The organism is Staphylococcus microti (assembly GCF_000934465.1).
Lineage (GTDB): Bacteria > Bacillota > Bacilli > Staphylococcales > Staphylococcaceae > Staphylococcus > Staphylococcus microti.
Map to the genome: position 1 here is coordinate 1 of NZ_JXWY01000081.1, position 50,801 is coordinate 50,801.

At 37.2% G+C, this 50,801-nt stretch carries 53 protein-coding genes and 1 pseudogene; 50 read left to right on the forward strand and 4 right to left on the reverse strand.

Features of this window, described 5'->3' with window-relative positions; translation table 11 throughout:
• The first annotated feature begins 123 nt into the window (after positions 1 to 123).
• From TP70_RS08890 to holA, 18 genes are all read left to right on the forward strand, one after another.
• Positions 124 to 681 carry a 5-oxoprolinase subunit C family protein gene (locus tag TP70_RS08890; protein WP_044361090.1) on the forward strand — a complete coding sequence of 186 codons (558 nt, stop codon included), beginning with the start codon at positions 124 to 126 and terminating at the stop codon, positions 679 to 681.
• Positions 672 to 1,118 carry an acetyl-CoA carboxylase biotin carboxyl carrier protein gene (locus tag TP70_RS08895; RefSeq protein ID WP_044361091.1) on the forward strand — a complete coding sequence of 149 codons (447 nt, stop codon included), beginning with the start codon at positions 672 to 674 and terminating at the stop codon, positions 1,116 to 1,118. Before TP70_RS08890 ends, TP70_RS08895 begins: the two co-directional genes overlap by 10 nt.
• Before the next feature lie 13 nt (positions 1,119 to 1,131).
• Complete coding sequence (locus TP70_RS08900) at positions 1,132 to 2,496, forward strand: acetyl-CoA carboxylase biotin carboxylase subunit (RefSeq protein ID WP_044361092.1); 1,365 nt, start codon at positions 1,132 to 1,134, stop codon at positions 2,494 to 2,496.
• Positions 2,489 to 3,250 (forward strand): 5-oxoprolinase subunit PxpA, encoded by a 762-nt coding sequence (gene pxpA, locus TP70_RS08905; protein WP_044361094.1) that lies wholly within the window; start codon positions 2,489 to 2,491, stop codon positions 3,248 to 3,250. The genes TP70_RS08900 and pxpA overlap by 8 nt, the downstream gene beginning before the upstream one ends.
• 3 nt (positions 3,251 to 3,253) lie before the next feature.
• Positions 3,254 to 4,492: an NRAMP family divalent metal transporter gene (locus tag TP70_RS08910; protein WP_044361096.1), complete on the forward strand. Its 1,239-nt coding sequence runs from the start codon at positions 3,254 to 3,256 to the stop codon at positions 4,490 to 4,492.
• Between the two features lie 506 nt (positions 4,493 to 4,998).
• Positions 4,999 to 5,685 carry a 5'-methylthioadenosine/S-adenosylhomocysteine nucleosidase gene (gene mtnN / locus TP70_RS08915; RefSeq protein WP_044361097.1) on the forward strand — a complete coding sequence of 229 codons (687 nt, stop codon included), beginning with the start codon at positions 4,999 to 5,001 and terminating at the stop codon, positions 5,683 to 5,685.
• A gap of 72 nt (positions 5,686 to 5,757) precedes the next feature.
• The gene (locus TP70_RS08920) at positions 5,758 to 6,285 is read left to right on the forward strand and encodes a YqeG family HAD IIIA-type phosphatase (protein WP_044361098.1); all 528 of its coding nucleotides are present in this window, start codon (positions 5,758 to 5,760) and stop codon (positions 6,283 to 6,285) included.
• A 1-nt stretch (position 6,286) separates the two neighbouring features.
• Positions 6,287 to 7,387: a ribosome biogenesis GTPase YqeH gene (gene yqeH / locus TP70_RS08925; protein WP_044361099.1), complete on the forward strand. Its 1,101-nt coding sequence runs from the start codon at positions 6,287 to 6,289 to the stop codon at positions 7,385 to 7,387.
• 10 nt (positions 7,388 to 7,397) lie between these two features.
• Positions 7,398 to 8,201 (forward strand): shikimate dehydrogenase, encoded by an 804-nt coding sequence (aroE, locus tag TP70_RS08930; RefSeq protein ID WP_044361100.1) that lies wholly within the window; start codon positions 7,398 to 7,400, stop codon positions 8,199 to 8,201.
• 18 nt (positions 8,202 to 8,219) lie between these two features.
• On the forward strand, positions 8,220 to 8,513 hold the full coding sequence (gene yhbY / locus TP70_RS08935) for a ribosome assembly RNA-binding protein YhbY (RefSeq protein WP_044361101.1): 294 nt from the start codon (positions 8,220 to 8,222) through the stop codon (positions 8,511 to 8,513).
• Positions 8,513 to 9,079 (forward strand): nicotinate (nicotinamide) nucleotide adenylyltransferase, encoded by a 567-nt coding sequence (gene nadD / locus TP70_RS08940; protein WP_044361102.1) that lies wholly within the window; start codon positions 8,513 to 8,515, stop codon positions 9,077 to 9,079. Before yhbY ends, nadD begins: the two co-directional genes overlap by 1 nt.
• Positions 9,072 to 9,635 carry a bis(5'-nucleosyl)-tetraphosphatase (symmetrical) YqeK gene (gene yqeK / locus TP70_RS08945; protein ID WP_044361103.1) on the forward strand — a complete coding sequence of 188 codons (564 nt, stop codon included), beginning with the start codon at positions 9,072 to 9,074 and terminating at the stop codon, positions 9,633 to 9,635. The genes nadD and yqeK overlap by 8 nt, the downstream gene beginning before the upstream one ends.
• 19 nt (positions 9,636 to 9,654) lie before the next feature.
• Entirely contained in the window at positions 9,655 to 10,011 is a 357-nt protein-coding gene (gene rsfS, locus TP70_RS08950) for a ribosome silencing factor (protein ID WP_044361104.1), read from the forward strand.
• Positions 10,011 to 10,733, forward strand: coding sequence for a class I SAM-dependent DNA methyltransferase (locus TP70_RS08955; RefSeq protein ID WP_044361105.1), 723 nt, complete (start codon positions 10,011 to 10,013; stop codon positions 10,731 to 10,733). The genes rsfS and TP70_RS08955 overlap by 1 nt, the downstream gene beginning before the upstream one ends.
• Positions 10,734 to 10,784: 51 nt before the next feature.
• Positions 10,785 to 11,438 (forward strand): helix-hairpin-helix domain-containing protein, encoded by a 654-nt coding sequence (locus tag TP70_RS08960; RefSeq protein WP_044361106.1) that lies wholly within the window; start codon positions 10,785 to 10,787, stop codon positions 11,436 to 11,438.
• Between the two features lie 72 nt (positions 11,439 to 11,510).
• On the forward strand, positions 11,511 to 11,975 hold the full coding sequence (locus TP70_RS08965; protein WP_044361107.1) for a ComE operon protein 2: 465 nt from the start codon (positions 11,511 to 11,513) through the stop codon (positions 11,973 to 11,975).
• Positions 11,976 to 12,172: 197 nt separating this feature from the next.
• Positions 12,173 to 14,215, forward strand: coding sequence for a DNA internalization-related competence protein ComEC/Rec2 (locus TP70_RS08970; RefSeq protein ID WP_052502906.1), 2,043 nt, complete (start codon positions 12,173 to 12,175; stop codon positions 14,213 to 14,215).
• 69 nt (positions 14,216 to 14,284) lie between these two features.
• A complete protein-coding gene (gene holA, locus TP70_RS08975) occupies positions 14,285 to 15,259 on the forward strand; it encodes a DNA polymerase III subunit delta (RefSeq protein ID WP_044361109.1) in 975 nt (324 codons plus the stop codon).
• A 127-nt stretch (positions 15,260 to 15,386) separates the two neighbouring features.
• Here the strand turns inward: holA and rpsT are convergent, their stop codons facing one another.
• Positions 15,387 to 15,635, reverse strand: a complete 249-nt coding sequence (gene rpsT / locus TP70_RS08980; RefSeq protein WP_044361110.1) for a 30S ribosomal protein S20 — start codon at positions 15,633 to 15,635, stop codon at positions 15,387 to 15,389.
• 243 nt (positions 15,636 to 15,878) lie between these two features.
• On the opposite strand from rpsT, the gene lepA reads away from it, so the two are divergent.
• From lepA to recO, 19 genes are all read left to right on the forward strand, one after another.
• Positions 15,879 to 17,702, forward strand: coding sequence for a translation elongation factor 4 (gene lepA / locus TP70_RS08985; protein ID WP_044361111.1), 1,824 nt, complete (start codon positions 15,879 to 15,881; stop codon positions 17,700 to 17,702).
• Positions 17,703 to 17,771: 69 nt separating this feature from the next.
• On the forward strand, positions 17,772 to 18,893 hold the full coding sequence (gene hemW / locus TP70_RS08990) for a radical SAM family heme chaperone HemW (RefSeq protein WP_044361112.1): 1,122 nt from the start codon (positions 17,772 to 17,774) through the stop codon (positions 18,891 to 18,893).
• A 104-nt stretch (positions 18,894 to 18,997) separates the two neighbouring features.
• Positions 18,998 to 19,987, forward strand: a complete 990-nt coding sequence (gene hrcA / locus TP70_RS08995) for a heat-inducible transcriptional repressor HrcA (protein ID WP_044361113.1) — start codon at positions 18,998 to 19,000, stop codon at positions 19,985 to 19,987.
• Positions 19,988 to 20,033: 46 nt separating this feature from the next.
• The gene (gene grpE, locus TP70_RS09000; RefSeq protein ID WP_044361114.1) at positions 20,034 to 20,627 is read left to right on the forward strand and encodes a nucleotide exchange factor GrpE; all 594 of its coding nucleotides are present in this window, start codon (positions 20,034 to 20,036) and stop codon (positions 20,625 to 20,627) included.
• 63 nt (positions 20,628 to 20,690) lie between these two features.
• Entirely contained in the window at positions 20,691 to 22,505 is a 1,815-nt protein-coding gene (gene dnaK, locus TP70_RS09005; protein WP_044361115.1) for a molecular chaperone DnaK, read from the forward strand.
• Positions 22,506 to 22,612: 107 nt separating this feature from the next.
• Complete coding sequence (dnaJ, locus tag TP70_RS09010; RefSeq protein ID WP_044361116.1) at positions 22,613 to 23,749, forward strand: molecular chaperone DnaJ; 1,137 nt, start codon at positions 22,613 to 22,615, stop codon at positions 23,747 to 23,749.
• Between the two features lie 4 nt (positions 23,750 to 23,753).
• The gene (gene prmA / locus TP70_RS09015) at positions 23,754 to 24,689 is read left to right on the forward strand and encodes a 50S ribosomal protein L11 methyltransferase (RefSeq protein WP_044361117.1); all 936 of its coding nucleotides are present in this window, start codon (positions 23,754 to 23,756) and stop codon (positions 24,687 to 24,689) included.
• On the forward strand, positions 24,689 to 25,441 hold the full coding sequence (locus tag TP70_RS09020) for a 16S rRNA (uracil(1498)-N(3))-methyltransferase (RefSeq protein WP_044361119.1): 753 nt from the start codon (positions 24,689 to 24,691) through the stop codon (positions 25,439 to 25,441). Before prmA ends, TP70_RS09020 begins: the two co-directional genes overlap by 1 nt.
• A gap of 4 nt (positions 25,442 to 25,445) precedes the next feature.
• A complete protein-coding gene (mtaB, locus tag TP70_RS09025; protein WP_044361121.1) occupies positions 25,446 to 26,792 on the forward strand; it encodes a tRNA (N(6)-L-threonylcarbamoyladenosine(37)-C(2))-methylthiotransferase MtaB in 1,347 nt (448 codons plus the stop codon).
• 159 nt (positions 26,793 to 26,951) lie between these two features.
• Positions 26,952 to 27,128, forward strand: coding sequence for a 30S ribosomal protein S21 (gene rpsU, locus TP70_RS09030; RefSeq protein ID WP_002471046.1), 177 nt, complete (start codon positions 26,952 to 26,954; stop codon positions 27,126 to 27,128).
• Positions 27,129 to 27,324: 196 nt separating this feature from the next.
• Positions 27,325 to 28,011 (forward strand): NfeD family protein, encoded by a 687-nt coding sequence (locus tag TP70_RS09035; RefSeq protein WP_174221465.1) that lies wholly within the window; start codon positions 27,325 to 27,327, stop codon positions 28,009 to 28,011.
• 20 nt (positions 28,012 to 28,031) lie between these two features.
• Positions 28,032 to 29,030: a flotillin-like protein FloA gene (floA, locus tag TP70_RS09040; RefSeq protein ID WP_044361126.1), complete on the forward strand. Its 999-nt coding sequence runs from the start codon at positions 28,032 to 28,034 to the stop codon at positions 29,028 to 29,030.
• Between the two features lie 13 nt (positions 29,031 to 29,043).
• Entirely contained in the window at positions 29,044 to 29,673 is a 630-nt protein-coding gene (locus TP70_RS09045) for a hypothetical protein (RefSeq protein ID WP_044361128.1), read from the forward strand.
• Positions 29,674 to 29,864: 191 nt separating this feature from the next.
• On the forward strand, positions 29,865 to 30,809 hold the full coding sequence (locus TP70_RS09050) for a PhoH family protein (RefSeq protein WP_044361130.1): 945 nt from the start codon (positions 29,865 to 29,867) through the stop codon (positions 30,807 to 30,809).
• A gap of 1 nt (position 30,810) precedes the next feature.
• Positions 30,811 to 31,284, forward strand: a complete 474-nt coding sequence (ybeY, locus tag TP70_RS09055; protein WP_044361131.1) for an rRNA maturation RNase YbeY — start codon at positions 30,811 to 30,813, stop codon at positions 31,282 to 31,284.
• On the forward strand, positions 31,281 to 31,619 hold the full coding sequence (locus TP70_RS09060) for a diacylglycerol kinase family protein (RefSeq protein ID WP_084207687.1): 339 nt from the start codon (positions 31,281 to 31,283) through the stop codon (positions 31,617 to 31,619). The genes ybeY and TP70_RS09060 overlap by 4 nt, the downstream gene beginning before the upstream one ends.
• A 13-nt stretch (positions 31,620 to 31,632) precedes the next feature.
• Positions 31,633 to 32,040, forward strand: a complete 408-nt coding sequence (cdd, locus tag TP70_RS09065; protein WP_044361132.1) for a cytidine deaminase — start codon at positions 31,633 to 31,635, stop codon at positions 32,038 to 32,040.
• Positions 32,040 to 32,936 carry a GTPase Era gene (gene era, locus TP70_RS09070; protein WP_044361134.1) on the forward strand — a complete coding sequence of 299 codons (897 nt, stop codon included), beginning with the start codon at positions 32,040 to 32,042 and terminating at the stop codon, positions 32,934 to 32,936. The genes cdd and era overlap by 1 nt, the downstream gene beginning before the upstream one ends.
• Before the next feature lie 19 nt (positions 32,937 to 32,955).
• Positions 32,956 to 33,717: a DNA repair protein RecO gene (gene recO, locus TP70_RS09075; protein ID WP_044361136.1), complete on the forward strand. Its 762-nt coding sequence runs from the start codon at positions 32,956 to 32,958 to the stop codon at positions 33,715 to 33,717.
• 316 nt (positions 33,718 to 34,033) lie between these two features.
• Here the strand turns inward: recO and TP70_RS09080 are convergent, their stop codons facing one another.
• Positions 34,034 to 35,425 carry a glycine--tRNA ligase gene (locus tag TP70_RS09080; RefSeq protein WP_044361137.1) on the reverse strand — a complete coding sequence of 464 codons (1,392 nt, stop codon included), beginning with the start codon at positions 35,423 to 35,425 and terminating at the stop codon, positions 34,034 to 34,036.
• Between the two features lie 423 nt (positions 35,426 to 35,848).
• On the opposite strand from TP70_RS09080, the gene TP70_RS09085 reads away from it, so the two are divergent.
• The 6 genes from TP70_RS09085 (at position 35,849) to TP70_RS09110 (ending at position 42,268) form a co-directional block, all read left to right on the forward strand.
• Positions 35,849 to 36,475 carry a helix-turn-helix transcriptional regulator gene (locus tag TP70_RS09085; RefSeq protein ID WP_044361139.1) on the forward strand — a complete coding sequence of 209 codons (627 nt, stop codon included), beginning with the start codon at positions 35,849 to 35,851 and terminating at the stop codon, positions 36,473 to 36,475.
• A gap of 16 nt (positions 36,476 to 36,491) precedes the next feature.
• A complete protein-coding gene (locus tag TP70_RS09090; protein ID WP_044361140.1) occupies positions 36,492 to 37,316 on the forward strand; it encodes a pyruvate, water dikinase regulatory protein in 825 nt (274 codons plus the stop codon).
• 76 nt (positions 37,317 to 37,392) lie between these two features.
• On the forward strand, positions 37,393 to 39,180 hold the full coding sequence (gene dnaG, locus TP70_RS09095) for a DNA primase (protein WP_044361141.1): 1,788 nt from the start codon (positions 37,393 to 37,395) through the stop codon (positions 39,178 to 39,180).
• Positions 39,181 to 39,197: 17 nt separating this feature from the next.
• On the forward strand, positions 39,198 to 40,307 hold the full coding sequence (rpoD, locus tag TP70_RS09100) for an RNA polymerase sigma factor RpoD (protein ID WP_044361142.1): 1,110 nt from the start codon (positions 39,198 to 39,200) through the stop codon (positions 40,305 to 40,307).
• Between the two features lie 183 nt (positions 40,308 to 40,490).
• On the forward strand, positions 40,491 to 41,171 hold the full coding sequence (locus TP70_RS09105; RefSeq protein ID WP_044361144.1) for a tRNA (adenine(22)-N(1))-methyltransferase: 681 nt from the start codon (positions 40,491 to 40,493) through the stop codon (positions 41,169 to 41,171).
• Positions 41,168 to 42,268: a Nif3-like dinuclear metal center hexameric protein gene (locus TP70_RS09110; RefSeq protein WP_044361145.1), complete on the forward strand. Its 1,101-nt coding sequence runs from the start codon at positions 41,168 to 41,170 to the stop codon at positions 42,266 to 42,268. The genes TP70_RS09105 and TP70_RS09110 overlap by 4 nt, the downstream gene beginning before the upstream one ends.
• 56 nt (positions 42,269 to 42,324) lie before the next feature.
• On the opposite strand, the gene TP70_RS09115 is transcribed toward TP70_RS09110, so the two are convergent.
• Positions 42,325 to 43,293 carry a 4-hydroxy-3-methylbut-2-enyl diphosphate reductase gene (locus tag TP70_RS09115; protein ID WP_044361147.1) on the reverse strand — a complete coding sequence of 323 codons (969 nt, stop codon included), beginning with the start codon at positions 43,291 to 43,293 and terminating at the stop codon, positions 42,325 to 42,327.
• Positions 43,294 to 43,625: 332 nt separating this feature from the next.
• Between TP70_RS09115 and TP70_RS09120 the strand changes: the two genes are divergently transcribed.
• From TP70_RS09120 to TP70_RS09140, 5 genes are all read left to right on the forward strand, one after another.
• Positions 43,626 to 44,969, forward strand: a complete 1,344-nt coding sequence (locus TP70_RS09120) for a DEAD/DEAH box helicase (RefSeq protein ID WP_044361148.1) — start codon at positions 43,626 to 43,628, stop codon at positions 44,967 to 44,969.
• 9 nt (positions 44,970 to 44,978) lie between these two features.
• Positions 44,979 to 45,869, forward strand: a complete 891-nt coding sequence (locus tag TP70_RS09125; RefSeq protein WP_044361149.1) for a deoxyribonuclease IV — start codon at positions 44,979 to 44,981, stop codon at positions 45,867 to 45,869.
• Between the two features lie 123 nt (positions 45,870 to 45,992).
• A complete protein-coding gene (locus TP70_RS09130; RefSeq protein WP_044361150.1) occupies positions 45,993 to 46,766 on the forward strand; it encodes a metal ABC transporter ATP-binding protein in 774 nt (257 codons plus the stop codon).
• Positions 46,763 to 47,623 carry a metal ABC transporter permease gene (locus TP70_RS09135; RefSeq protein WP_044361151.1) on the forward strand — a complete coding sequence of 287 codons (861 nt, stop codon included), beginning with the start codon at positions 46,763 to 46,765 and terminating at the stop codon, positions 47,621 to 47,623. Before TP70_RS09130 ends, TP70_RS09135 begins: the two co-directional genes overlap by 4 nt.
• Complete coding sequence (locus TP70_RS09140; protein ID WP_044361152.1) at positions 47,613 to 48,020, forward strand: Fur family transcriptional regulator; 408 nt, start codon at positions 47,613 to 47,615, stop codon at positions 48,018 to 48,020. The genes TP70_RS09135 and TP70_RS09140 overlap by 11 nt, the downstream gene beginning before the upstream one ends.
• A gap of 412 nt (positions 48,021 to 48,432) precedes the next feature.
• On the opposite strand, the gene ispG is transcribed toward TP70_RS09140, so the two are convergent.
• Positions 48,433 to 49,533, reverse strand: coding sequence for a flavodoxin-dependent (E)-4-hydroxy-3-methylbut-2-enyl-diphosphate synthase (gene ispG, locus TP70_RS09145; protein WP_044361153.1), 1,101 nt, complete (start codon positions 49,531 to 49,533; stop codon positions 48,433 to 48,435).
• 302 nt (positions 49,534 to 49,835) lie between these two features.
• Between ispG and TP70_RS12770 the strand changes: the two are divergent.
• Positions 49,836 to 49,998 (forward strand): annotated as a pseudogene (locus TP70_RS12770) (transposase); the annotation flags it as partial.
• A gap of 40 nt (positions 49,999 to 50,038) precedes the next feature.
• Positions 50,039 to 50,801 (forward strand): RNA-guided endonuclease TnpB family protein (locus TP70_RS09150; protein ID WP_044361155.1); only part of this gene is annotated, 763 nt, incomplete at its 3' end.

Sequence of the window (50,801 nt, forward strand, 5' to 3'; positions counted from 1 at the left end):
CTCATCAATTTGCACCTCTCAGTCATTAGAGTAGTTACTCAAATTATACATTAAAATAACCCTATAGACCGACACTCTTTTTTTAGTGTCTAATCTATAGGGTCCAGTTTACGTGCTTCTAATATGGATATTAGCCTGATAGGGCGTTCAAGTGACTTTAAAAGTTTCAGTGCTGCAAGTAATTTACCGATTGGGATTATGGACGGTCCACAACTAGAGTCGTTTTCAAAACGTACGATTGCAGAAATTGAACATATTGAGTTTCAAGTCTCAGAAAGTTCAGACCGTATGGGGTACCGCTTAAAAGGTGGCTCAATCCAACCAATGGAAAGTGCAGATATTATTTCTGAACCCGTTGCATTAGGAAGTATTCAAGTACCGAAAGATGGGAATCCAATCATCTTGTTGAATGATCGCCAAACAGTCGGGGGCTATACAAAAATCGGGACTGTCATAGATAGTGATATTGTCGACATCATTCAAAAACGTCCTGGTGAAGTCATTCGTTTTGAATGGGTAACATTTAATGAAGCGAACGAAATTCTTGCACGTAAAGGGCGTAAGTTAGCAGATGCGAAAGAAAAGCTTAGAAGATACCCAAAACGTTATTTGAAAAATATACGACCAACTCAACGAAAAATTAAAAGTGTATTAAAAGGAGATAGTATACCATGGACTTAAAACAAATTGAACAAACACTCACTTTATTAAAAACATATGGTGTGAAACACTTCAGATATGGCGATGACGAAATGGAACTTGAATTGGATTTGCCAGCAACGCAACAAAATGAAGACTATGCGTTTACACCGGCTGCTCCTGCACAAGTAACGCCACAAACACAAGCTACGCAGCCACAAGAAGAATCACCGGTTGATGATTTTAAAGAAATACGTTCACAAATGATTGGTACGTTCTATTTACAAGATGAAAAAGAACTGACAAAACCAGTGATTAAAGTGGGAGATGTTATTCAAAAAGGCGATATTATCGGCTATGTTGAAGCGATGAAAGTGATGAATGAGGTGACAGCGGATGAGAGCGGTGAAATTGTCGAAATCCTTGTTGATCATGGAGAAAATATCGAACACAATCAATGTATCGTTAAATTAAAATAAGGGGGACATACTGATGTATCGAGTATTAGTCGCAAATAGAGGTGAAATCGCCGTTCGAATTATCCGTGCGTTACGCGAAATGAATATGGAATCTGTCGCGGTATATGCGGTTGGCGATGAAGATAGCTTGCACGTTAAACTAGCTGATCATGCGGTATGTATTGGGAATGCAAACCCACTAGACAGTTATCTTAATATTCATAATATCCTTTCTGCTGCAGAGATTACGAATGCCAATGCTGTACATCCGGGTTATGGTTTCTTATCGGAGAGTCCTGTATTTGCTGAAAAAGTAGAAGAAGAAGGCCTTTATTTTATTGGACCTACGAAGAAAACGATGGAGCTTATGGGGGATAAAATTACAGCGCGTCAAACGGTTGACCAAGCAGGCGTTCCGATTATTCCGGGCTCTAAAGGTGCGGTTGAATCTGTTGAAGAAGTAAAAGCACTTGCTGAATCATTAGGCTATCCGCTCGTATTAAAAGCTGCGAGTGGCGGCGGTGGTAAAGGGATTCGTATCGTTAAAGATGAAAGCATGCTAGAGCAAGCATTTAAAGAAGCCAAAAGTGAAGGGAATAAATACTTCAACGATGATCGCGTCTATGTAGAAGCGTTTATTCCAGTTGCCAAACACGTTGAGGTGCAAGTGTTAGGTGATGGCGAAACGAATTTCATTCATTTAGGGGAACGTGACTGTTCGGTTCAACGTAAAAACCAAAAGTTAATTGAAGAATCGCCATGTAGTGCATTGACACCGGAGAAACGTGAAAAAATGTGTAATGATGCGGTTAAAGTTGCACGTGCGTCGAATTATCGCAGTGCAGGGACTATTGAATTTTTAGTAACTGAAGATGCGTATTACTTTATTGAAATGAACGCACGTATTCAAGTAGAACATACGGTAACGGAAATGCGCACAAATGTTGATCTTGTATGTGAACAATTGCGCATTATGCAAGACGGCACATTGGGGTTAAAGCAAGAAGATATTCCATTTGAAGGGCATGTTATTGAAGCACGTATTAATGCTGAAAACCCTGAACAAGCTTTCCGACCAACACCGGGAACTGTCCAAAGATTACATTTGCCACAAGGATTTAATGTGCGTGTTGACTCGCTACTTTATAGCGGTTATACTGTTTCCTCGTACTACGATTCACTCGTAGCAAAAGTGATTGTAAAAGGTGAGACACGCACACATGCAATCGATAAGCTAAAGGTAACTTTAGATGAGATGATTATCGATGGCTTCACAACAACTGCAGACTTTTTATATGCTGTCTTATCTTATCCACCATATTGTGAAGGGGATGCAAGTGACGTAGACATTAAGTTTTTAGAAAGACATGACATTATTAAGGGGGCTCACCATGGTTAAGGTAGATTTGAACTGTGACTTAGGCGAAAGTTTTGGCAACTACACGATGGGGAATGATAAAGCTGTGCTACCGCTTATCACATCTGCCAATGTTGCTTGTGGTTTCCACGCAGGTGATGAAAATGTGATGGCAGAAACGGTAAAATATGCCAAAGCACACAATGTAAGTATTGGTGCACACCCAGGCTTTCCAGATTTAAAAGGGTTTGGTCGTCGCAACTTGGATATGTCTTTAGAAGAAATCTATAATATGATGGTTTATCAAATTGGGGCATTGAAAGCATTTTGTGACATTCACGAAGTACGACTGAATCATGTCAAGCCACACGGGGCGCTTTATCAAATGGGTGCCAAAGACCGAGCGATTGCTAAAACAATTGCAGAAGCGGTCTATGCAGTCGATCCAAATCTGTACTTAGTTGGTTTGTCCAATTCTCTACTGTTAGATGAAGCACAAAAAGTAGGCTTACCAATAGCGTCTGAAGTTTTTGCAGACCGTCGTTATGAAAAAGACGGACAACTTGTAAGCAGAAAAAAACCAGGAGCACTCATAGAAGATACATCAGAAGCAATACAACAAGTTATTCGCATGGTAACTGAAGGGAAGACAACAGCGATTACTGGTGAAGAAATTAATATCTCTGCTGATACAATTTGCGTACATGGGGACGGTGCGCACGCATTAGAATTTGTGAAACAGATCAGAGAGAAATTATCGGAGGTCAATGTCGAGATAGTCAAAATAGGGGGTTAATGTATGAAATCTAATTCGAACAAAATCGAAAATCCAGGGGAATTCCAATTTACGAAAGCACACAGGCGTTTATTGCTTGGTTCTGTTTTCTTGATGGCAACGTCAGCAATCGGACCAGCATTCTTAACGCAAACAGCAGTTTTCACACAACAATTTTTAGCGAGTTTTGCGTTTGCCATCTTATTATCAATCATTATTGATATTGGGGCACAAATTAATATTTGGCGTGTACTCGTTGTAACGGGTTACCGCGGCCAAGAAATTGCCAACGAAGTCGTGAAAGGTTTAGGTACATTTATATCGATTTTAATCGGTATCGGTGGTCTCGCATTCAATATCGGGAACATTGCCGGTGCAGGTCTAGGATTGAATGCTATTTTTGGATTAGATGTCCGCATCGGTGCTACAATCACAGCGGTCATTTCAATTCTCGTATTCGTTTCTAAAAACGGTCAAAAAATGATGGATATTGTCACAATGTTATTAGGTGTTTTAATGATTGGTGTCGTTGCATATGTTATGGTTCAATCAAATCCACCATATGCTGATGCAGCGAAACATATGATTTTACCAGAAGACCCAGCGGCACTCGTTTTACCGATCATTACATTAGTCGGTGGAACGGTTGGTGGGTACATCACATTCGCTGGTGCACACCGTATCTTAGATGCAGACATTAAAGGACAAGACTTTATCCCATTTGTCAATCGTTCAGCGATTACAGGTATTTTAACAACAGGTGTCATGCGTGGATTGTTATTCTTAGCAGTGCTAGGTGTTGTTGTAACAGGCGTTTCATTAAACCCTGATAACCCGCCAGCATCTGTGTTTGAACACGCAATCGGACCAATCGGTAAAAATATTTTCGGTGTCGTATTGTTTGCGGCAGCGATGTCATCTGTCATTGGTTCTGCCTACACAAGTACCACATTCATTAAGACGTTGCACAATAAATTGAACAAGTATGATAACTATGTTGTGATTGCATTTATTTTAATTTCAACGCTTATCTTCTTATCAATCGGTAAACCAGTAAAATTACTGATTATCGCTGGTGCTTTAAATGGCTTGATTCTTCCGATTACACTAGGAACAATCCTTATTGCTTCGAAAAACAAGCGTATTGTGGGTGACTATCAACACCCAACTTGGATGTTAGTTTTCGGTATCGTCGCAGTCGTTGTAACATTATTTACTGGATTTTTCGCATTCCAAGGTTTAGCTGACCTTTGGAACCAATAATTTCATTAAGAGATGTATTAAAGTCGAGACAATTTATGTTGTCTTGGCTTTTTTCATTGCAGTAAATGCATCGTGTTTTTTCAGATTAAATGGATAGCTTAAATAAGTAAGTGTTGCTTTTCAAGCTGCATCAACGACCTAAAATGAACAGCTTATAATGGCTACAAAACAAAAGCTAGATTATTATTGTATGGCTCGCCTTCAATGAAACAAACAATTATTCTACGATTAGACAGTTTCAGGGATCGGGACGACAAAGCTAAGGTATCTGTAGTGCTACCAAAGTTTTTTAAAACGCATTCTCACTTCAGACACCTACTGTCATTTACAAATATTTACTCACTTATTTAAATGAATTTCCCCTTTTTAATCAAGGCAGAGTGGTCACTTTTATTATAGTTTATTAATCTGAGAAAGGATAAAATCATGTGAGCAATCACATATAAATATGGTAAAATAGCACCGACTGAATAAAAATTTTGTTCATATATACAGGAGGCTACATCATGATTGCAATCATTGGTGCAATGGAAGAAGAAGTACAAATTTTAAAACAACAATTAACACAATTAGAAGAAACAAAAATCGCACATACACATTTTTATAAAGGATTACTTGCTGACAAAGAAGTCGTATTACTACAAAGTGGTATTGGGAAAGTCAATGTTGCTATTTCAACAGCTTTATTAATCGATCATTTTAATCCCGATTACATCATTAATACCGGTTCGGCAGGTGGGTTACAACCCGGTTTATCATTAGGCGATGTGGTTGTCAGCACAAATGTCGGTTATCACGATGCTGATGCACGTGCATTTGGCTATGAAATGGGACAAATTCCAGGTATGCCTGCAACATACAGTGCCGATTTAAAACTTATTGAAGCAGTTAAAAAAGTATTACAAACGTTGGATCAGACAGCGATGGAAGGTTTGATTGTTTCAGGAGATAGTTTTATTGGCACAGAAGCACAACGTGAAGTGATATTAACACACTTTCCTCAAGCGATTGCAGCTGAAATGGAAGCTGCTGCGATTGCCCAAACATGCTATCAGTTTGGTAAGCCATTTATCGTGACACGTGCGATTTCAGACTTAGCAGATGGAGAAGCGGGTATGACGTTCGATGAATTTTTAAAAGTAGCTGCAAAATCATCAAGCGACATGGTCTACGCACTCGTAAAAGAACTGTAAGAAGGTATACAGGTTCATACGGTAATTATGCTATAATATTTGGAATGAAGTTATTTAATTTGGAGGCACATAATGGGGATTTTAAAGCGATTATTTTTACCCAATCAATACGTGAAAGATATTCACGAAATTGATTTTGGACAACTAGAAGCACGTAATATTCGTGGTGTCATTACAGACTTAGATAATACACTTGTTGGCTGGGATGAAGCGAATCCAACGCCGAAAGTTGAAGAATGGTTTAAAGCATTGGATGAACGTGGTTTTAAAGTGACTGTTGTATCAAACAATAATGAAAAACGTGTCAAAGCGTTTTGTAAAGATTTAAACGTAGATTATATTTTCAAAGCACAAAAACCACGCGGTAAATCATTGCGCAGAGCAACAAAACAAATGGGCTTACAAAAAGATCAAGTTGTTGTGATTGGCGATCAAATGATGACCGATGTGTTTGGTGGCAACCGTAGTGGTCTGTATACCATTATGGTCGTACCAGTGAAAAACTCTGACGGCTTAGCAACGAAATTAAACCGTTTAATTGAACGTCGTATTTTGAGTCATTTTAAACGTAAAGGCTATATCAATTGGGAGGAGTCTTAATATGACGAACGCATTAAAATGTATTGGGTGTGGTGCAACGTTACAATCCGAAAATCCAAATGAAGCAGGTTATGTACCCAAGGCGAGTTTGGAAAAAGAAGATGTCATCTGTAGACGTTGTTTCCGTCTAAAAAACTACAATGAAGTACAAGATGTTGGTATGGAAAGTGAAGACTTTTTAACATTGCTGAACGGTTTGGCAGATAAGCAAGGTATTGTCGTTAATTTAGTAGATGTTTTTGACTTTGAAGGGTCATTTATCCATGCTTTAAAACGCATCGTTGGTAATAAAAAAATTATTTTAGCAGCGAACAAAATCGATTTATTACCAAAACAAATTAATAAACGTCGTGTAACTGAATGGCTGAGACGCAGTGCAAAAGCTTATGGGCTTGAGCCAGACGCGGTTGTGTTATTGTCAGCGATGAAAGGTTATGGCATAGAAGATTTGATGCAAGCGATTGAGAAACATCGTCATCACCAAGATGTCTATATTGTAGGGACAACAAATGTTGGTAAATCAACACTCGTTAATAAATTAATTGAAGAGAGTGTCGGTGAGAAGAACGTCATTACAACATCTAAAGTTCCGGGGACAACACTTGATATGATTGATATTCCTTTAGACGATCGAAGCTATATGTATGATACACCGGGTGTTGTACAAGCACATCAAATGACGCATTATGTTACAACAAAAGAATTGAACTTAATTATGCCGAAAAAAGAAATCAAGCAGCGCGTGTTCCAATTAAATGAGGCACAATCATTGTTTTTCGGTGGTTTAGCAAGAATTGACTATGTAAGTGGTGGAAAGCGACCATTGATTTGTTATTTCTCAAATGAATTACATATTCATCGAACAAAACTTGAAAAAGCAGACAAATTATGGCGTGAACAATTGGGTGATTTATTAGCACCTCCATCGAATCGCGAACACTTTGATTTTGAGCAACTGAAACAAGTATCATTACGTACAGAAGACGGTAAAAAAGACGTGATGATTGCAGGCCTCGGCTTTATTACAATTGATGAGGGCGCTGAAGTTGTTGTCACTGTGCCAGAGAATGTAGAAGTTTATTTACGTCCATCAATTATGTAGGAGGAATAATATGAAGTTTGCAGTTATCGGTCATCCAATTGAACATTCACTTTCGCCTATCATGCATCATGCGAATTTTGAAGCATTGCAGCTTGACTACGAATATCGGGCTTTAAATATTCCACCTGCACATTTTCATCATATTCGTGACATTATTTCAGAATATGACTTGGATGGTTTTAATATAACAATTCCACATAAAGAACGTATTATCCCTTATTTGGATGCTATGACTGATGAGGCAAAAGCGATTGGGGCTGTCAACACAGTTTATATCGACAACGGACGATGGATTGGTCATAATACGGATGGGCTTGGCTTTGTGAAAGGGCTCAATGATTATTACGGTGACTTAACTAATGCTAAAATTTTAATTATTGGGGCTGGCGGTGCAAGTAAAGGGATTGCTTATTCATTGTCACATAAAACGAAACAGCCAATTGCTGTTGCAAACCGAACGATGTCACGTTTTAATGACTGGCAATTTGAAGTAGAAACATATTCACTGTCAGATGTTGATGCTATTGCAAATGAATACGATATTATCATTAATACAACACCCGTTGGCATGCACGAATCGACTGATCAAGTCGTGTCATTTCAACAATTGAAAAAAGATGTCTTAGTTTGTGATATTATTTATATTCCTGCAGAAACAGCCTTTTTAAAATCTGCAAAAGTACAAGGCTACGACACGTATAACGGGTTGGATATGTTTGTCTATCAAGGGGCTGAAAGCTTTAAATTTTGGACGGGTCAACAAGCGAATATCCCCGTAATGCGTGAACATGTCAAACAAAAATTATACTCATAATATAAACAGGAGGTCATTATGACACTAACAGGTAAACAAAAACGTTTTTTAAGAAGTGAAGCGCATCATATCGATCCGATTTTCCAAATTGGGAAAGCCGGGATTAATGAAAATATGATCGTACAAATTGATGAAGCGCTTGAAAAACGCGAACTCATCAAAGTACATATTTTACAAAATAATTTAGATGATAAAAGAGAATTAGCAGAAACACTCGCACAATCAACGAAAAGCTATCTTGTTCAATTGATTGGTTCTATTATCGTGTTATACCGTGAATCTCAAGAAAACAAACAAATCGAGTTACCATAATGAAACGCATCGTCATTTATGGTGGGCAATTTAACCCTATTCATAGTGCACATGAAATGATTGCGAGTGAAGTCAACGCCGCGTTAAAACCTGACGCATTTTATTTTATGCCGAGTTATATGTCGCCATTAAAAGAACATCACGATCCCATTGCGATTGAAGATCGGCTTGCAATGATTCGATTAGTGATAGATAACTTAGGGTTTGGGACGTTGCGATTGGATGAAATCGAACGTAAAGGACAAAGCTATACGTATGATACGTTGTACGACATACACCAAGCTGAACCAAACGCGAAACTCTTTTTTATCATTGGAACAGATCAATATGATCAACTAAATCAATGGTATCGCATTGAGGAATTAAAACAGATTGTGACGTTTGTCGTTGTGAATCGTGGTCGACATATTCAAGCGGCTGATTCATCAATTATGCCACTTGAAATTCCTGAGATGGCAATCAGTTCTACACAAATACGCCAAAGATGTAAGCAGAAAGAAACGATTCATATGTGGGTGCCATTAAATGTCGAGTCGTATATATCTAGGAGGGGATTATATGGATAAACAATTTGCAATTGAACTCGTTGAACAAAAGTTACCTAAAAAGCGTTTTAAACATTCATTGCGTGTTGCTGAAACAGCAGTGAAGCTTGCCGAAATTTATGAAGGGGATAAAGAAAAGGCTGAGCTTGCTGGTATTTTACACGACTTTTGCAAGTACGATGATTTAAGTTATTTATATCAACAAGTGACGAAATACAAGCTGGATTCAGACTTGTTAAGTTACGGTTCAGAAATCTTGCACGGTCCAATCTGTGCAGTCATTATGGAACATCAATATGGTGTCTCTGACGAAGAAGTATTACAGGCCATTCATTACCATACAACAGGCCGTAAAAATATGAGTAAAACCGAAAAACTTGTATTTATCGCAGACTACATTGAGCCTAAGCGAGAAACACCTGGTGTGGATGAAATTCGTGATCTTGTCTACAACGGTGGAGGACTAGACCGTACAATTTATGAAATATCAAAAAGAACTGTGTTACACTTAGTGAGCAAAGATGTCAGTGTGTATCAACCAACCATTGACTGTCTCAACTATTACAATTTCAATTAACTTTTTAGAGGATGATTAAATGAACGCAAATGAATTATTAATGTTAAGTGTTAAAGCTGCAGACGATAAAAAAGCTGAGGATATCATTTCAATTAATATGCAAGGTATCTCAGATATTGCAGACTACTTTTTAGTTTGTCATGGTAACAATGAGCGCCAAGTACAAGCGATTGCCAAAGCGGTAAAAGACCAAGCTGAAGAACAAGGGATTCATGTTAAACGTATGGAAGGTTATGATGAAGCACGTTGGATTTTATTAGATTTAGCAGATGTTGTCGTACACGTATTTCATAAAGATGAACGTGATTATTACAACCTTGAAAAGCTATATCATGACGCTGAAATTTTAGGTTACCACGAGGTCGTTAAGTCATAATGGCATATCAAACATTGAGTGCATTTTATGATCAATTGACAGATGATCAACCATACGATCAATGGCAAGCAATCGTGCAGCAATACCTACCTAAACAACATGTTGATTACATGTTGGATCTAGGCTGTGGTACAGGTACGCTCACAACAAGATTCTTAGATTTTTCTAACCATGTTGTTGGTATGGATTTAAGTGAAGAAATGATCGACTACGCACAGCGAAAATCTGACAACGTAACATGGCATGTTGGTAATATGGCAGACTTTTCGCTACCTCATCGCTTTGATGTCATTACAATTTTGTGTGATTCATTAAATTATTTGCCAGATGAAGAAGACGTATTAGCGACATTGAATCATGTGTATCAACATCTTAATAATGAGGGTGTCCTTATATTTGACGTGCACACAACACACAAAATGGATACACAATTCAATGGGGCCACTTACCTTGATGACCGTGAAGATGTGACGCTCGTCTGGCAAACAGAGCCTGGAGAATTACCACATAGCGTCTGGCATGATTTAGTCTTTTTTGCGCAACAAGAGAGCGGCCAATACGTGCGTTACGATGAATCACAATTTCAAAGAACGTTAGATAAAGAGATTTATTATCACATGTTGGAATCCATCGGCTTTAAAAAAATCACGACATTTTATGATTTTGATCCAACGCTGGATGATCCTACGAGTGATCGTTTATTTTTCGTTGCAACCAAATAAAAGTAATCAACCTCCCTTACACGTGTATGAAGATGTAAAGGAGGTTTTATCATGTCTATTTTTACGCAAATACAAGCGTGGTGTCTGAAAAATCGTGCGCTTGCAATAATGGGTGTACTGTTAGCTATCACAATTATAGTGTTACTCTTGAACTTTCATTCTCAACAGCGTGAAGTGACGCCGTCTGAACCTTTGATACAAGAAGCGGTTACGAACAACGCTTCAGCTGATACAAAGTTAAGTCATCAGTCGTCGCCCCAGACACAACAACCTACAGCTATCGTTGTCGATATTAAAGGTGCTGTGAAACATCCAAATACGTATCAAATGATGTCGGATGATCGCATGAAACAACTATTAGATAAGGCTGAAGCTTTACCAACTGCTGATTTATCACAAATCAATCTTGCTGAAAAATTGAGTGATCAAAAAATGATCTATATTCCACAAAAAGGAGAGCAAACTAAAAATAGCGGGGCAACAACTTCAAACACAACGAACGGCGCACAAGGACAACCAATTAATTTAAATACCGCACAATTGAGTGATTTGACAACAATTCCTGGTATCGGGCCCGCAAAAGCACAGGCTATATTAGCGTATCGTGAAGAAAAAGGGCAATTTCAATCAGTCGAAGAATTAAAAGAAGTTAAAGGCATCGGCGATAAAACATTTGAAAATTTAAGCAGTTACTTCACGGTCTGAACTTATCTTCACTAGTGTCCTTTGAAAAATTCAGTTATAATCAAAAAGACAATCCATTTGAGGGGTGAAACAATGGAAAGAATAGAATGGCATGATTATTTTATGGCACAAGCACATTTACTCGCTTTACGTTCCACTTGTAAACGTTTATCTGTCGGTGCAACGATTATTAAAGACAATCGCATTATCGCAGGTGGGTATAACGGTTCAGTGGCCGGCGAAGTCCATTGTATTGATGAAGAATGTTTGTTAGAAGATGGACATTGTATACGTACAATTCACGCTGAAATGAATGCTTTATTACAATGCGCGAAGCAAGGCGTATCGACTGAAGGTGCAACGATTTATGTCACACATTTCCCTTGTGTTAATTGTACAAAGTCGATTATTCAAGCAGGTATTAAAACGATTTATTATGCTAAAGACTACCATAATCATGAGTATGCATTGAAATTATTAGAACAGTCAGGCGTTAAATACGAACATATTCCTTTTGAACCGGAGCGTATCGCGAATTATATTATGGATACAAAATGATTTATCTACTTCTTGCATATATATTAGGTCAGCTTGCTTATCATCATGTTTTATCTGCAATTTTTATTGGTATCATATTGCTCGTAAGCATGATGATAAAGCAACGAAGACTATTATTCATATGTGTTGCGTGTGCAGTATGTTTGCTTGGCTATATTATAGAATCGTACATGCTATCTCAACCGAATGAGCTGGTAATGAACACTTCAGAGAAAGACACTGAAATGCCTGTACACATGTCAGTGCACATAGAAACAGTCCCCATTAAGAAAGAAACGTATTTTAGTGCCGTTGTACGTGCCCACAATGAAAAATATCATCTTATTTTCGGTAGCTTTAGGCAAGATACACAGCATTATGACGCACATTTTTGGGCAACACATGTATGTCCCATAGACGCCACTATAAAACCTCCCAATGAAAGCGCACAGTTCCCCACATTATTTGCAAAACAACTTGATACGAGTCAATGTACATCTAAAGATGATCTCACATTAACTGAACGCATCATTTTAGCGCGAAATATTGCGATAGAACACTTGATTCGCGGTAAAATGCCAGGTTATCCATACATTATTGCACTCGTAACAGGTACAACGGATTATATTTCCTTTGAAGAAAAACAAGCATTACAAGCACTTGGTATTTCACATTTATTTGCAGTAAGTGGTACACATGTTGCCATTTTAACTGGTTTGCTTTATACCATTGGCAAAAGGTTGCCTGTTCCACTGTACATTATACAGCTACTACTTTTAGCTGTTTTACCACTCTTTCTCATTTTTTCAGGCAATAGCCCAAGTGCACAAAGGGCGGTCGTCATGGCTTGTCTCGTTATTATTTTTGCCCGCTGGTTTCAATTCGCTGCCTTACACATTTTATTAATTTCTTATATATTGCTCTCTATCGTTACACCAACAATCCATCATCATATCGGGTTTCAATTTTCATATGCTATATGCTTTTTGCTGATCACACTTAGACAAACATATGCGCATCAACACTTTTTTCGTGCACTATTTACAACGAGTTTTATTGCAACGGTGGCGACAATACCTATTAGCTATCAACATTTTAATGAGCTCCAATGGTTAGGGCTTTTATCGAATCTTTTTTTCATTCCGCTTTACGGTCTATGCATTATTCCGCTCTCTTTTCTAGCAACCTTTATAGCACTCGTTTCTCCAAGTTTACTCGCTATTTTTACAATCCCTTTTTACTTACTTTTTAATATACATGACTTGCTTATTAAGTTACTGAGACCATTGACATATTGGAAGCTGATCATTCCTTCACTAGGAGAACAGGGTTACTTCATGCTGATTGTTTTTGTAACACTATTTGCCTACTTACTTGCAAAACAGCAACGACGTTTATTAATGCTGTTCGTCGCCATATTGATACTCATCATTACTTTCTATCATCCACAGTATACAAATCGCATGACCGTGATAGATGTCGGGCAAGGGGATGCCATTTTATTTGAAACACAAACAGGGAAGATATTACTTATAGATACAGGTGGTAAGCGGGAGCATTCAAAACAATCTAAGAACCATTATTCCATTACGAATCGAAAATTGTATCCATTTTTAAAAGAACGAGGGATTCGCAAAATTGATTATCTTGTGATTACGCACCCACACGCCGATCATATGGGCGAAATTGCACATCTTGCCAAACGTGTAAACATATTGAACATCATCATCAATCCTAATCATTTCGATGAACCGTATCGTCGTCTTGTGAAAAAAGTAGCGTTTTTAGAAGATGCACATTTGTTAGATTATCATCAATTACCACAGCTTCAACTAGGTGACTTTTCATTTCAATTTTTAAATAGCGATATTCAAGAAAGTGAAGACCCAAATGAACATTCGATTGTTACGCTCGCTACGATTCATCAAACACATATTTTATTAATGGGGGATGCAACGACAGAAAATGAACAAAAATTAATGGCATCTTATACGCTACCGCAAGTTGATATATTGAAAGTCGGACACCATGGCAGTAAAACGAGTAGCTCAGAGGCTTTTTTAGAAACAATCAAGCCAAAACTCGCATTAATTTCTGTCGCAAAGCATAATATGTATCATTTACCGAGTCCGCTTATTATAGAACGATTTAGAACAAAGGAAATTCCTATTTACAGTACAGCAACGAATCATCATATCATCATTAACTTTAATCTAGGGCAATCAAAACAATACACCGTAAGCAGCCAATCAAATCATTAGTATTTGCAATGCGAATAGACAAAAGCATGTTATAATACGAATACATTTATTTGTGAAAGGAAGAAACACATGTCGTATTTGCATGTCGTATATGGAGAAGTACCTGAACTCGTTGATAAAGAAAGTGATCAGCTTATTGATAAGTACTTAGACCAAGAACCGAGAGATGATTTTAATTTCGTTAAATATAATTTATACGAGTCCGAACTAAATGCCATTATGGAAGAGGCGATGACTTTACCATTCTTTTCAGAAAAAAAAGTCGTATTAGTTCAGAATAGTTATATATTCACGGGAGAAAAGGTAGCAAAAGCGACACAACCGAATTTAGATGGCTTTATACAGTTCCTTGAAAATTATGATGGTCAGACATTGATTATCTTTCAAGTGAATGCTACGAAACTTGATGAGCGAAAAAAAGTCGTCAAACAACTGAAGAAGCATGCGTCATTAAAAAAAGTAGAGCAATTTACCGAACAAGAAATGAAAGCATGGATCCAATCACAATTGCATCAACAGTTCAAAGATATTAAGCAAGATGCGTTAGATGCACTTATTAGTTTGACGGGTATTCATTATCGTATCGTTCAACAAGAACTGGAAAAGATTATCTTATTTATAGGCGATCAACCGACCATTACAAAATCGGATGTCCTGACAATTGTAAATCGAAGTCTTGAACAAAATGTCTTCTTATTAACGGAATACATTCAAAAAGGGCAAAAAGACCGAGCAATTGCTTTAATGAAAGATTTAATCAAGCTAAAAGAAGAGCCTATAAAGTTACTTGCCTTGATTACGAGTAACTATCGCTTGTACTATCAATCACTGATTCTCAGTCAAAAAGGATATTCACAACAACAAATTGCCAAAACAGTCGGCGTTCATCCATATCGTGTGAAGTTAGCATTGCAACAGACAAGGAAGTATCAGTTAGCGCAATTACTCGACATTATCAATGCGTGTGCCGAGACGGATTACAAGTTGAAATCATCTTATATGGATAAAGTATTAATTTTAGAGTTGTTTATTTTAAGTTTATAAATAGATTGTATTTAGGAGCGCACATATAAGCCGTTAAAGTTTACAGGAGCGCTCCTTTATTAAACAAAAAAATGCCTCTAACATTGAATCATTCAACATTAGAGGCACGACATAGTATTAACTATGATTATTTTGCTGACATTAATTTAGATTTCATTCTATCAGCTTTGTTAGAATGAATTAAATTCTTTTGCGCAGCTTTATCAATACGTTTGATTGCTTTGCTTACTAATTCTTGTTTATTATCAGCATTAGTTTCAATTGCTTTTTTTGCATTTTTCACTGCAGTACGCATATCATTTTTTTGTGAAATGTTTTTGCTTTCAGCTGCTTGTGTTGTTTTTACACGTTTAATAGCAGATTTGATGTTTGGCATGAAAGACACCTCCTAGAATCATCTTGGTATCAAAATTACTTTGATTACAACAGAACTTATTCTATCAAATGTGACCACATTGTGCAATCATTAATTGTAACCTTAAACTTATTTTTTGATATTAGAATAAGAAACATATGTGTTCGCAGCTTTACAACTGTTGCAATTGTCCTTTAAAAACGTTATCATATCAAAGATGCAAGAGATTTTTATAGGGAATCTTATGAAAGTGAGTAGGATGTTATGAACAATAGTGAGCGTTTAAATAGACGTAAAAATATTAGAAACTTTTCGATCATCGCACACATTGACCATGGTAAGTCAACATTGGCGGATCGAATTTTAGAAAACACCAAATCAGTAGAGTCACGTGAAATGCAGGCACAATTGTTAGATTCTATGGATTTAGAACGTGAACGTGGTATTACTATTAAGTTAAACGCCGTTCGTTTGAAATATGAAGCGAAAGATGGAGAAACGTATACATTTCATTTAATCGACACGCCAGGACATGTCGACTTTACATATGAAGTTTCACGTTCTCTTGCGGCATGTGAAGGGGCAATTTTAGTTGTAGATGCCGCTCAAGGGATTGAAGCACAAACTTTAGCGAACGTATACTTGGCGTTAGATAATGACCTTGAGTTAATTCCGGTTATCAATAAAATTGATTTACCTGCTGCTGAACCTGAACGTGTTAAGCAGGAAGTAGAAGATGTGATTGGTTTAGATAAAGATGATGCGGTATTAGCGAGTGCAAAGTCAAACATCGGTATCGATGAAATTTTAGAAAAAATCGTTGAGATTGTACCAGCACCAGACGGCGATCCAGCTGCACCGTTAAAAGCTTTAATTTTCGATTCTGAATATGACCCTTATCGAGGCGTTGTATCATCTATTCGTGTTGTTGATGGTGTTGTTAAAGCTGGTGACCGCATTAAAATGATGGCAACAGGCAAAAGTTTTGAAGTCACAGAAGTGGGCATTAACACGCCAAAACAATTACCAGTTGATGAACTAACTGTAGGTGATGTTGGTTACATCATCGCAAGCATTAAAAACGTAGACGATTCACGTGTCGGGGATACAATTACACACGAGCATAATCCAGCTAGTGAACCGTTACAAGGTTATAAAAAGATGAATCCAATGGTATATTGTGGTCTTTTCCCAATCGACAATAAAGACTACAACGACTTACGTGAAGCATTAGAAAAATTACAATTAAATGATGCATCTTTAGAGTTCGAGCCTGAATCATCTAAAGCGCTAGGCTTTGGTTATCGTACTGGTTTCTTAGGTATGTTGCACATGGAAATTATTCAAGAACGTATCGAACGTGAATTTGGTATCGAGTTAATTGCAACAGCACCATCAGTTATTTACACGGTTATTTTAAGAAACGGAGAGTCTATTAAAGTAGATAACCCTGCACAAATGCCTGACCGTGATCAAATCGAAAAAGTATTTGAACCGTATGTACGTGCAACGATGATGGTCCCGAATGATTATGTCGGTGCAGTTATGGAACTCTGCCAACGCAAACGTGGTCAATTTATTACAATGGATTATTTAGATGATATTCGTGTAAGTATCGTTTATGAACTACCACTATCTGAAGTTGTATTTGATTTCTTTGACCAACTTAAATCAAATACGAAAGGATATGCATCGTTTGACTACGAATTCATCGAAAACAAAGAAAGCAATCTCGTTAAGATGGATATTTTATTAAATGGCGACAAAGTGGATGCATTAAGTTTCATCGTGCACCGCGACTTTGCGTATGAACGTGGCAAAGTACTTGTTGAGAAGTTAAAAACATTAATTCCAAGACAACAATTCGAAGTGCCTGTACAAGCAGCAATTGGCCACAAAATTGTAGCACGTACGAATATTAAGTCTATGGGTAAAAACGTACTTTCTAAATGTTATGGTGGGGATATTAGCCGTAAGCGTAAATTATTAGAGAAACAAAAAGCAGGTAAAGCGAAAATGAAAGCAGTCGGAAGTGTTGAAATTCCGCAAGATGCTTTCTTAGCAGTTTTAAAAATGGACGACGAATAATTATTATAAGCTCCCAATCACTTGTTAAACGGTGTGACTTGGGAGTTTATTTCGTAGGAGCGATGAAAAATGCAAGCAGTTAAAAGTGCCTATATTCATATTCCTTTTTGTGTGAAGATTTGTACCTATTGCGATTTTAATAAATATTTTATACAGCATCAGCCAGTAGATGACTATTTGACATGTTTAATTAAAGAAATGTCATGGGCGAAAGAAAAGAACTTAACGACGATGTTTGTAGGCGGGGGCACACCAACAGCGTTATCAGAAGCACAGTTGGAACGTTTACTGTCTGCGATTCAAGCAAAGTTCAATATTAGCGAAGAATATACGTTTGAAGCGAACCCTGATGAACTTACAGAAGAAAAGGTTGCGCTTTTAAAGAAATATGGCGTGAATCGTCTTTCTCTTGGTGTACAAACGTTTGATGAAGATTTACTCAAGCTGTTAGGTCGGAGTCATCAACGCGCCGATATATACTCAGCTGTGCGCAATGCACGTAAATATGGGATTCCATCTATCAGTTTAGATTTAATGTATCAATTACCGGGACAAACGATGGATCAATTTGAAGAAAGTTTAAATGAAGCATTATCGTTAGAAGTAGATCACATATCGAGCTATGGCCTTATTCTTGAAAAGCAAACGCAATTTTATAATTTATATCAAAAGGGTAAGTTGAGTGAACCGAATGAAGATCTCGGTGCTGAGATGTATCACTTTATGATTGATAAACTGGCACAACATGATTTACAGCAATATGAAATCTCAAACTTTGCGAAAGAAGGCCATGCGTCTGAACATAATAAAGTGTATTGGAAAAATGAAAGCTATTATGGTTTTGGTGCGGGTGCGAGCGGTTATGTAAATGGCGTAAGGTATTCAAACATCAACCCTGTCAATCATTATATTGATGAAGTGAAGAAAGGTAATGCACCTATTCGCACAGAAGAAAAAGTATCACTAAAAGAACAAATTGAGGAAGAAATGTTTTTAGGATTACGAATGAATCAAGGTGTTAGCAAAGCGCGCTTTAAAGAAAAATTCGGCCATGATATCAACGAATACTATCATAAGGAATTGCAAACGCTAGAAGCCAAAAATTTAATTGATAATACACCTACACACGTGATGTTAACTGAAGAAGGACGCGTCATTGGCAACTATGTTTTCGAGACTTTTATTGGCTAAATATAAAAATCAAAAAATCGAAAGCTTTAACATTGACTTTCTTTGACCAATTTGATAAATTATAATTAGCACTTGAGATAAATGAGTGCTAATGAGGTGGAAACATGATTACTCAAAGGCAACTTAGTATTTTAAATGCAATTGTTGAAGATTATGTTGAATTAGGCCAACCTATTGGTTCATCCACATTGATTAAAAGACATAACGTTCAAGTGAGTCCAGCTACAATACGTAATGAAATGAAGTCATTAGAAGCACAAGATCTTATTGAAAAGACGCATTCTTCTTCTGGACGCATTCCATCTGAAGCGGGATTTCGACTTTATGTTAATCAGTTATTACAACAACCAGATGTGGAAGGGCATCAAAGTAAACTTAACCTAAGCACGTTGTTTAGTGAAAATCACTATGATATTTCCACTACGTTAGATCGATTGGCACAATTGTTTTCTGACCGATCACATTATACGACGATTGTTGTAGGTCCAGATCATACGAAATCATCCATTATTGATGTCCATCTCATGAGCGTAAATGCGAATCATATTATTGTGGTTTTAATTCATCAAACCGGACATGTGAAACATTTGCATTTATCATCGACACTTGATGTAGATGATAAAACTATTATCAAATTGTCAAACTTCATGTCAAAAAATATTGAAGCATTTCTTAATGATGGAAATCAACATCACATAGATTCTTATCGATTGATGGGATTTAGTGATGCAGAAGTTACGTTGTTGTTACAGGTATACTATCTCATAAAAAAACATCTTGCGTCTGAAACGTCGCGTATCCATTTAGGTGGGAAACACCAATTAATAGAGCGTTTAAATGAGAACACTGTAACTTCTATTCAACCAATACTGAAATATATTGAATCTAATCAGATTACACACTTGATTGACCAAGTGTCAGATATGCCGATTCATATTAGTATTGGTTCTGAGATAGACCGTAACTTACAAGGGATTGCTATTGTCACGCGCCCCTATATGCTTACACAAGATATAGAAGGTCATATTGCAATAGTCGGTCCAACAGCAATGCGTTATCAAAATGTGATACAATTGCTTAGTCAAACGAGATAATAACAATTCAATCACACTTGCAACAAAGTGTCATGGAGGTTTGGAAATGGCAGAAGATAAAGCATTACATGAAGAAGAGATGCAAGAGGAGACGGCACAAGAAGCCGTTCACACTGAAGAGACTGTTACTGAAGCAGATGCACAGCAAGAAGCAGCAACTGAGACAGAAGAAAATAAAGAACCTACTGCAGAAGAACAGTTAGAGGCTTTACAAGCTGAAGTCGATGCATCTCAAGAAAAATATTTAAGATTATATGCAGAATTTGAAAATTATAAGCGCCGTATCCAAAATGAAGCGGATATTCAAAAAACATACCGTGCGCAACAAGTGTTGAGCGATGTACTCCCAACGCTTGATAATATCGAAAGAGCATTACAAATAGAAGGTGACGATGAGTCATTTGTATCACTGAAAAAAGGTGTACAAATGGTTTATGACAGTCTTCTAAAAGCACTTGAAGATAACGGATTAGAACGTATCCAAGCAGCAGGTGAGCAATTTGATCCAAACTATCACCAAGCTGTATTACAAGATGATAATCCAGAGTTTGAATCAGGTGCTGTAACTGAAGAACTGCAAGCTGGTTATAAATTAAAAGATCGTGTGTTACGCGCGTCAATGGTTAAAGTAAATCAATAATTTTGACGAAAAACCATCATTTATGTAGAATAATATTGTTTGTAAATTAGGAGGAATTTGAATATGAGTAAAGTAATTGGTATTGACTTAGGAACAACAAACTCTTGTGTATCTGTATTAGAAGGTGACGAGCCTAAAGTAATTCAAAACCCTGAAGGCGCAAGAACAACACCATCTGTTGTCGCTTTCAAAAATGGTGAAACACAAGTAGGTGAAGTGGCAAAACGTCAAGCAATCACAAACCCAAACACTATTCAATCTATTAAACGTTATATGGGTACAGATCATAAAGAAAATATTGAAGGTAAAGATTACACACCTCAAGAAATTTCAGCAATGATCTTACAAAACTTAAAAAATACAGCTGAAAGCTATTTAGGCGAAAAAGTTGAAAAAGCAGTTATTACTGTACCAGCTTACTTCAACGACAGTGAACGTCAAGCGACTAAGGACGCTGGTAAAATCGCTGGTTTAGAAGTAGAACGTATTATCAACGAACCAACTGCGGCGGCTTTAGCTTACGGTTTAGATAAAACAGATAAAGAAGAAAAAGTATTAGTATTCGACCTTGGTGGCGGTACTTTCGACGTCTCAATTCTTGAATTAGGTGACGGTGTATTTGAAGTATTAGCAACTGCCGGTGACAACAAATTAGGTGGAGATGACTTTGACCAAGTCATTATCGACTACTTAGTACAAGAATTCAAATCTGAAAACGGTGTAGACTTATCACAAGATAAAATGGCATTACAACGTTTGAAAGATGCTGCTGAAAAAGCGAAAAAAGACTTATCAGGTGTATCTTCAACACAAATTTCATTACCATTTATCTCAGCAGGTGCTGCAGGTCCATTACACTTAGAAACAACATTAACACGTGCGAAATTTGAAGAATTAGCTGATCATTTAGTACAAAAAACAATGGCACCTACACGCCAAGCGATGAAAGATGCTGGTTTATCTAACTCAGATATCGACGAAGTTATTTTAGTAGGTGGTTCAACACGTATCCCTGCTGTACAAGAAGCAATCAAAAAAGAAATCGGTAAAGAACCAAACAAAGGTGTGAACCCTGACGAAGTCGTTGCGATGGGTGCTGCAATCCAAGGTGGCGTAATCACTGGTGACGTTAAAGACGTTGTATTACTTGACGTAACACCTTTATCATTAGGTATCGAAATTATGGGTGGTCGTATGAATACGTTAATCGAACGTAATACAACGATCCCAACATCTAAATCACAAGTATACTCTACAGCAGCAGATAACCAACCATCTGTAGACATTCACGTACTTCAAGGTGAACGTCCAATGGCTTCAGACAACAAAACACTTGGTCGTTTCCAATTAACGGACATTCCACCAGCACCACGTGGTGTACCACAAATCGAAGTAACATTTGATATCGACAAAAACGGTATTGTTAACGTTACAGCAAAAGATTTAGGTACAAACAAAGAACAAAAAATCACAATCGAATCTTCATCTTCACTTTCAGACGAAGAAATCGATCGTATGGTAAAAGATGCTGAACAAAATGCTGAAGCAGATAAAAAACGTCGTGAAGAAGTAGACTTACGTAACGAAGCAGATCAACTTGTTTTCCAAGTCGACAAAACTTTAACTGACTTAGGTGACAATGTTTCTGAAGATGACAAAAAAGATGCTGAAGATAAGAAAGAAGCATTGAAATCAGCACTTGAAGGTAACGACATTGATGCAATCAAAGAGAAAAAAGAAGCACTTGAACAAGTGATTCAACAGCTTTCTATGAAAATCTATGAGCAAGCTCAACAAGCTCAAGGTGGCGCATCACAACAAGATGATACAGTAGAAGATGCTGAATTCAAAGAAGTTAAAGATGACGATCAAAAATAATGTATCGTATGTTATAGATTGACTGTAAGCAGTCGCTTAGAGGGGCTAGGACAATCATCGTCCCAGCCTCTTTTATTTTAATAAACGCAATAAAAGGAGAGATTGCATTGGCAAAAAGAGACTATTATGAAGTCCTTGGTATTTCAAAAAGTGCTTCTAAAGATGAAATTAAACGTGCCTATCGTAAGTTATCTAAGAAATACCATCCAGATATTAATAAAGAAGAAGGCGCAGATGAAAAATTTAAAGAAATCAGCGAAGCCTATGAAGTGTTAAGTGATGATAACAAACGTGCAAACTATGATCAATTTGGTCATGCGGGCGCTCAAGGTGGCTTCGGACAAGGTGGTTTTGGCGGCCAAGACTTTTCAGGATTTGGTGGCGCTGGTTTTGAAGATATATTCAGTTCTTTCTTCGGTGGCGCACAACGTCAAAGAGACCCGAATGCACCACGTAAAGGCGATGATTTGCAATATACGATGACTGTTTCGTTTGAAGAAGCTGTTTTCGGTACAAAAAAAGAAATTTCTGTACGTAAAGAAGTTGTTTGTCATACATGTGATGGCGAAGGTGCAAAACCAGGTACGAAAAAGCATACATGTAGCTACTGTAATGGTGCTGGACATGTGTCTGTTGAGCAAAATACGATTTTAGGTCGTGTACGTACACAACAAGTATGTCCTGAATGTAACGGTTCTGGTCAAGAATTTGAAGAACCATGTCCAACATGTCATGGTAAAGGTACAGAAATCAAAAATGTGAAACTAGAAGTGACAGTGCCTGAAGGTGTCGATAACGACCAACAAATCCGTTTGTCAGGTCAAGGTTCACCTGGTGAAAATGGTGGTCCTGCAGGTGATTTATACGTCATTTTCCGTGTGAAACCATCAGAAAACTTTACACGTGAAGGCGATGACATCTTATATCAACATTCGATTAGCTTTGCTCAAGCCGCACTTGGGGATGAAATTAAAATTCCTACGCTGAAAGGGCATGTCATGTTAACTGTTCCTGCTGGTACGCAATCAGGCAAACAGTTCCGCCTTAAAGGCAAAGGTGTGAAAAATGTTCATGGTTACGGTTATGGTGACTTATTTGTTAATATTAAAGTGGTAACACCAACAAAATTAACAGAACGTCAAAAAGAACTTTTAAAAGCTTTTGCTGAAGAAAGTGGCGATGAAATTAACGAACAGCCAAGCAACTTCAAAGATAAAGCACGTCGTTTCTTTAAGGGAGATTAATACTATGAACTGGATAGAACTGTCTGTAACAGTGAATGAAGAAGCTGAATCGATTGTATCCAATATACTACAAGAATTTGGTTCAAATGGTGTCGCAATTGAAGATTCAAAAGAAGTCGATAAAGTAAGAGTAGATAAATATGGTGAAATATTTGAATTAAATCCGTCCGACTATCCGGATAAGCATATGATTATTAAAGGCTACTATACGGAAATGCAAGTCGATGATACATTTACAGAACGATTAACAGCACGACTCGAAGCAATCGATGAAATAGACTCGACAATTTTGAATGTCACTACAAAGGTAATTGCTGAATCGGATTGGGAAAATGAATGGAAAAATTATTTCCACCCTTTTCAAGCGTCTGAGAGATTTTTCATTGTGCCAAGCTGGGAAACTGTCGCAAATGAGGATGACTTCCTATATATTGAGCTAGATCCTGGTATGGCTTTTGGTACAGGGGATCATCCAACAACGAGTATGTGCTTACGTGCCATCGAACGCACTGTTCAACCACATCACGATGTCATAGATGTAGGCACAGGTTCTGGTATTTTGAGTATTGCCGCACATTTATTAGGTGCCAAGTCGATTAAAGCCATTGATTTAGATGAAATGGCTGTACAAGTCGCAAAAGAAAACTTCGAAAAGAATAATTGTGCGCAAGCAATTGAAACTGCGACAGGTAATTTATTGACGAATGAAACGGGACAATACGATGTTGTTATCGCAAATATTTTACCGCATATTATTGAATTGATGATTGAAGATAGTTACAATCGACTGAACCCATCAGGTTACTTTATTACATCAGGCATTATTGAAGAAAAGCGCGAATCGATTCAATCGCAAATGGAAGCTGCTGGCTTTAAAATTATTGACGTCCAACATGTAGACGGTTGGGTTTGTATCACTGGACAAAAGGTGGTTTCATAATGCAACGTTATTTTTTAAATGAGAACGCTGAGTTACATCAGCGTTTTTTTATCACAAACAAAGATGATATACATCACATAACGAAAGTCATGCGATATACAACGGGTGATCATTTAGTGATTAACTTTCACAATGCGCAAACATATAAAGTTGAAATCACAGCTGTAGATCAACAAGCGATTGAAGTTGAGACTATCGAAAAGTTGGCTATTCACACTGAGATGCCAGTTTCAGTCACAATTGCGAGTGGACTCATTAAGTCGGATAAATATGAATGGTTGCTACAAAAAGCGACTGAGATGGGCGCACATGATTTCATTGCTGTACAAATGGGGCGTTCTGTCGTTAAACTGAACGACCAAAAAGCACCCAAAAAGCTTGAAAGATGGCAAAAAATTATTAAAGAAGCTGCCGAACAAAGTTATCGACAACAGATACCAAATATAAAATATTACTCGAATTTAAAATATGTATATGATATGATTAGTGAATATGATTATATTCTAATGGCATACGAAGAACAGGCAAAAAATGGGGAAACATCAAAGTTTAAAGAAATGCTTTCCCAGCTTAAACCTAACGACAAAGTTTTACTTTTAGTTGGTCCTGAAGGCGGTTTTAGCGAAGAAGAAGTCAAACAATTTGAAGCACACGCACAAATAGTAGGACTTGGACCGCGTATTCTTCGTGCTGAAACGGCACCGCTTTATGCGTTAAGTGCCATTAGTTACGAAATAGAATTAATGAGGTGAAGTCATGTCAACAGTTGCCTTTCATACATTAGGGTGTAAAGTAAACCACTATGAGACTGAAGCGATTTGGCAATTATTTAAAGAAGCTGATTACGAACGTGTTGATTTTGAACAAAACGCTGATGTTTTTGTCATCAATACATGTACCGTTACAAATACAGGCGATAAAAAGAGTCGCCAAGTTATCCGTAGAGCGATTAGACAAAATCCTGACGCTGTTGTGTGTGTCACAGGTTGTTATGCGCAAACATCTTCAGCAGAAATTATGGAAATTCCGGGTGTCGATATTGTTGTTGGGACACAAGATCGTCATAAACTTTTATCGTATATTGACGAGTATCAGCAAGAAAGACAACCAATTAATGGTGTCAGCAATATTATGAAAAACCGTACGTATGAGGAATTAGATGTCCCGTATTTCACTGATAGAACACGTGCATCATTAAAAATTCAAGAAGGTTGTAACAACTTCTGTACGTTCTGTATCATCCCTTGGGCGCGTGGACTGATGCGTTCTCGTGATCCACAAAAAGTAGTGGAACAAGCAACACAGCTAGTACAATCTGGATATAAAGAGATTGTATTAACAGGGATTCATACAGGTGGTTATGGCCAAGACTTGAAAGATTACAACTTAGCACAATTGTTACGTGACCTTGAGACGGTAGATGGTTTAGAACGTATTCGTATTTCATCTATTGAAGCAAGTCAATTGACTGATGAAGTCATTGAAGTCTTACAACAATCTTCAAAAGTTGTACGTCACTTGCATATTCCATTACAATCAGGCTCTGATACTGTGTTAAAACGTATGCGCCGTAAATACTCAATGGCACACTTCTCTGAACGTATTAAGAAATTGCACGCTGCATTACCAGGGCTTGCTGTCACAAGTGATGTCATCGTTGGGTTCCCAGGCGAGACTGAAGAAGAATTCCAAGAAACGTATGATTTTATCGTTGAACACAAGTTTTCTGAGTTACACGTATTCCCATATTCACCAAGAATTGGTACGCCTGCAGCACGCATGGACGATCAAATTGATGAAGAAGTCAAAAATGAACGCGTCCACAAATTGATCGAGTTAAGTAATCAACTCGCAAAAACATATGCATCACAGTTTGAAAATGATGTGTTAGAAGTGATTCCAGAAGAGAAAAGTGCCAAAGATGGTGTACTTGTTGGATATGCTGACAATTACATGAAAGTAGAATTTGAAGGAGATGCTTCACTGATTGGTGAAATTTGTAAAGTAAAAATCAATCAAGTTGGCTATCCAATCAACTACGGTACATTTTTAAGAACCGTTGAACATGCAAATAATCAATCTGAAATTGAAATACTAGCGTAGATTTATAAAGATTTTATAACAAAAATTGGCTGTTAGCTTAAAAAATGTAAATTTGTCGATTGACCGAGAATAAGATTTATTTTATACTGTTTTATACATGGTGAGTTACTATGTAAATATGAAAAAGTTTTTTTGATATTTGGAGGGAGGGAAATACAGATGTCTAAAACAGTAGTCCGTAAAAACGAATCACTAGAAGATGCATTACGTCGTTTTAAACGCTCAGTGTCAAAAAGCGGTACAATTCAAGAAGTTCGTAAACGCGAATTCTATGAAAAACCAAGCGTAAAACGTAAGAAAAAATCTGAAGCTGCTCGTAAGCGTAAATTCAGATAAATCATTAACGTGTTGAACTCCCTCAACATTCAAGTTTAATGATATATGAGAAACCTCGAATCTTTGGCTAAGGTCAACGATTTGGGGTTTCTTTCTTTTTATGGGTGTCTTTAGTACTTTCACTATAAGTGTGCTATGAATTCATGTATACTAAATAGTGAGGGTGAGGTGAATTTTGACAAAGATGGGTTTACATATGTGGATCAATAGTGCTGCTATTTCATTTCAAGATGGATTACACGATGTAGGTGAATGGTTGACATCACCATTTATATCGTTAATTTTAACTTGTATTGTCTTCTTAGGATTTGTTTACCAACTATATTCTAAACGGTTTAACTTTGCCGGTGTTTTATCTCTAATTGCGTTATTGTTAATCTTCCTAGGGTTCATCGTGCAAGGTGATGTATCGGCTGCAACACTTATTATTTTTATGATTGGTGTCATTCTCGTCATCATAGAACTGTTTGTCGTTGGGGCAATTCTTGGACTTATTGGAATGGGACTCATTGTTTTTAGTTTAGTGACTATTGGCGACAATTTGCCAATGATGTTGTTAAACGTTGTAGTCGCATTTATTTTAACTATTATTGAGTGGGTGATTTTAGTGAATATTTTCAAAAAAACGATTGCTTTATTTGATAATGTCGTCTTAAAAGATGCAACGAATAAAGAATCAGGTTACACGTCCCACAATGATCGCTCTCATCTTGTAGGTGAGATTGCTACAACAATGACTGATTTGCGTCCGGCGGGTATCATTTTGCTCAATGGTGAACGCATCGATGCAGTGTCTGAAGGCTCTTTTATTTTGAAAGATTTACAAGTCGAAATCATCGAAGTAGAAGGCTCTAGAGTTGTTGTAAGACAGCATGAATCATAAGAAAAAGGAGATGGAAAAATATGTTTACAGCAGGATTTATTTCTCTTGTTATTATAGCGGTACTTGTTATCGTTGCATTAATGATTTTATTTTCATTCGTACCAATCGGACTATGGATTTCCGCATTAGCAGCGGGTGTTAAAGTAAGTATTGGTACACTTGTAGGTATGCGTTTACGTCGCGTATCACCTAGAAAAGTTATCGGGCCATTAATCAAAGCGCACAAAGCAGGCCTTCAAATCACAACGAATCAACTGGAATCACACTATTTAGCAGGTGGTAACGTAGACCGCGTTGTTGATGCCAATATTGCCGCACAACGTGCAGATATTAACTTACCGTTTGAACGTGGTGCAGCGATTGACCTTGCTGGTCGTGACGTGTTAGAGGCCGTTCAAATGTCTGTTAATCCTAAAGTAATCGAGACACCATTTATTGCGGGTGTTGCGATGAACGGGATTGAAGTAAAAGCGAAAGCACGTATTACAGTGCGTGCGAACATTTCTCGCCTTGTTGGTGGTGCGGGTGAAGATACTATTATCGCCCGTGTTGGTGAAGGGATTGTTTCAACGATTGGTTCAAGTGAACACCATTCCCAAGTGCTTGAAAACCCGGACAACATTTCAAAAACGGTTTTAAGCAAAGGATTAGACTCAGGTACTGCATTTGAAATTTTATCAATTGACATTGCAGACGTTGACATCAGTAAAAACATTGGTGCCGACTTACAAACTGAACAAGCGATTGCTGATAAAAATATCGCACAAGCAAAAGCTGAAGAACGCCGTGCGATGGCAGTTGCCCAAGAACAAGAAATGAAAGCACGTGTCCAAGAGATGCATGCGAAAGTTGTGGAAGCTGAAGCAGAAGTACCACTTGCGATGGCAGAAGCACTTCGCTCAGGTAATATTAGCGTTAAAGAGTATTACAACTTAAAAAATATTGAAGCAGATACAGGTATGAGAGAAGCAATTAACAAACATTCTCAAGAACAAAACAACACACCATCTGATCAATAAATGAGGTGATTTTATGAGTATGGGTTTCATAATCTTCCTAATCACTATCGCAATTTCTATATTCAGTGCGTTAGGGGATAAGCAGCATGAAAAACGTCAAAAGCAACAACCACCTCGCCCACAAAAGCCAATACAGACTGAGGAAAAGGGTTTTTTCGAGAAAGTTCAAGATACGCTTGCTGAGATAGAAGAAACCTTTTCAGTACCTGATGAACCTAAACCTGAGCAACCTAAAGCTGAAACGCCTCAGCAAACGTCTCGTCCAGAGCGGAAAGTTGTAGAACGTGTTGAGAGACCACAGACAACACGTGAAGAAGCACAACCAGCGCAATATACGTCGAGACGAAATGATGAGGAACAAGAACGTCAGCGTTTGCAAGATATGATTCATCAACGCATGCACCAGCTTGATGATGAATTGCATCGTGAACGTCAAAAGCAACTTGCTAGAATTGAGCGACGTGCGAAAGCGATTATTGAAGATCAATACTTATCGAATCGCACAAAGGCCATTAAACTTGAAGCGTTGATGAATGCGTCAAATGTAAAAGCAAGTGCAAAACAAGGGTTGTCATTTTCAGATAATGAAGTCATTAATGGTATGATTTGGTCTGAGATTTTGAATAAGCCTAAACAGCTTTAAAATAGATAGCGAACTGAGACGGCAAAATATGTCGCATCAGTTCGCTATTTTCATTTTTATCGGATAGATTTATATGCAAACGAAACGTTAAAATCATGCTATAATATAGACAAGTATAGAATGATTTTAATTGTATCTATTCGATGATTTTTGATAGATTAAAGTTAACAATGATGTAAAGGAGCGACTGTATGCCTGAACTTATTCAGATAGATGATATTCACCAAGCACAAGCGTTGTTAGGCAATAATGATGAACATCTTACGCTTGTTGAAAATGCATTTGGTGTAATCATTCATGCGCGCGGACAAGAAGTTGCAGTGAAAGGTCAAAAAGTAAATGATGTCACAGCAGCTGAGTCAGTATTACGCAACTTATTAAAAGTAATTGAGAAAGGTGAGTCGATTGGTGTTAAAGATGTACAAGCCGCGATTAAAATGGCTAAAAATGGCACGATTGAACATTTAATTGATTTGTATGATGAAGCAATTACAAAAGATGCGTACGGAAAAACGATACGACCAAAAACGATGGGACAACGCATGTACATTCATGCAATGAAAAAACACGATCTCGTTTTCGGTATCGGGCCAGCTGGAACAGGGAAAACATTTTTAGCAGTCGTTTATGTTGCAAAAGCACTGCGCGCCGGAGAAGTAAAACGTATTGTATTAACGCGACCCGCTGTAGAAGCAGGCGAGTCTCTTGGCTTTCTACCTGGAGACTTAAAAGAAAAGGTAGACCCATATTTGCGCCCGCTATATGATGGTTTGCATACTGTACTTGGTGTTGAACAAACGACCCGCTTTATTGAACGTGGTGTCATTGAAATTGCACCACTTGCCTATATGCGTGGACGTACTTTGGACGATGCATTCGTTATTTTAGATGAAGCACAAAATACGACACAAGCACAGATGAAAATGTTTTTAACACGTCTTGGCTTTGGTTCTAAAATGGTTGTAACCGGAGATAAAACACAAATTGACTTACCAAAAGGGGTTAAGAGCGGCCTTGTTGAAGCTGAACAGCGTCTCAAAGGATTGAAAGGGTTAAGCATTCAACACCTTGACCAAGCCGATGTCGTTCGCCACCCACTCGTAGGACGCATCATTACAAGATATGAGGAGGAATAACATGTTCACCATCGATTTCAATGATCATACCGATTTAGTAGAACAAGCATGGATTGATCAAATCGAGCAATTATTAACGTTTGCGAAAGCGCAAGAAGGAATAGATGAAGCAGCAGAACTATCTGTAAGTTTTGTCGATGAAGAAGAAATCCAAACGATTAATCGTGATTATCGTGACAAAGATAAAGTCACGGATGTCATTTCATTTGCGTTTGAAGAAGAAGAGGACGTCTTTGAAGGATTTGAAGGCGCTGAAATCCCACGTGTACTAGGCGACATTATTATTTGTACAGATGTGGCGAAAGCGCAAGCCGAACAATACAATCATTCATTTGAACGTGAATTAGGATTCCTCGCATTACATGGTTTCTTACATTTACTTGGATATGATCATATGACTGAAGCAGAAGAAAAAGAAATGTTCGGACGCCAAGACGCGATTTTAAATGCGTTCGGATTAACGAGAGACGCATGATTGGTAGATTTAAACATGCTTTTGAAGGCGGATGGACTTTATTAAAGAAAGATCGTAACTTCTTCATGCACCTTTTAGCAGGTTTCGGTGCCATCGTACTCGGTTTTATTTGCCAAATTAGTACATTGGAATGGTTGTTTATTATAACTGCTATTGTACTTGTTTGGCTTACAGAGGCGCTCAACACAGCAATTGAATACACGGTAGATCTTGTTACAACTGACTATCATATTGATGCCAAACGGGCGAAAGATATTGCAGCATTTAGCGTATTACTTGCTTCTATTTTTGCACTGATTATCGGTGCCATTATATTTTTACCGAAATTATTTTGAGGAGATGACGCATATGCCTTACACAGACAAACATTTTGATGAAGTTAGAAAAGCACAACAAAATGCCTACGCACCATACAGCGAATTCAAAGTGGGCGCTTATCTTGTAACGAAAGACGGTCAAACATTTTACGGTGCAAATATAGAAAATGCTGCATACCCGGCAACAATATGTGCGGAGCGATCTGCACTCGTTGCAGCGATGTCACAAGGCTATCGACCAGGAGACTTCGCTTCTATTACGGTAACAGTTGATAGTGATGAAGTATCTTCACCATGTGGCACGTGTCGCCAAGTGTTGAAAGAATTGTGTGATGACGACATGCCGGTATATATGACGAATCACAAAGGTGAAATGAAAGAACGTACGGTTGCAGAATTATTACCACTTGGATTTTCAGGAAAGGATTTAAATAACTAATGAATGAATATAAATCGGGATTTGTTACAATTATTGGCCGACCAAACGTCGGGAAATCAACGTTTGTGAATCGTGTGATTGGCCATAAAATTGCGATTATGTCAGATAAAGCGCAAACGACACGCAATAAAATTCAAGGTGTCATGACACAAGATGACGCACAAATTATTTTCTTAGATACACCGGGTATTCACAAGCCGAAACATAAGCTTGGCGATTACATGATGAAAGTGGCAAAAAATACACTCTCTGAAATTGATGCTGTGATGTTTATGGTAAATGCCAATGAAGACATTGGTCGTGGCGATCAATATATTATGGAAATGCTGAAAACGGTCAAAACACCTGTCTTTTTAGTTTTAAATAAAATTGACCTCGTGCATCCAGATGAATTAATGCCAAAAATTGAGCAATATCAATCGTACATGTCATTTGCGGAAATTATCCCAATTTCTGCGTTAGAAGGGCATAACGTGGATCATTTTCTGAACGTGTTAAAAAGCTACTTGCCAGAAGGACCACAATACTATCCAGACGGGCAAATTTCAGATCACCCTGAACAATTTGTAGTCAGTGAGCTGATTCGTGAAAAAATATTACAAACAACGTCTGAAGAAATTCCACATTCAATCGGTGTCAACGTAGAACGCATGGTTCAAGAAGCGGAAGACCGTGTAAGAGTAGAAGCGGTCATCTATGTTGAACGCGATTCACAAAAAGGGATTGTTATCGGCAAAGGTGGCAAAAAACTGAAAGAAATCGGTAAACGTGCGCGTCTAGATATTGAGTATTTACTAGGTTCAAAAGTATATCTCGATTTATGGGTAAAAGTTCAAAAAGATTGGCGTAACAAATCTCATTTCATTAAACAAATGGGCTATGTTGAAGACGAATAGTAACAAGGTGGGGCAATAAATGCTCGTCAAACAAAAAGGGATTATTATTAAAACCGTTGACTATGGCGAATCGGATAAAATTATTACGATATTAAATGAACATGGTGCTAAAATTCCACTCATGGTGCGACGTGCTAAAAAAGTGAAATCAGGCTTGCAAGCAACAACACAGCACTTTGTAAAAGCTTTGTTTATTTATAATAAGTGGCGTGGTATGGGGACGTTAACATCTATCGACGTCATTAATAGTCACTATGATTTACGTATGGACGTTTTTACGAACAGTTATGCAAGCTTGTGCTTAGAAACAATTGATGGGGCACTCGATACAGATCAAGTTGATACACACCTGTATGCATTGTTAGATTTTGCGCTGAGTCAAATTGATGAAGGTGTGTCCGCGCAACTGATTGCGAATATTGTTATGCTGAAATGTATCACATATTATGGATTTGATATTAATTTGACACACTGTGCTGTTAAAAATACAGATCAACCGGGTGAATTTATCGGATACAGTTTTAAATATGATGGTGTCATTTCTAAGTCAGCAGGGCATCTAGATCCACACCTAATGCCATTATCCAATAAAGCGATTTATTTAATGGCGATTTTAAAGCAACTACCATTGTCAAAAATTAATTCAATTTCTATTCACGATGAAATTGTTGAAGAAATGTCGCAATTTATTTTAATGATTTATAAAGAATATGCGGGGATGTACTTTAAAAGTCAGCGCATGATTAACCAATTACGACGTTTCAATGCGTCCTTTGAATAGAACCAAAATAGTTGCGCATGTCTAAGCGTACAATCTTGATGGGTTGTGCGCTTTTTCAGTACCTCGCATTCCTACAGGCCTCGCTCGAACTATACAAGATATAGTGAGATTTCTTCTCGAAAGTAAGCAATGCTTTTTAAATGGCAGTAGGTGTCTCGCAATTGAAACGACTCTTTCATAACTTCACAATGAAAATGGAAGAACCAAAAATAAGCATTGCAACATGATATTAAGGTCATGCGTGCAATGCTTATTTATATGTGTAAAAAAGGCGACAACCGATTCATAACCGATTGCCGCTTTTTCACATGCACTATTAGAATTTTACTTTTTCAGCTAAAAATGCGTTTAATTCACCGATTGGCATACGTACTTGTTCCATTGTATCACGATGACGGACTGTTACTTGTTGGTCTTCAAGTGAGTCGAAGTCAAATGTAATACAGTAAGGTGTACCGATTTCATCTTGACGACGGTAACGTTTACCAATTGATTGTGATTCGTCAAAGTCTACAACGAAGTCTTCGCTTAGTTGTTCATATACTTTAATTGCATCGGCAGATAATTTTTTACTTAATGGTAAAATAGCTGCTTTGTATGGTGCAATTGCAGGGTGGAAGTGTAATACAGTACGCGCATCTTTGCTACCTTCAACACCTTCTTCGTCGTATGCATCACATAAAAATGCTAATGTCACACGGTCTGCACCAAGTGATGGTTCAATACAATATGGAATGTATTTTTCATTTGTTTCTGGATCATGGTATCTGAAGTCTTCACCAGAATGCTCACTATGTTGTTTTAAGTCGTAGTCTGTACGGCTTGCGATACCCCATAGCTCGCCCCAACCAAATGGGAAACGGAATTCGATATCTGTTGTTGCATTAGAGTAGTGTGAAAGTTCATCTTCATCATGGTCACGTAGACGTAAGTTTTCATCTTGTAAACCTAAATCTTTTAACCATTTTGCCGCAAACTCTTTCCAGTAATTTTGCCATTCAATTTCAGTACCTGGTTTACAGAAGAATTCAAGTTCCATTTGTTCAAATTCTCTTGTACGGAAAATGAAGTTACCTGGTGTAATCTCGTTACGGAATGATTTACCAACTTGACCGATACCAAATGGTAATTTCTTTCTCATTGAACGTTGTACATTTTTGTAGTTCACAAAAATACCTTGTGCTGTCTCAGGACGCATGAAGATTTCGTTAGTAGAATCTTCTGTAACACCTTGGAATGTTTTAAACATTAAGTTGAATTGACGAATGTCTGTCCAATTGGCTGTGCCGCTCACAGGGCACGTAATACCTTCTTCATCAATTAAACGTTTCATTTCATCGAAGCTCATACCATCCGCGATAAAGTTTTCGTCACCTTTAACGTTCGCCATGTAATCTTCAATTAATTTGTCCGCACGGTAACGAATTTTACTGTCTTTGTTATCAATCATTGGATCGTTAAAGTTACCGATATGACCTGATGCTTCCCAAGTTTTTGGGTTCATTAAAATAGCTGCATCTAACCCTACGTTATAAGGGGATTGCGTAATAAACTTTTTCCACCATGCTTTTTTAATATTATTTTTCAATTCAACGCCTAACGGACCATAGTCCCATGTATTCGCAAGCCCGCCGTAAATTTCACTACCTGGGAAAACGAATCCTCTGTGTTTCGCTAATTGAACAATTGTATCCATATTTTTTTCCATAGATGTTCACTCCTTCAAAATAAAAAGTCCCAAGGAAAAGAAAAATATTCTTAACCTTGGGACGAATTAACATTGTAATCCGCGGTTCCACCCAAATTAGTGTCGCCACTCACTTTAAAACATTTTAATTGTAAGCCAATTTTAGTTGTTAAGCTTCCACCGTCCTTAACTCGCTTATTCATAATTCTATGCTATCAATCGTAGAAAGGCAAGTGAAAACATAATTGTATAACAATAAATTACAGGCTATAATAGTATTTATATTAAAATTCACTGATTCAAATAATATGAAGGTTAGTCTTTAGACGTTTATACATTAAAATAACTTCAAATAAATATGATGCTAATATGAAGAATAGGAGGCAATTCTGCTATTTAACGAGCATAACCTTAAAGCTTTTACTAGGTTTTAAATAGACAGAGATGATCATCGAACTCAATCAACGACAAGAAAAAATTGTAGAAATCGTAAAATCATCTGGCCCGATTACTGGTGAGAAAATAGCTGAACAATTGAATTTGACGCGTGCAACACTGAGACCCGATTTGGCAATTTTAACTATGTCCGGCTTTTTGGAAGCAAGACCACGTGTGGGCTATTTTTATTCAGGAAAATCACGTGCGCAACTTTTAACGGAGCCACTCAAAAATCAAATTGTTAAAGATTATCAATCACATCCTGTTATATTAAAAAGTGACGTCACTGTGTATGATGCCATTTGTTCTATTTTCATTGAAGATGTAGGGACGCTTTTTATTGTAAATGCCGACAATGATCTTGTTGGGGTCGTTTCCCGTAAAGACTTATTGCGCGCATCGATGGCAGGACAAGATATTCATAACATGCCGGTAAACATTATCATGACACGCATGCCGAATATCGTATTACTTAAAGAAGATGATTACGTACTCTACGCAGCAAAGCAAATGATCACCAAAGAAATCGACTCAATTCCTATCGTTAAGAAAAAAGAAAATGGCAACTATGAAGTCACAGGACGTATTTCAAAAACGACTATTACGAAACTATTCGTTTCATTATTTGATTAGTAGGAGGCAACCAACGATGACCAATACAAAAATAATTATCGCATCAGATTCAGTTGGTGAAACAGCTGAACTTGTAGCAAAGGCATGTATGTCACAATTCAATAATTGTGAGTTAACTTCTGAAGTTTTACGCTATCCTTATATCGAAACAAAACAAAATATTGATGAAGTTATCGCAATGGCAAAAGAATGTGATAGCATTGTCATCTATACACTTGTAAAACCTGAAATACGTGAATATATGGAAGCACTCATTGTAGAACATAAGATTAAATCGGTTGATATTATGGGCCCTATCATGCAAACGATGGAACATGTCTTTCAAGAAGCACCGATGAACGAACCTGGTATTGTGCATAAATTAGACGAAGATTATTTCAAAAAAATTGAAGCGATGGAATTTGCGGTAAAATATGACGACGGTAAAGATCCAAAAGGGCTACCAAAAGCAGACATCGTCTTAATTGGTGTCTCACGCACTTCTAAAACACCGATTTCGCAATATCTTGCACATAAGCGCTATAAAGTGATGAATGTGCCAATCGTTCCTGAAGTCTCACCACCTGACATGTTGTTTGAAATTGACCCTAAAAAATGTGTCGCACTTAAAATCAGTCCAGAAAAATTAAATGCGATTCGTAAAGAGCGCTTAAAACAACTCGGTTTGTCAGATTCTGCACGTTATGCAAATGACAAGCGCATTGAAGAAGAACTCGAATACTTCAATCGCATTGTTGAAAAAATCGGCTGTCCTGTGCTTGATGTTTCCGAAAAAGCTATTGAAGAGACAGCAAATAACATTATTCAAATTATTGAGCATAAAGATTCCATTTTAAATTAAGAAATAGTATAATAGTGACGTTATTCTAAAGTCATTGGTATATTGCAAATTGAAGACAAATTGATAGGTGATGTGTGTGAGAATACCACAAACAACGATTGATGAAATTAAGCAAAATACAGATATTATAGATGTTGTAAGCGAATATGTAAAATTAGAGAAAAGAGGACGCAATTACATTGGTTTGTGTCCTTTTCATGATGAAAAAACACCTTCATTTACAGTATCTGAAGATAAGCAGATTTGTCATTGCTTCGGTTGTAAAAAGGGCGGCAATGTTTTTCAATTTATTCAAGAAATTGAAAAAGTCTCATTTGCCGAAGCAGTCAAACATCTTGGCGAAAGAGCAAATATTAAAGTTCAAACCGAACTATCATCACAAAAACAAGACATCGCATCAGATGACTTGGTAATGATTCAAATGCATGAGGAATTGCTCGATTACTATCATTATTTATTGAAAAAGACTGTAGAAGGCGAAACGGCATTAAAATACCTATATAGTCGTGGATTTACCGATGAAATGATTGATCAACGTAAAATTGGTTATGCACCTGATGCGTCAAATTTTGCGACAGATTATATGGAGAAAAAAGGCTACTCACTGTCGTTAGGTTATGAAGCTGGGATTTTATCAAGAAATGAATCTACTTTCGACTATTACGATAGATTTCGAGATCGCATTATTTTCCCATTACCGAATGCGCAAGGTCGTATTATCGGTTATTCGGGACGTGCCTATCACGATGATCAAACGCCTAAATATTTAAACAGTCCAGAGTCACCTATCTTTCAAAAGCGAAAACTACTCTACAATTTAGATAAAGCGCGAAAAAGTATTCGACAACAAGATGAAATCATTTTGTTAGAAGGATTCATGGACGTTATTAAAACGAGTGAAGCTGGATTACACAATGTCGTCGCAAGCATGGGGACACAAATTTCTAAAGAACACATGACCATTCTCAAGAAATTATGTAAAAACGTGACAATGATGTTTGATGGTGACTTTGCAGGTGTTCAAGCAACGTTAAAAACAGGTCAAGCTTTATTAGAGCAACAGTTTGACGTATTTGTCATTCAACTACCGACTGATATGGACCCAGACGAATATATTGAAAAGTATGGGGCAGAACGTTTTCTAGAATTCGTCTCTAATGAAAAGAAATCATTTGTCTCATTTAAACTGAAACAACATCAACAAGAAATTCAAAATAACGACCTTGCTTTCGAGAAGCATTACAAAGTCTTTGTTGATGACGCGGCATTAATACAATCTCAAATTTTACGTCAAAAAGTTGTACAAGAAGCGGCAGAATTGTTTAAAGTGCATCCAGATAGTCTATTAAATGAAGTAGAGAGCCGTCATCCGCAATCTCATTATCAACAAACGCCAGCAATTCAGCAGACACCACAACCGATGAGATTATCAAAAAATGAAAAAGCGGAACGTGCTATTCTGAAGCATTTTTTCAATGATAAGTCCTTATTTTTACGTTTTTATCAAGATATTGAAGAAAGCGACTTTACAAATGAGCATTTTAAACGTATATTTAATGTCTTACAGGAATATTATGCAGAATTTGAACAGTTTACAATCAGTGATATATTAGGGTACATCAAGCATGATGATGTAAAAGAGACACTCATACAACTTGTAGATTACCCGTTAAACCATAATCCATACGAAAATGAAATGTTGGATTACATTTCTGTTATGACATCCAATCGTTCAACTGAGACACTTGAAACTTTACAAGCACGTTTGAATGAAGCCATTCGTATTGGGGATAGTGACGCACAAAAATATTATTTAGAACAGATTGTAAATAGAAAAAGAGAGAGTTTAAGAAGTAAAGATTAATTTCGGGAGGCCTTTTTATGTCTGACAACCAAGTAAAAGTAATCAAAAAAGAAACAATCGATCCGACACTCACAATTGAAGATGTGAAAAAACAATTGATTGAAAAGGGGAAAAAAGAGGGTCATTTAAGCCATGAAGAGGTAGCAGAGAAACTGCAAAATTTTGAAATGGATTCTGATCAAATGGATGAATTTTTCGATATGATTAACGATAATGACATCCAATTAATCAATGAAAAAGATAGTACAGATACAGATGAAAAGCTAAACCCGAATGATTTAAGTGCACCTCCAGGAGTTAAAATTAACGATCCTGTCCGTATGTACTTAAAAGAAATCGGACGTGTCAACTTATTAAGTGCACAAGAAGAAATTGAACTTGCAAAACGAATTGAGCAAGGTGATGAAGTAGCGAAAGCACGCTTAGCTGAAGCCAACTTGCGTCTTGTTGTAAGTATTGCAAAGCGCTATGTAGGGCGCGGTATGCTATTCCTTGACCTTATTCAAGAAGGAAACATGGGCTTAATTAAAGCCGTTGAAAAGTTCGATTTCAGCAAAGGATTCAAGTTTTCAACATATGCGACATGGTGGATTCGTCAGGCGATCACTCGCGCCATTGCTGACCAAGCACGTACAATCCGTATTCCAGTGCATATGGTCGAAACAATCAATAAATTAATTCGTGTACAACGTCAGTTACTTCAAGACTTAGGTCGTGATCCACTACCTGAAGAAATCGGGGAGGAAATGGATTTACCACCTGAAAAAGTACGTGAAATCTTAAAAATTGCGCAAGAACCAGTGTCATTAGAAACGCCTATCGGGGAAGAAGACGACAGTCATTTAGGTGACTTTATTGAAGACCAAGAAGCGCAAAGTCCATCTGATCATGCTGCTTACGAATTATTAAAAGAGCAACTGGAAGATGTTTTAGATACTTTAACAGACCGTGAAGAAAATGTATTACGTTTACGTTTTGGTTTAGATGACGGTCGCACGCGCACACTTGAAGAAGTGGGTAAAGTATTCGGTGTTACAAGAGAGCGTATTCGTCAAATTGAAGCGAAAGCATTGCGCAAATTAAGACACCCAAGCCGTAGTAAACGACTTAAAGACTTTATGGATTAATCAGTAACTAAATGAACGCATAGGCGGGAATATGAACGCATTTTCATAATGTGGACGTTATTCCCGCTTTTTTGATTTAGGATTCAATCATATTGAACAATATATCAAACATAGTCTCAATAAATGAAATTTTGTATAATAGAATTGCAATAACGAGTTGTGATAATTAAAGGAGTAACAAGCATGATACCAATCAATCGACGTTTACAAAAAGTAAGTGAGTATATTATAGGGGATACCCTAGCAGATATTGGCTCAGACCACGCATTTTTACCGATGTATGCATTGGAACAAGGACAAATTAAAAGTGCTATCGCAGGAGAAGTGATTCCCGGTCCATACACATCCGCTGTTAAAAGTGTAGAACGACATGGCTTTCAACAACAAATTGATATTCGATTAGGGGACGGACTAACAATTTTAAACCCTGAAGTTGATTACGTTGATACTGTCACGATTTGTGGCATGGGTGGACCACTGATTGCTAAAATTTTAACACAAGGCTTCCAACATATTCCAAACCGCCCGAGACTCGTTTTACAATCGAATATTCAATCTGAACCAATTCGTCAATTTTTACAGTTAAATGGCTATCAAATTGTAACTGAAACATTAATCAAGGAACGCGCACATATTTATGAAATTATCGTTGCTGATCCGGGAGACATGTCACTGTCTGCTAGAGACTTAAAGTTTGGACCATTTTTACATCCAACGCCTTCAGAACTGTTTGTTGAAAAATGGACACGTGAAATAGAAGCTTTGGAAGACATTAAGAAACAATTGGCTCCTATACGTCATCAAGCACGCTATGATGAAATTACAAGACAAGAAAATGAAATAAAAGAGGTGTTAAATCAATGAAATTAAAAACATTTCTAGATATTTTAAACAACCAAGTCCCTTTTGACAGCGCAGAATCATGGGATAACGTCGGTTTATTAGTTGGCGATTCATCATGCAATGTTTCAGGTATCATGACTGCATTAGATTGTACTGCCGAAGTCGTTGATGAAGCGATAGAAAAAGGATGTAATACAATCGTAGCGCATCATCCACTTATTTTTAAAGGGATGCGTGCGATTACTGAAGATGCCGGTTATGGCCGTATTATTTATAAACTCATTCAAAATAAAATCAATTTAATTGCAATGCATACAAATTTAGATGTGCATCCTCAAGGTGTAAATGCGATGCTTGCCGAACACCTTGAACTACAATCATGTAAAATTTTATTACCTGAAACAACGGATTATTATAAAGTGCAAGTCTATATTCCAGAAACTGATGCCACTGCATTTAAGCTTCAGCTCTCTAAACACGGTCTTGCAACAGAAGGCAACTACGAGCACGCATTTTTCAATACAAAAGGGCAAGGGCAATTTAAACCAGTCGGCGATGCACAACCACACATTGGTGCAATCGGTGAAATTAAGACGGTTGATGAAGTAAAAATTGAATTTATGATTGATGCGTCACAATATCAATTAGCACAACAATTAATTAATCAACATCATCCTTACGAAACGCCTGTATATGACTTTTTACCTTTACAAAAAGAAATTCAACGTGGTTTAGGGATGATTGGTGAATTATCTGAGCCGATGACTGTTGAGGCGTTCACAACACACGTTAAAAAGCAATTAAACATGCCAAGTGTGCGCTTTATTGGCAATAAGAATGCGGCGATCCAGACTGTCGCACTGATTGGAGGATCGGGCATAGGGTATGAAATGTCAGCAATGAAACAAGGTGCAGACATTTTCCTAACTGGTGATATTAAACATCACGACGCCTTAGATGCTAAAACTGCAGGTATGAATTTATTAGATATTAATCATTACAGTGAATATGTCATGAAAGAAGGACTTGTCACCTTATTAAATCACTGGTTAGAACAGCAATTTGACGGTCGTATTTGCGCCTCAGAAACACATACCGATCCTTATCAATATATGTAAAAAAATATCCCCTTAGCTTTTGGCTATTTCGCAAAGGCGTAAGGGGATTTTCAATGTTATTCCATAATTTCAACTGGTTTTGCTTTTTTAATTTTAGGTAAGATTTTCTCAACAGGCACATGTGATGTTGTATCATGTGTTGAAGGATCTAATGGGTCATATTGATTAAAAAAGTTAATCACTTCTTTAACAATTGGTGTTGGCGTAGACGCACCAGCAGTTACAGCCACCGTCTCAATACCATCCAACCATGACAAATCTAATTGTGAAATATCAGCAATACGGTATGAATTCGTATGCGCGATATCTTTAGACACTTGCGCTAAGCGGTTAGAGTTATTACTTTTCGGATCGCCGACAACGATAAGTAAGTCCGCTTCGCCAGCTTGATTTGCAACTGCTTCTTGACGCACTTGTGTCGCCTGACAAATCTCTTTATGCTGCTCGATATGCGGATACTTCACTTGCAATTCTTCCATCAAATGTAGTACGTCCCACTGTGACATCGTCGTTTGGTTCGTCACAATAAGTGGATAGTCATGTAAATTGTCCGGCAAGTCATTGACATCTTCTTTTGTTTCAACAAGATGCACAATGTCCGGTGCAACACCGACCGCACCTTCTGGCTCAGGATGTCCTTTTTTACCGATATAAACAACGTGATAACCCGCCGCTTTCTTCTCTCTAATCAGTTCGTGAGTGTTTTCAACATCAGGGCACGTTGCATCGATACACGTTAAACCTTTATCTCTTGCACGTTGTTTGACTTCAGGTGAGACACCATGCGCTGTAAAAATCACTGTGCCCGTTTCAATTTGTTCTAAAATTGTAAGTCGATTAGGACCATCTAAAGTAATAATCCCATCAGATTCGAATGCATCCGTTACATGTTTATTATGAACGATCATTCCAAGTATATATATCGGACGTGGTAAATTGGGGTCTAATGATGCATTGCGGGCAATCACCATTGCATCCACAACACCATAACAATAACCACGTGGTGTAATCTTAATTATTTCCATAGATTTCACGAACCTCCTTCAAACATTTATTATAGCAACATATATGCCCGTTTAAAAGAAAAGGGGTTGATGTTCTAAAATCATTTATACTTATGATCCGTTGCACTTTTAATTTGCATATTCAAAAATCAGATGCTTGCTACTTAAGTCTGACAAAGACCTTTCTATCTGACTGTTCATTCTACAGGCAACTTTTCCACATATATTCTTAACAAATTTCACGATAAATATCCTCAAAATACTTTGATTTCTAATACATTGTCACATTGTTTATTTTCTTTATGCTTTATTTCATTTATAATATAGAGATGAATCTTTAAGGAGGCCAAACAATGGCAAAGCATCCATTTGAGCAATTTAACTTTGACTCGGACATATTAGCGGCAATAGACGCATTAAATTTTAAACAACCAACTGATATACAACAACGTGTTATTCCGAAAATGATGAAAAAAACAAACTTAATCGGGCAATCACAAACAGGGACAGGGAAGTCACATGCATTCTTACTTCCGTTGTTCCATCAAATCGCTCCAAACGTAACGGAGCCACAAGCCATTATCGTTGCGCCAACACGTGAGTTAGCGACACAGCTACATCATGCAGCATTACAACTAGCAGAACACAAACAAGGTGTCAAAGTCAGCTTATTTATCGGCGGCACAGATTTTGAAAAAGATAAACAAAAAACAACGATTCAACCGCAACTGATTATTGGAACACCGACGCGTATTAATGACTTGGCGAAAATCGGCGCATTACACGTTCATCTTGCGCATTACTTAGTCGTGGACGAAGCAGATTTAATGATTGATCTTGGCTTGATTCAAGAAGTCGATCAAATCGCTGCACGCCTTGATGACGATACTAAAATGGCGGTATTCAGTGCAACCATTCCGAAGTCACTGCATCCATTTCTTAATAAATATTTGGAAAATCCAGCGTTTATTGAAGTTAAAACAACATCAAAAAATAAGAGCAGCATTGAATTTTACCTTATTCCTACGCGTGGATCAGCAAAAATTGAAAAAACAATCGAATTAATTCATACATTAAATCCATATCTCGGTATTATTTTCTGTAATAGTCGTGAAAATGCAGATCATTTGGCACAACAATTGACTGCTGAAGGAATTCAAGTCGGCATGATTCACGGTGGCTTATCTCCTCGTGAACGTAAGCAACAAATGAAACGTATTCGTAACTTGGAATTCCAATATGTCATTGCGAGTGATTTAGCATCACGTGGTATTGATATTGAAGGCGTTAGTCATGTCATTAACTTTGATGTACCTAAAGATATCGACTTCTTCACTCACCGTGTCGGCCGTACGGGACGTGGTAACTATAAAGGTATCGCCATTACGCTTTATACACCTGATGAAGAGACTTTAATTCATCAAATCGAAGCCAAAGGCTACCATTTTGAAAATGTAGATGTAAAAAATGGGGAATTAGTACCAATCAAAGCCCACAATACACGTCGTTTACGCCAAAAGCAGGACGATCATATTACGCAACAGGTGAAACATAAAGTAAAAAGAAATAAAAAGAAAGTTAAACCAGGCTATAAGAAAAAGTTCAATCAGGAACTTGAAAATCTGAAACGCCAAGAAAAACGTCAATTTAGCAAACGTAAAAATCGTCAAGCACGTAAAAGTAAAAAGCAAAGGTAGGGTATCAAGATGTTAATTGGATCTCATGTCTCAATGAGCGGTAAAAAAATGTTACAAGGATCAGCGGAAGAGGCACATAGTTATGGTGCTTCTACGTTTATGATTTATACAGGTGCACCACAGAATACGCGCCGTAAACCGATTGAAGAGCTAAATATTGAAGCAGGACAAGCTGCGATGAAAGATTATGGTTTATCAAATATTGTCGTGCATGCACCGTATATTATTAATATTGCAAATACGAACAAACCAGAAGTGTTCCAACTCGGTGTCGAATTCTTACAAAATGAAATTGAACGTACTGAACAAATAGGCGCACGTGATATTGTATTACACCCTGGTGCGCATGTAGGTGCGGGTGCTGAAGCAGGTATTAAGCGTATTATTGAAGGTTTAAACGAAGTACTGACAAATGATAACAACGTACGTATCGCTTTGGAAACAATGGCAGGTAAAGGGTCAGAAGTCGGACGTACTTTTGAAGAAATTGCACAAATTATTGATGGCGTTCATAATAACGATCGCTTATCTGTCTGTTTAGACACGTGTCATATTCACGATGCGGGATATGACGTTGTGAATGACTTTGACGGTGTACTGAACTCATTCGATAAAATTGTTGGCGTCGACCGCATTAAAGTTGTCCACGTGAATGACAGTAAAAATCCTGTTGGTGCGCATAAAGACCGTCATGAAAATATCGGTTTTGGACATATTGGTTTTGATGCTTTGAACTACGTTGTTCACCACGACCAATTCAAAGATATTCCTAAAATTTTAGAAACACCTTATGTCGGAGAAGACAAAAAGAACAAAAAAGCACCATATGCATATGAAATTGAAGCATTCCTCAATCAAAAATTCGATCCGGATATGAAAAATAAAATTTTAACAAAGTAATTAAAAGGGAACTATACATTGATAGAAAATCATTCTGTTAATGTGTAGTTTTCATTTGTTTCGAGTCGTAAACATTACTATTTACATTTAAGGTTCGGGCGTATATAGTAATATTGAGGTGAAATGATAATGCAACCTGTATTTGAGTTAAAAGATATTGACTTTTATTTTGAAAATAAAAAAGTGTTAGAGAATATCAATATTCGTATTAATAAAGGGGAATTTTTAGCCATTGTTGGTCCAAATGGCGCGGGCAAATCAACATTGTTGAAGCTTATTCTTGGACTACTACCGATTCAAAAAGGGGAAATTTTTGTAGATGGCATTGCATATCATAAAAGTCTGACGTCAGATAAAATAAGCTATGTTTCACAAAAAGCATCAGCAGTTACAGCGGGTTTCCCAGCAACTGTGAATGAAGTCATTCTTAGTGGGTTAACACGTCAAAAACGTCTGTTCAGATGGTTTAATAAGCAAGATCAACAAAAAGTAGACCAAGTGTTGGAACGTCTGAACATCAGCCATTTAAAAAATAAAAATATTGCTGAATTATCAGGCGGTCAGCAACAGCGTGTCTTAATTGCGAGAGCCCTTGTCAGCAATCCAACCGTCCTTATTTTAGATGAGCCAACAAACGGGATTGATGCGAAACATGTCGGCGAATTTTATAATACATTGGATAGTTTGAAGAAAGAAGGCGTAACAATTATTTTAGTGACACATGATATTGGTGTTGTAGCAGATACAGCAACTGAAGTCGCGTGTATCAACAAGCACTTACATTTTCATGGGACAGCACATGAATTTAAGTCGCTTGATGAAGTTGAAATTTCAAAAATATATGGTCATCCGATTAAATTCGTTGACCATAAACACGATAGGGATTGTTGTTTATGATTGATGCATTATTAAATTTTGAATTTATTAGGTATTCATTTATTAGTGGGATCCTGATAGGTTTGATTGCACCGTTAATAGGGACATTTATTGTTGTACGTAGGCTGTCACTCATTGCAGACGCTTTGAGTCATGTCACTTTAGGTGGGATTTCATTCGGCATGTTTTTAATTTCTGCCGTACCGCTCTTTGTGAATATTAACCCAATATGGACGGGGATTCTTTTTTCCATTATTGGGGCGCTTTTAATCGAAAAACTACGCAGTTCTTACAAAAATTATCAAGAAATTGCCATTCCGATTATTATGAGTACAGGGATTGGTTTAAGTGCGATTTTTATCTCACTAGCAGACGGATTTAACCAAGAACTCGTAGGGCTTTTATTCGGTTCGATTAGTGCTGTGTCACTCAGCGATTTAGTAACAATTATTATTATCACTGTGCTCGTCCTATTATTTATCTTGCTATTTTATAAAGAACTATTTATTTTGTCATTTGACGCAGAATATAGCCAAGTAATCGGTATTCCGAAATGGATCCAATTTTTATTTATCGTTATCGTTGCACTTGTTATTTCAGCATCGATGCGTGTGATTGGTGTCTTATTAGTAAGCGCATTGATTACATTACCCGTGGCGATTGCGATGCGTTGGACAAAGGGCTATAAGCAGTTTATTGTAATGAGTATTTTAATCGGTGAATTTTCTGTTATATCAGGCTTGATAACTGCCTTTTATTTGAATATCTCACCGGGTGGAATTATTGTTGTAATACTCGTCCTTATGCTATGTCTTACAATGATTTATCAAGCACTTGCAAAAGGGCGCGTTAAAGGAGTGAAAGCGAATGGAAACTAAAAAAGCTATTCAATTACTCAAAGATGAAGGACACAAATATACAGATAAACGTCGAGATATGATTGACATCTTTGTTAAAGAAGATAAATATATCAACGCAAAACATGTTCAAAAATTGATGAATGACACATACCCAGGTATTTCGTTTGATACGATTTATCGCAACCTGCATTTATTCAAAACTTTGGGTATTATTGAAGGAACAGAGTTAGATGGTGAAATGAAATTTAGAATCGCTTGTACGAATCACCATCATCATCATTTTATTTGTAAATCTTGTGGCGATACGAAAGTGATTGATTATTGTCCAATGACTGAAATCAAAAAGTCATTACCAGAAGTTGAAATTGAAATGCATAAACTTGAAGTATACGGCATCTGTGAAAAATGTCGTTAAAAAATAAGCTTTGTAGGCACAATTCACGCTTACAAAGCTTATTTTATTGCCAACTTCTGTAATAGATAGATCATTAAAAGTAGCTCATATGCGTAGGAGAAATAGCTGGTTATGTCGAAGCGTACAATCTTGATGAGTTGTGTGCTTTTCAGTACCATCGATTCTTTATTGCTCGCTTTCCTGCAAGGCGTCTCACAATAGAAATAATTTCTTCATGAGTCTAAAACATAATAGGTCTTTTCAGCTATTGCGTAACGTTTATGCAACATAAGATGTTATAGCTGTCCTTAAAACTTAAAAGATACGCTAAGCTGTCTCTAGATGTGTTTATATGTTTTGACTGACTTCAATTTAAGTTTGCCATATAAATGCTAAAAAAAGTGAGACAGCACATGCCATCCCACTTTATATATTATTGTACTGCTTTTTTGTAGTTTTCTTCCCATTCAGCAGCTAATTTATCAATTTCCATTTTTAATTCATCTACCATTGTTTCTTCAGGCACTTTACGTACAGTTTTACCTTTCATAAACAAGAGACCTTCGCCACGTGCACCAGCGATACCAATATCCGCTTCACGTGCTTCACCCGGACCATTTACTGCACATCCAAGTACCGCCACTTTCAATGGTACTTGAAGTTTTTCGATATAATCTTCAACTTCATTCGCAATAGAAATCAAGTCAATTTCGATACGGCCACAAGTTGGGCAAGCGATTAATGTTGCTGCGTTACTTGCAAGACCGAATGCTTTTAACAATGATTTCGCAACTTTCACTTCTTCTACTGGATCCGCTGATAATGAGATTCGGCATGTATTACCGATACCCAATGCTAAAATTGCACCAAGACCTGCAGATGATTTGACTGTACCGTTAAATAAAGTACCACTTTCTGTAATACCTAAATGTAGTGGATAGTCAAATGCTTGTGCCGCTTTTGTATAAGCTTCGATTGCTAAGTTTACGTCACTTGCTTTCATTGACACGATAATATCATGGAAATCAAGGTCTTCTAAAATTTTAATATGATGTAACGCACTTTCTACCATACCGTCAGCAGTAGGGTAGCCATATTTTTTTAAGATATGTTTTTCTAATGAACCAGCGTTAACACCGATACGAATTGGAATCCCTTTTTTCTTACAAGCTTCAACGACTGCTTCTACTTTTTCGCGTCTTCCGATGTTACCCGGATTGATACGAATCTTATCGGCACCGTTTTCAATCGCGATCAATGCTAATTTATAATTAAAATGAATATCTACTACGAGCGGAATATTAATTTGTGCTTTTATATCTTTAATGGCATGTGCATCTTCTTCATTCGGACATGCTACACGAACGATTTGACAACCAGCTTCTTCTAAACGCTTAATTTCAGCAACAGTTGCTTCTACATCATGGGTTTTTGTCGTTGTCATACTTTGAATAACAACCTCATCAGAACCACCAATAGTTAAATTACCAACTTTGACAGGTCGTGTATTTTTACGATGTGTAATTTCAGACATGTTAGAAACTCCTTTATAACAATTTTAAAAATTGAAAATGCACTTTGACAGGCTATTCTTTTCAACGTTAGTATTCATTATACAATATCGATAGGGCGATATTCAAAACAATGAACTGTTTTATATGACTTTTTATGTTTAACTTAGTTTAGGCAGAAGTCGCCCATCCTCTAGGCGGGTGATGAATGCCGGCCAGTATATTGGTTACTTTTGGTAACTTGAAAATTGATATACATGGCGAATTGCCTTTTTGTTTTACTTATGTTATTTTCAGTTTACATAAGTAAAGCGTTAGTATAACAATGGCATTAGATACAAATAGTCATTTAGAATCCCTTCTTCACTATCCTCTTATTTTGGCAACGAAATAGCGTAGACAAGTAATTGATAATGAAATATCTGATTACTTTAGTTGCGTGGCATTATGATAAAGACCCTATACACATTATGTTCAAAGTTTCCCCCAATCAAGCGAATAATCATAAATAGATAGGTGGTGTATCTAATGGAACAATTAAAAGCGTACAAGTTTAGACTATATCCAACAGAGGAACAAGAGGTTTTCTTTGCGAAATCTTTTGGTTGTGTTCGGAAAGTCTATAATCTCATGCTTCATGACCGGATAAAAGCCTATCAAGAAAAAGTGAACAATCCCTCTGAGAAAATGCGTTTTCCAACACCTGCCAAATATAAAAAAGCATTCCCATTCTTGAAAGAAGTTGATAGTCTTGCTTTAGCTAATGCACAACTCCATTTAGATAAAGCTTACAAGAACTTTTTCCGCGATAAATCTATTGGATTTCCTCGGTTCAAAAGTAAGAAAAATCCTGTTCAGAGTTATACAACGAATAATCAAAATGGGACAGTTGCTTTGATTGATGATAAGTTTGTCAAAGTTCCTAAATTAAAATCCTTAATCAGAATTAAACTTCACAGACAGCCAAAAGGGGTTATTAAGTCAGCGACAATATCACGTCATGCTAGCGGTAAATACTATATCTCTTTGTTATGTAAAGAAGAGACAAATGAATTGCCTAAATCTAATTCTGCAATTGGTATTGACTTGGGTATTACGAATTTTGCGATCCTTTCTGATGGTCAAAAAATTGATAATCATAAATTCACGGCTAAAATGGAAAAGAAACTCAGACGTGAGCAACGTAAGTTGTCAAAGCGTGCTTTATTAGCTAAAAAGAAAGGTGTCTCTCTCTTTGAAGCAAAGAACTATCAAAAACAAAAACGAAAAGTAGCGCGATTACATGAAAAGA

Coding starts and splice junctions, on each gene's coding strand:
- aroE (WP_044361100.1), top strand. CDS start 7,398: ATGAAGTTTGCAGTTATCGGTCATCCAATTGAACATTCACTTTCGCCT.
- TP70_RS09140 (WP_044361152.1), top strand. CDS start 47,613: ATGGAAACTAAAAAAGCTATTCAATTACTCAAAGATGAAGGACACAAA.
- TP70_RS08895 (WP_044361091.1), top strand. CDS start 672: ATGGACTTAAAACAAATTGAACAAACACTCACTTTATTAAAAACATAT.
- TP70_RS08920 (WP_044361098.1), top strand. CDS start 5,758: ATGGGGATTTTAAAGCGATTATTTTTACCCAATCAATACGTGAAAGAT.
- TP70_RS09120 (WP_044361148.1), top strand. CDS start 43,626: ATGGCAAAGCATCCATTTGAGCAATTTAACTTTGACTCGGACATATTA.
- TP70_RS08955 (WP_044361105.1), top strand. CDS start 10,011: ATGGCATATCAAACATTGAGTGCATTTTATGATCAATTGACAGATGAT.
- TP70_RS09045 (WP_044361128.1), top strand. CDS start 29,044: ATGAGTATGGGTTTCATAATCTTCCTAATCACTATCGCAATTTCTATA.
- TP70_RS08965 (WP_044361107.1), top strand. CDS start 11,511: ATGGAAAGAATAGAATGGCATGATTATTTTATGGCACAAGCACATTTA.
- TP70_RS09035 (WP_174221465.1), top strand. CDS start 27,325: ATGTGGATCAATAGTGCTGCTATTTCATTTCAAGATGGATTACACGAT.
- grpE (WP_044361114.1), top strand. CDS start 20,034: ATGGCAGAAGATAAAGCATTACATGAAGAAGAGATGCAAGAGGAGACG.
- rsfS (WP_044361104.1), top strand. CDS start 9,655: ATGAACGCAAATGAATTATTAATGTTAAGTGTTAAAGCTGCAGACGAT.
- TP70_RS09125 (WP_044361149.1), top strand. CDS start 44,979: ATGTTAATTGGATCTCATGTCTCAATGAGCGGTAAAAAAATGTTACAA.
- ybeY (WP_044361131.1), top strand. CDS start 30,811: ATGTTCACCATCGATTTCAATGATCATACCGATTTAGTAGAACAAGCA.
- lepA (WP_044361111.1), top strand. CDS start 15,879: ATGAACAATAGTGAGCGTTTAAATAGACGTAAAAATATTAGAAACTTT.
- recO (WP_044361136.1), top strand. CDS start 32,956: ATGCTCGTCAAACAAAAAGGGATTATTATTAAAACCGTTGACTATGGC.
- TP70_RS09020 (WP_044361119.1), top strand. CDS start 24,689: ATGCAACGTTATTTTTTAAATGAGAACGCTGAGTTACATCAGCGTTTT.
- rpsU (WP_002471046.1), top strand. CDS start 26,952: ATGTCTAAAACAGTAGTCCGTAAAAACGAATCACTAGAAGATGCATTA.
- rpsT (WP_044361110.1), bottom strand. CDS start 15,635: ATGCCAAACATCAAATCTGCTATTAAACGTGTAAAAACAACACAAGCA.
- pxpA (WP_044361094.1), top strand. CDS start 2,489: ATGGTTAAGGTAGATTTGAACTGTGACTTAGGCGAAAGTTTTGGCAAC.
- hemW (WP_044361112.1), top strand. CDS start 17,772: ATGCAAGCAGTTAAAAGTGCCTATATTCATATTCCTTTTTGTGTGAAG.
- cdd (WP_044361132.1), top strand. CDS start 31,633: ATGCCTTACACAGACAAACATTTTGATGAAGTTAGAAAAGCACAACAA.
- TP70_RS09085 (WP_044361139.1), top strand. CDS start 35,849: ATGATCATCGAACTCAATCAACGACAAGAAAAAATTGTAGAAATCGTA.
- yqeK (WP_044361103.1), top strand. CDS start 9,072: ATGGATAAACAATTTGCAATTGAACTCGTTGAACAAAAGTTACCTAAA.
- TP70_RS09130 (WP_044361150.1), top strand. CDS start 45,993: ATGATAATGCAACCTGTATTTGAGTTAAAAGATATTGACTTTTATTTT.
- mtnN (WP_044361097.1), top strand. CDS start 4,999: ATGATTGCAATCATTGGTGCAATGGAAGAAGAAGTACAAATTTTAAAA.
- TP70_RS08960 (WP_044361106.1), top strand. CDS start 10,785: ATGTCTATTTTTACGCAAATACAAGCGTGGTGTCTGAAAAATCGTGCG.
- TP70_RS08890 (WP_044361090.1), top strand. CDS start 124: ATGGATATTAGCCTGATAGGGCGTTCAAGTGACTTTAAAAGTTTCAGT.
- TP70_RS09050 (WP_044361130.1), top strand. CDS start 29,865: ATGCCTGAACTTATTCAGATAGATGATATTCACCAAGCACAAGCGTTG.
- nadD (WP_044361102.1), top strand. CDS start 8,513: ATGAAACGCATCGTCATTTATGGTGGGCAATTTAACCCTATTCATAGT.
- rpoD (WP_044361142.1), top strand. CDS start 39,198: ATGTCTGACAACCAAGTAAAAGTAATCAAAAAAGAAACAATCGATCCG.
- era (WP_044361134.1), top strand. CDS start 32,040: ATGAATGAATATAAATCGGGATTTGTTACAATTATTGGCCGACCAAAC.
- TP70_RS08900 (WP_044361092.1), top strand. CDS start 1,132: ATGTATCGAGTATTAGTCGCAAATAGAGGTGAAATCGCCGTTCGAATT.
- TP70_RS09080 (WP_044361137.1), bottom strand. CDS start 35,425: ATGGAAAAAAATATGGATACAATTGTTCAATTAGCGAAACACAGAGGA.
- yqeH (WP_044361099.1), top strand. CDS start 6,287: ATGACGAACGCATTAAAATGTATTGGGTGTGGTGCAACGTTACAATCC.
- TP70_RS09110 (WP_044361145.1), top strand. CDS start 41,168: ATGAAATTAAAAACATTTCTAGATATTTTAAACAACCAAGTCCCTTTT.
- TP70_RS08970 (WP_052502906.1), top strand. CDS start 12,173: ATGAACACTTCAGAGAAAGACACTGAAATGCCTGTACACATGTCAGTG.
- hrcA (WP_044361113.1), top strand. CDS start 18,998: ATGATTACTCAAAGGCAACTTAGTATTTTAAATGCAATTGTTGAAGAT.
- mtaB (WP_044361121.1), top strand. CDS start 25,446: ATGTCAACAGTTGCCTTTCATACATTAGGGTGTAAAGTAAACCACTAT.
- dnaK (WP_044361115.1), top strand. CDS start 20,691: ATGAGTAAAGTAATTGGTATTGACTTAGGAACAACAAACTCTTGTGTA.
- TP70_RS08910 (WP_044361096.1), top strand. CDS start 3,254: ATGAAATCTAATTCGAACAAAATCGAAAATCCAGGGGAATTCCAATTT.
- holA (WP_044361109.1), top strand. CDS start 14,285: ATGTCGTATTTGCATGTCGTATATGGAGAAGTACCTGAACTCGTTGAT.
- TP70_RS09060 (WP_084207687.1), top strand. CDS start 31,281: ATGATTGGTAGATTTAAACATGCTTTTGAAGGCGGATGGACTTTATTA.
- TP70_RS09105 (WP_044361144.1), top strand. CDS start 40,491: ATGATACCAATCAATCGACGTTTACAAAAAGTAAGTGAGTATATTATA.
- floA (WP_044361126.1), top strand. CDS start 28,032: ATGTTTACAGCAGGATTTATTTCTCTTGTTATTATAGCGGTACTTGTT.
- TP70_RS09115 (WP_044361147.1), bottom strand. CDS start 43,293: ATGGAAATAATTAAGATTACACCACGTGGTTATTGTTATGGTGTTGTG.
- ispG (WP_044361153.1), bottom strand. CDS start 49,533: ATGTCTGAAATTACACATCGTAAAAATACACGACCTGTCAAAGTTGGT.
- yhbY (WP_044361101.1), top strand. CDS start 8,220: ATGACACTAACAGGTAAACAAAAACGTTTTTTAAGAAGTGAAGCGCAT.
- TP70_RS09090 (WP_044361140.1), top strand. CDS start 36,492: ATGACCAATACAAAAATAATTATCGCATCAGATTCAGTTGGTGAAACA.
- TP70_RS09135 (WP_044361151.1), top strand. CDS start 46,763: ATGATTGATGCATTATTAAATTTTGAATTTATTAGGTATTCATTTATT.
- prmA (WP_044361117.1), top strand. CDS start 23,754: ATGAACTGGATAGAACTGTCTGTAACAGTGAATGAAGAAGCTGAATCG.